The organism is Cohnella hongkongensis (assembly GCF_042654645.1).
Lineage (GTDB): Bacteria > Bacillota > Bacilli > Paenibacillales > Paenibacillaceae > Cohnella > Cohnella hongkongensis.
Map to the genome: position 1 here is coordinate 57,672 of NZ_JBHSEP010000011.1, position 57,671 is coordinate 115,342.

General features: G+C 50.7%; 45 protein-coding genes (2 of these 45 cut by a window edge). 1 reads left to right on the forward strand and 44 read right to left on the reverse strand.

The features are described 5' to 3' along the window. The 33 genes from ACFO3S_RS15665 to spoIID all read right to left on the reverse strand — a co-directional run. A protein-coding gene (locus ACFO3S_RS15665; protein ID WP_378097968.1) for a glycosyltransferase family 2 protein crosses the window boundary here: on the reverse strand, positions 1 to 575 show its 5' portion. 334 nt of this gene lie to the left of the window's left edge; the window shows 575 of its 909 coding nt (coding positions 1-575); its start codon is at positions 573 to 575; the stop codon falls past the left edge of the window. A 244-nt stretch (positions 576 to 819) separates the two neighbouring features. Then, complete coding sequence (locus ACFO3S_RS15670) at positions 820 to 1,260, reverse strand: hypothetical protein (protein ID WP_378097971.1); 441 nt, start codon at positions 1,258 to 1,260, stop codon at positions 820 to 822. Positions 1,261 to 1,306: 46 nt separating this feature from the next. Further along, the gene (rfbG, locus tag ACFO3S_RS15675; protein ID WP_378097974.1) at positions 1,307 to 2,329 is read right to left on the reverse strand and encodes a CDP-glucose 4,6-dehydratase; all 1,023 of its coding nucleotides are present in this window, start codon (positions 2,327 to 2,329) and stop codon (positions 1,307 to 1,309) included. A gap of 660 nt (positions 2,330 to 2,989) precedes the next feature. Continuing rightward, positions 2,990 to 4,132 (reverse strand): glycosyltransferase family 2 protein, encoded by a 1,143-nt coding sequence (locus ACFO3S_RS15680; RefSeq protein ID WP_378097977.1) that lies wholly within the window; start codon positions 4,130 to 4,132, stop codon positions 2,990 to 2,992. After that, positions 4,129 to 6,486, reverse strand: coding sequence for a glycosyltransferase (locus ACFO3S_RS15685; protein WP_378097980.1), 2,358 nt, complete (start codon positions 6,484 to 6,486; stop codon positions 4,129 to 4,131). The genes ACFO3S_RS15680 and ACFO3S_RS15685 overlap by 4 nt, the downstream gene beginning before the upstream one ends. Positions 6,487 to 6,530: 44 nt before the next feature. Next, positions 6,531 to 7,778, reverse strand: coding sequence for a BUD32 family EKC/KEOPS complex subunit (locus ACFO3S_RS15690; RefSeq protein WP_378097983.1), 1,248 nt, complete (start codon positions 7,776 to 7,778; stop codon positions 6,531 to 6,533). After that, positions 7,760 to 8,455 carry a class I SAM-dependent methyltransferase gene (locus ACFO3S_RS15695; RefSeq protein ID WP_378097986.1) on the reverse strand — a complete coding sequence of 232 codons (696 nt, stop codon included), beginning with the start codon at positions 8,453 to 8,455 and terminating at the stop codon, positions 7,760 to 7,762. Before ACFO3S_RS15695 ends, ACFO3S_RS15690 begins: the two co-directional genes overlap by 19 nt. Beyond that, a complete protein-coding gene (locus ACFO3S_RS15700) occupies positions 8,452 to 9,792 on the reverse strand; it encodes an ABC transporter ATP-binding protein (protein WP_378097988.1) in 1,341 nt (446 codons plus the stop codon). The genes ACFO3S_RS15695 and ACFO3S_RS15700 overlap by 4 nt, the downstream gene beginning before the upstream one ends. Beyond that, positions 9,789 to 10,574 (reverse strand): ABC transporter permease, encoded by a 786-nt coding sequence (locus ACFO3S_RS15705; protein WP_378097991.1) that lies wholly within the window; start codon positions 10,572 to 10,574, stop codon positions 9,789 to 9,791. Before ACFO3S_RS15705 ends, ACFO3S_RS15700 begins: the two co-directional genes overlap by 4 nt. A gap of 6 nt (positions 10,575 to 10,580) precedes the next feature. Further along, a complete protein-coding gene (locus ACFO3S_RS15710; protein WP_378097994.1) occupies positions 10,581 to 11,516 on the reverse strand; it encodes a GDP-L-fucose synthase family protein in 936 nt (311 codons plus the stop codon). After that, a complete protein-coding gene (locus ACFO3S_RS15715) occupies positions 11,503 to 12,444 on the reverse strand; it encodes a GDP-mannose 4,6-dehydratase (RefSeq protein WP_378097997.1) in 942 nt (313 codons plus the stop codon). The genes ACFO3S_RS15710 and ACFO3S_RS15715 overlap by 14 nt, the downstream gene beginning before the upstream one ends. A 12-nt stretch (positions 12,445 to 12,456) precedes the next feature. After that, positions 12,457 to 13,431, reverse strand: coding sequence for a GDP-mannose 4,6-dehydratase (gmd, locus tag ACFO3S_RS15720; RefSeq protein ID WP_378098001.1), 975 nt, complete (start codon positions 13,429 to 13,431; stop codon positions 12,457 to 12,459). Between the two features lie 31 nt (positions 13,432 to 13,462). Further along, entirely contained in the window at positions 13,463 to 14,539 is a 1,077-nt protein-coding gene (locus ACFO3S_RS15725) for a mannose-1-phosphate guanylyltransferase (protein ID WP_378098004.1), read from the reverse strand. Between the two features lie 3 nt (positions 14,540 to 14,542). Beyond that, a complete protein-coding gene (locus ACFO3S_RS15730) occupies positions 14,543 to 15,832 on the reverse strand; it encodes a glycosyltransferase (RefSeq protein ID WP_378098007.1) in 1,290 nt (429 codons plus the stop codon). A gap of 92 nt (positions 15,833 to 15,924) precedes the next feature. After that, positions 15,925 to 18,147, reverse strand: a complete 2,223-nt coding sequence (locus ACFO3S_RS15735; protein WP_378098010.1) for an O-antigen ligase family protein — start codon at positions 18,145 to 18,147, stop codon at positions 15,925 to 15,927. Between the two features lie 15 nt (positions 18,148 to 18,162). Then, positions 18,163 to 19,665, reverse strand: coding sequence for a sugar transferase (locus tag ACFO3S_RS15740; protein ID WP_378098012.1), 1,503 nt, complete (start codon positions 19,663 to 19,665; stop codon positions 18,163 to 18,165). A 138-nt stretch (positions 19,666 to 19,803) separates the two neighbouring features. Next, positions 19,804 to 21,960: a hypothetical protein gene (locus ACFO3S_RS15745; RefSeq protein ID WP_378098015.1), complete on the reverse strand. Its 2,157-nt coding sequence runs from the start codon at positions 21,958 to 21,960 to the stop codon at positions 19,804 to 19,806. A gap of 119 nt (positions 21,961 to 22,079) precedes the next feature. Next, positions 22,080 to 24,986 carry an S-layer homology domain-containing protein gene (locus ACFO3S_RS15750; protein WP_378098018.1) on the reverse strand — a complete coding sequence of 969 codons (2,907 nt, stop codon included), beginning with the start codon at positions 24,984 to 24,986 and terminating at the stop codon, positions 22,080 to 22,082. Between the two features lie 557 nt (positions 24,987 to 25,543). Next, on the reverse strand, positions 25,544 to 29,329 hold the full coding sequence (locus ACFO3S_RS15755) for an S-layer homology domain-containing protein (protein ID WP_378098020.1): 3,786 nt from the start codon (positions 29,327 to 29,329) through the stop codon (positions 25,544 to 25,546). A 253-nt stretch (positions 29,330 to 29,582) separates the two neighbouring features. Further along, the gene (locus ACFO3S_RS15760) at positions 29,583 to 30,713 is read right to left on the reverse strand and encodes a glycosyltransferase family 4 protein (RefSeq protein ID WP_378098299.1); all 1,131 of its coding nucleotides are present in this window, start codon (positions 30,711 to 30,713) and stop codon (positions 29,583 to 29,585) included. 137 nt (positions 30,714 to 30,850) lie between these two features. Continuing rightward, positions 30,851 to 31,561 (reverse strand): WecB/TagA/CpsF family glycosyltransferase, encoded by a 711-nt coding sequence (locus ACFO3S_RS15765; RefSeq protein ID WP_378098302.1) that lies wholly within the window; start codon positions 31,559 to 31,561, stop codon positions 30,851 to 30,853. A 137-nt stretch (positions 31,562 to 31,698) separates the two neighbouring features. After that, positions 31,699 to 32,805, reverse strand: coding sequence for a polysaccharide pyruvyl transferase CsaB (csaB, locus tag ACFO3S_RS15770; protein WP_378098023.1), 1,107 nt, complete (start codon positions 32,803 to 32,805; stop codon positions 31,699 to 31,701). 385 nt (positions 32,806 to 33,190) lie between these two features. Continuing rightward, complete coding sequence (locus ACFO3S_RS15775) at positions 33,191 to 35,260, reverse strand: DUF5693 family protein (RefSeq protein ID WP_378098026.1); 2,070 nt, start codon at positions 35,258 to 35,260, stop codon at positions 33,191 to 33,193. 72 nt (positions 35,261 to 35,332) lie between these two features. After that, entirely contained in the window at positions 35,333 to 37,039 is a 1,707-nt protein-coding gene (locus tag ACFO3S_RS15780) for a phospho-sugar mutase (RefSeq protein ID WP_378098029.1), read from the reverse strand. Between the two features lie 21 nt (positions 37,040 to 37,060). Beyond that, positions 37,061 to 37,498 (reverse strand): 3-hydroxyacyl-ACP dehydratase FabZ, encoded by a 438-nt coding sequence (gene fabZ / locus ACFO3S_RS15785; protein ID WP_378098032.1) that lies wholly within the window; start codon positions 37,496 to 37,498, stop codon positions 37,061 to 37,063. Between the two features lie 162 nt (positions 37,499 to 37,660). Further along, positions 37,661 to 38,170: a CDP-alcohol phosphatidyltransferase family protein gene (locus ACFO3S_RS15790; protein ID WP_378098035.1), complete on the reverse strand. Its 510-nt coding sequence runs from the start codon at positions 38,168 to 38,170 to the stop codon at positions 37,661 to 37,663. Positions 38,171 to 38,294: 124 nt separating this feature from the next. After that, positions 38,295 to 38,528, reverse strand: coding sequence for a DNA-directed RNA polymerase subunit beta (locus ACFO3S_RS15795; RefSeq protein ID WP_378098038.1), 234 nt, complete (start codon positions 38,526 to 38,528; stop codon positions 38,295 to 38,297). Positions 38,529 to 38,591: 63 nt separating this feature from the next. After that, positions 38,592 to 39,407, reverse strand: coding sequence for a flagellar hook-basal body protein (locus tag ACFO3S_RS15800; RefSeq protein ID WP_378098041.1), 816 nt, complete (start codon positions 39,405 to 39,407; stop codon positions 38,592 to 38,594). Positions 39,408 to 39,419: 12 nt separating this feature from the next. After that, positions 39,420 to 40,283: a flagellar hook-basal body protein gene (locus tag ACFO3S_RS15805; RefSeq protein ID WP_378098044.1), complete on the reverse strand. Its 864-nt coding sequence runs from the start codon at positions 40,281 to 40,283 to the stop codon at positions 39,420 to 39,422. A 47-nt stretch (positions 40,284 to 40,330) separates the two neighbouring features. Beyond that, positions 40,331 to 41,329, reverse strand: a complete 999-nt coding sequence (gene mreB / locus ACFO3S_RS15810) for a rod shape-determining protein MreB (protein WP_378098047.1) — start codon at positions 41,327 to 41,329, stop codon at positions 40,331 to 40,333. 104 nt (positions 41,330 to 41,433) lie between these two features. Beyond that, the gene (spoIIID, locus tag ACFO3S_RS15815; RefSeq protein ID WP_378098050.1) at positions 41,434 to 41,721 is read right to left on the reverse strand and encodes a sporulation transcriptional regulator SpoIIID; all 288 of its coding nucleotides are present in this window, start codon (positions 41,719 to 41,721) and stop codon (positions 41,434 to 41,436) included. A 473-nt stretch (positions 41,722 to 42,194) separates the two neighbouring features. Beyond that, positions 42,195 to 42,926 carry a peptidoglycan DD-metalloendopeptidase family protein gene (locus ACFO3S_RS15820; protein ID WP_378098053.1) on the reverse strand — a complete coding sequence of 244 codons (732 nt, stop codon included), beginning with the start codon at positions 42,924 to 42,926 and terminating at the stop codon, positions 42,195 to 42,197. Positions 42,927 to 43,020: 94 nt separating this feature from the next. Continuing rightward, a complete protein-coding gene (gene spoIID / locus ACFO3S_RS15825; RefSeq protein WP_378098056.1) occupies positions 43,021 to 44,280 on the reverse strand; it encodes a stage II sporulation protein D in 1,260 nt (419 codons plus the stop codon). Positions 44,281 to 45,171: 891 nt separating this feature from the next. On the opposite strand from spoIID, the gene ACFO3S_RS15830 reads away from it, so the two are divergent. Beyond that, the gene (locus tag ACFO3S_RS15830) at positions 45,172 to 45,834 is read left to right on the forward strand and encodes a transposase (RefSeq protein ID WP_378098059.1); all 663 of its coding nucleotides are present in this window, start codon (positions 45,172 to 45,174) and stop codon (positions 45,832 to 45,834) included. A 95-nt stretch (positions 45,835 to 45,929) separates the two neighbouring features. On the opposite strand, the gene murA is transcribed toward ACFO3S_RS15830, so the two are convergent. From murA to ACFO3S_RS15885, 11 genes are all read right to left on the reverse strand, one after another. Continuing rightward, positions 45,930 to 47,315: a UDP-N-acetylglucosamine 1-carboxyvinyltransferase gene (gene murA / locus ACFO3S_RS15835; RefSeq protein WP_378098062.1), complete on the reverse strand. Its 1,386-nt coding sequence runs from the start codon at positions 47,313 to 47,315 to the stop codon at positions 45,930 to 45,932. 231 nt (positions 47,316 to 47,546) lie between these two features. Further along, positions 47,547 to 47,807: a DUF1146 domain-containing protein gene (locus ACFO3S_RS15840; RefSeq protein WP_378098065.1), complete on the reverse strand. Its 261-nt coding sequence runs from the start codon at positions 47,805 to 47,807 to the stop codon at positions 47,547 to 47,549. Positions 47,808 to 47,869: 62 nt separating this feature from the next. After that, a complete protein-coding gene (locus ACFO3S_RS15845; RefSeq protein ID WP_378098069.1) occupies positions 47,870 to 49,972 on the reverse strand; it encodes a S8 family serine peptidase in 2,103 nt (700 codons plus the stop codon). Positions 49,973 to 50,184: 212 nt separating this feature from the next. After that, positions 50,185 to 51,720: an NADH-quinone oxidoreductase subunit N gene (locus ACFO3S_RS15850; protein WP_378098072.1), complete on the reverse strand. Its 1,536-nt coding sequence runs from the start codon at positions 51,718 to 51,720 to the stop codon at positions 50,185 to 50,187. A gap of 1 nt (position 51,721) precedes the next feature. Continuing rightward, entirely contained in the window at positions 51,722 to 53,335 is a 1,614-nt protein-coding gene (locus ACFO3S_RS15855; RefSeq protein ID WP_378098075.1) for a complex I subunit 4 family protein, read from the reverse strand. Then, on the reverse strand, positions 53,335 to 55,203 hold the full coding sequence (gene nuoL, locus ACFO3S_RS15860; protein ID WP_378098078.1) for an NADH-quinone oxidoreductase subunit L: 1,869 nt from the start codon (positions 55,201 to 55,203) through the stop codon (positions 53,335 to 53,337). Before nuoL ends, ACFO3S_RS15855 begins: the two co-directional genes overlap by 1 nt. Positions 55,204 to 55,207: 4 nt before the next feature. Then, complete coding sequence (gene nuoK, locus ACFO3S_RS15865) at positions 55,208 to 55,510, reverse strand: NADH-quinone oxidoreductase subunit NuoK (RefSeq protein ID WP_378098305.1); 303 nt, start codon at positions 55,508 to 55,510, stop codon at positions 55,208 to 55,210. Positions 55,511 to 55,512: 2 nt separating this feature from the next. Next, entirely contained in the window at positions 55,513 to 56,037 is a 525-nt protein-coding gene (locus tag ACFO3S_RS15870) for an NADH-quinone oxidoreductase subunit J (RefSeq protein WP_378098081.1), read from the reverse strand. Between the two features lie 3 nt (positions 56,038 to 56,040). Continuing rightward, positions 56,041 to 56,487 carry an NADH-quinone oxidoreductase subunit NuoI gene (gene nuoI / locus ACFO3S_RS15875; RefSeq protein WP_378098084.1) on the reverse strand — a complete coding sequence of 149 codons (447 nt, stop codon included), beginning with the start codon at positions 56,485 to 56,487 and terminating at the stop codon, positions 56,041 to 56,043. A gap of 13 nt (positions 56,488 to 56,500) precedes the next feature. Beyond that, positions 56,501 to 57,508, reverse strand: coding sequence for an NADH-quinone oxidoreductase subunit NuoH (gene nuoH, locus ACFO3S_RS15880; RefSeq protein ID WP_378098087.1), 1,008 nt, complete (start codon positions 57,506 to 57,508; stop codon positions 56,501 to 56,503). Continuing rightward, positions 57,508 to 57,671, reverse strand: partial view of an NADH-quinone oxidoreductase subunit D gene (locus tag ACFO3S_RS15885; RefSeq protein WP_378098090.1) — the end only. The gene runs 937 nt beyond the window's last position; the window shows 164 of its 1,101 coding nt (coding positions 938-1,101); the start codon falls outside the window, past its right edge; it ends in the stop codon at positions 57,508 to 57,510. The genes nuoH and ACFO3S_RS15885 overlap by 1 nt, the downstream gene beginning before the upstream one ends.

A 57,671-nucleotide genomic window follows, 5' to 3' on the forward strand; every position in this document is an offset into this window, starting at 1 on the left:
TTCAGCAGCGCTTTTGCAGTAAAAATCATATCCTCATTAGAGATAATCGGTTCTTGAAATCCGCCCATTTCTTGAAAGATATCTTTACGAATTGCCGAGCAAACATTTGTAAAAAAGAAAGTTTTGATTCCATACTCCCCCACATCTGCCAGTGATTTTATCATTGGTGTCGTGTGATAGTTAAACTCCCTTGTCATACGCTCTATTGGAGAAGCCCCGGGCCTTGCGATCTGTCTTCCATAAACCGCTACCACATGTCCATGTGCTAAAGGTGTCGTTAATTCTTCTAAAAAACTCAATTTCTCAGGCAGAGCATCTTGAGTGATAAATACAAGAACGTCACCTTCAGCATGAGATGCAGCATAATTCCGCGTCCCCCCATGGTCAAAAGCATCTCGAGGAACAGATAGTACAGTTACACCCAATCGCTGTGCAATTTCAACCGTCTGGTCGTTGGACATGGAATCAACGATTATGATTTCATGACAATCCATACTCTGATGCTTAAGACGATCAATGAGCTCACGTATATAAGATGCTGCATTTAAAGTAGGTATTACAACTGATATTTTCACCATTATTTCCCTTTCACATTAAGAGCACTCCATTACAATCTATCCTCACAGCAATCTGTCGATCTATAGTACTAGTATAGCAAAAGTTTATGGATTTCACGATATTGGGTCATTGTATGACCTCCTCACGAATGATTTGCGCTAGTCTTTCGACAACGCATAAAGTCATTCTAGCAGGAGGTTTACACGGGTGGCTCTCGTCACCGGAAGGGTGGCTCAAAAACACCGGAGTGGTGGCTCTCACTTACCGGAACGATGGCTCAATTTGCTCCGGAGTCTTCACTCTATTTCTAGATATCGTAGTCTGATTAGGTAGATTAATTTGTTTCTCCACAATCGTTAGAGGTTTTTTCTTCACTTGCTTATATATCCGCCCTAAATATTCACCGATAACTCCTAGAAATAATGCATTTAAACTTAATGAAAGCAAAATGAGAATAGTTGTTGTTGCAAATCCCGCTGGCCAATCTGCCCCTAAGAACTTTCCTATCAAGTAAACTAGTAATGCAAAAAAAGTTATAGCACTTACCGCTAAACCAGTATACGTTGCAAATCGAAGCGGAACAAGGGAGTGATTTAATATACCATCAAACGCTAGTTTAAATAATTGGTTTAAAGAGAATTTTGATTGCCCTCTCACCCTTTCATTTCTGTCATACGGAATTCCAACCTGATTAAAACCCATAGCCGCTATGGCTCCTCGGAGATAGGGTTGATCATCATCAAGCCCTTTAAGCTGATCCAATATTATCGATATACTTGAATATCCCCGGGTTTAATACAAAGAAACCTGCGTTAATCCATGAACCGTCACCTTTAGAATTACGATCAATATCATATAATTCGGAGCTTAGGCCCCATTTATACGCAAGATTTTCTACAATCCATTGAACCGGCTTCACATCCTGATCTTCTGGTCCGAAATTCCACGCTTCACCATACTGAGTACCATGTTCATAAAGTAATTCCGCCAGTAACATGTATCCTCCAAGGGGTTCTAGCACATGCTGCCAAGGACGAATGGAATGGGGGTTTCTAATAGTGACTTTTTCACGCTTAAGCATAGAGCGAATGACATCAGGAATTAATCGGTCCGTAGCCCAATCTCCGCCACCGATGACATTCCCTGCTCTTGCCGATGCAATAGCAACCCCATGGGATGCATACAAATCTTTGGGAAAGAATGAATTGCGATATGCTGCGGTGACTAGCTCCGAACAAGCCTTACTGCTGGAATATGGGTCATAGCCGCCTAGAGGCTCGTTCTCTCTATAACCCCATTCCCATTCATTATTTTGATAGCATTTGTCAGTTGTAACATTCACGACTGCCCTTACACTCTCTGTGTTACGGATTGCCTCAAATAAATTAACGGTTCCCATAACATTTACTTGGTAGGTTTCTAGTGGGGATTTATAGGATTCCCGTACCAAAGGTTGTGCGGCCATATGTATTACTATTTCAGGCTGTGCTTCCTGCAAGGCCGAATTAAGCCTATCATAATCGATGATATTCCCTAATATAGATTTTTCTATTTGGCTTTCGACCTTAGCTAATTTAAACAATGAAGGGGAGGTAGGCGGAGATAACGAGTATCCTGTTACCCTTGCACCTTTATGAGATAGCCAAAGAGACAGCCACGAACCCTTGAACCCGGTGTGGCCGGTAACGAACACTTTTTTATTTTCCCAAAAACTTGAGTCACCTAAAATGTCTTTACGAATTGTTTGTCCCATGAAGAAAGTAATGCGCAAAATACTCTTTTATATAATACCCTTATTTTCCTGTCAACCAGTCTAAAATCTCCTGCATCACGTGGAATATGATCCTGCGTAAACTGCGATGACCATACTTGTTTCTTTGGACCAGCAGGCCAAAACAGTACTAAGAACTCCTCCTATTGAATAGAGGAGCTTCTTAGCACGAACACTAGTTTGAATGTATTTTAATTGAAAGTAAATCAATGCCATTATAAAGAAGAGAACTAAGTGTTCTTGCTTAGCAATGGTATACACATTTTCCGCTACTGTTGAACAAGTATAAAATAATAGAACAGCGATAATTGCTATTCTATTACTCTTACTCATCCATTTAACAATAAATATCATCAAAAATGTGGTTATTAATGTGATGCACGATTGAATAAAGAAATACCAGAACAATTCGTGACCAAAAAAGACATATGTTACACCAAAGTAGAACCAAAAGAATGGGATATATCTGCCCGATTCAGTTGGAATGAGCCATGTCGAATCCTTAAAGAGATCCCTTCCAATAGTAGTAAATGTCGGTGTGTCGAGATAAAACCAGTCGACTTGAATTAGTGCAGGGTATACAATTAACAACCATGCAATCACACCCACCAAGTATGGAAGCATTGTGCTCGATCTTAATCTTTCCAAAATGCTACCCCTCTACTTAAATAAAGTTTTAATCCTTACAGTCAAGACTCTATCATCGCCACTAGAACGGTCTAATGCTGACGGTTTAAATGATTTATTAAGATGTACTTTAACAAAGTTCAGACTATCAATCTGTTCCATTTGTAAATGTATTTCCATTGGATTAGTAGAATCAGCATTAACTCGCTTAACTTCTTTGTTATTTACGGAAATTGTTAAGTTAACCGGCAACAAAGACTCGACTTCCGGATGTACTATCAAATCCACCTTTTTTTTGTGCTTTGGAACAGCAAAATAATAAACAGTTCCAATCCATCCATCTGGATATCTCATAGGCAGATTCTTATGTACCATCTTATGAATAACATGCATCACTAAGGATGCTAACTTCTTAAAATACGAATATTTGCCCATTTCCATGTATAGTGTACTAGCGAAATATAAATATAAACCAGGGGGATACCTCATATTCCCGTATTTCCTCATTAATAACTTAATTTCCTTTAACCTCTTCCAGCCCCCAGTACTCGTCTTCGTATCTTCATATTCCCTCGAATTTGCAATCACTTGATTGATATAACCAACCTCATAGTTAGAAGCCAACTTAATCCACAGTTCCCAATCCATACACCAATGAAGCGATTCGTTCAAGTAACCAACCCCTTCAAGAGCCTTTCTCTTAAAGAACGTTGCCGGCTGCATAATATAATCCCACTTGTGAATCAGGGTCCATAAATCAAACTCTTGAGTTGCCTCAAATCGCTTAACTTTATTCCCGATCCGATCTATGATATCTCCTTCTCCATACACTAGCGCCGCTTCCGGATGCTTGACGAAGTAATCTACAGCCGCTTGAATAGCCCCGGGTTCATAAGTATCATCGGAATTTAGCCAAGCTACAATTTCACCCTTAGCCATTTTAAAGCCTTTATTTATTGCATCCGATTGACCTTTATCCTTCTCAGAAATCCAACTCAGCCGGTCTTCGTATTTCCTCAAAATGTCGATCGTTTGATCCTTAGAACCGCCATCAATAACGAGATACTGTAGGTTGGGATAATTTTGGTCAAGAACGCTTCGAATAGTAGCCTCAATAAATTCGCCTTGGTTATACGATGGTGTTACTATCGTAACTAACGGATAGTTTTCGCTCACCCTGTTGCCTCCTTGCTAATGGCAATTTGATCGACGACGAAAGCAAGCACTCTTATATCGTCATTTATTCCCAGTTTTTTCGGCACAAAACTTTGGTTGGCGATTAATTTGAGTTTATATTCAGCCTTATTGTTCAACTTAGCTGGAATTGCAATCGAAAATTCACCTTTCTCCTTCACCGTGTACACGCCCAGGTACTCATCATCAAGATAGGCTTTAATCTTCAAAAATTTACGATAGGGGGAGTGATTTTTTCCGGAGATCCGTATGAACTGCCGTTCCTCAGAACGGATTTCTTCAAGTGCTTCCAAAGTGGTGATAAATACTTTGGATACCCATCCGTCAGAATATCCCGAAATACTCGCTTGCTTACTTGCTAAGCGATCTTTTAATTTGGCTTTCAATATTTGTTTAAGTTCGTTAATACCATAAGAAAGGCTTTTTCGATTTGCGTGAAAGAAATACATAAGAAACATGATATAGAAATAAAAATTTCTCTTCGATCCTAATTTATAGTCCATATACCCATACACCCATGATACAGGTACATAACCATAATGGAATCTCACGGTTTTTATAATCTCCGTAAAAACTTCTTTTCTTCTGGAGAGTGTTTTATTATCCTCGTACATACGAGATGTAGCTACAAAGTATGGAATATATGCGATTTCGTATTGCTTACCGATACGCATCCATAGCTCGTAATCCATACATAAGTGCAGATCCTTATTAAGCATACCTACGTTAACTAAGACTTCCTTACGGAAAAATGCAGTTGGCTGGCAAATAAAGCAGTTCTGTGCAAGGCGGTCCATATTAAAACTTTCCGTTGGATAACGGTCAATTATATCGCCATTTTCTGTCGTGTGGTACCCTTCGCCATATACCATACCCACATCTTTCTGGCGCTGAAAAAAGCGCACCGCTTGGCTGATTGCACCCGGGAGATAGGTGTCGTCCGAATTCAACCAACCTATAATCTCTCCTTTTGCTTTGCGAATTCCTTTATTAACTGCGTCAGCCTGTCCCCCGTCCTTTTCCGATACCCATTGGATTCTATCCCCGTAGCTTTTAAGAATATCCACGGTTTCGTCCGTTGAGCCCCCGTCCATGACGATGTATTCAACATTCTTATAATCTTGCGACAGGACGCTTTCAATCGTCTCCCTAATAAACTTACCTTGGTTAAATGAAGGAGTAACAATCGTAACTAGCGGCCTTTCCATAGTTGATTGGTCCAACCTTGCTTGTAAGTGGACGTCTTTGAAAACCTTTAGCGAGGATTCGGCGCAGTTGTCCCAAGTGAACTTGACGGCTTGCATTTTCCCCTTTCTTACAAGGTCATTTCGAATGGATTCGTCTTGAACTTGGATAATCTTGTCGGCAATATCTTGTGCATTACGGGGGTCGAAATACAGTGCGCTTTCTCCTGCTATTTCCGGAATACTCCCTTCACGAGAACAGATAATTGGAAGCTCCGTTTTCATTGCTTCTACAAGCGGAATTCCGAAGCCTTCGAATAGAGAAGGAAAAACAAGATAATCGGCAGCTTTAAAAATGTAAGGCATATCTTTCTGATCTATATAGCCGGTAAAGTGAATTTGGTCCTTCAAACCATTATTTTGAATAAAGGATTTAACCTGCTCCGATGCTTGCATTTCACTGCCTGTTAGTACGATATTATATCTGCTATTATCATTTCCGTTTAATATCTTTATAGCCTCTAGTAATTTGATGTGATTTTTATGCGGCCATGTATTTGCAGGATACAGTCCATATCTTTTCGGTAACTTGTATTTATTTTTAATTTCCGATAGTCGATTCTCATCGAGCTTGTCGGCGAATTCCTTCGATGCATCCAAATGAATTGAATGTACCTTTCCGTATGGTACGTCGAACGTATCGATAATCGTTTTTTTTGAAAAATCGGAAAGCGTAAGAATTGCGTCCGCTTGCCTTACGGAAAACGATAAATTACGTTTCCTCCATTCCAAAACTTCCGGAGAGAAATATTCAGGATAGAATTCATGCTGTAAGTCTGGAATTGTCACTATCGAAGGAATAGGTACATATTTGGGCTCCAAGTTTAACAACGGGCAAAACCAAATATCAAGATTGCTTTTGCCAATTGTTTCAATTACTAACATATCCCTCTGTTGCAGATTATCCGGTACGACGATTTTACGAATATTAGACTCCTCTTGGAAGGTTTGCTCATTGCGGGAATTAAGAAAAAGGTATAGCTCATATTCACTATAAAGATTGGCAACATGCCATATTAGATTTCGCAGATACTGTTCCATTCCCCCGATTTTACCTGGCTCTAATGTTGATAGATTTATACCGATCTTCATAGCTATTGATATCCTCCGACATGTGCGATTATAGTTTTTTAAAGCTATCTCCTGAACCACTTAGATTTTTTAATAAGCTGTTGTTTAAGTTCATTAATGAGATTTATATGATTCGTATTTTCTGATTTTAGTTGTTCGATTTCCTGTAGGAGAACGTCCCTCTCATGAATCGTGGCCTGCAATAAATCATGTAACTTTTGGTTGTCCAATAATCGCTGAGCCCGATCCTTTTCCGACTGTTGCAGAAGTTCATTTAGTTGGTTAATTCCACCTAACCGGTCAGCCCGATCCTTTTCAGACTCTTTCAAAAGAGCCTCAAGTTTTTCAATGACTTCAAGACGCGACTTGCGATCTTTTTCGGATATGTCTAATCTTGCACCCATAATACGATTGATTTCCATCGATGCTATCCTAAGCTCGCCGATTTGCTTATTTTGTTCCCATACCCTTTGGGATAATGAAGCTACGTTATCGGTCATAAAGATTTGATGCCAAGCAATAAATCTTAAGCCATGGTTATCCGTTGAGGATCCATTTCTTAATTTAGAAACTGATAGACTAGTGAGCTTACGTGCAACCGTACTTTGCAGGATAGAATATACCAATTGGTTGAATTCTTGTTTGGGCAACACTTGTCTACCAATTGGAATTACTCCGAAAAAGAAATAAATTAAGTAATCCCGCTCCATTCTCTCAGGTGTTGCGGGCATCAGCGTATCTAAGTCGATATAAGTCACTTCCGAGCCGTTTATCATAATATTATGAGCGCACGGATCACCGTGAACAATCTCATTTGAGTGAATGGTCTTAAGAGCATCTATGGATGACTCGACGAAGACCCAGAACTCTTGAGGCTTCCAATCGCGTTTGCCCCCATAATACAACTCATGCGTTATCTGTGACGGATTTGTTGACGTCCAAGCAAGTTCACCATGAATAAAGTTTGTCTCCATAGCACACTTGCATTGTTTTTTTACCCCGACTAATCCATCTATTTCTTGTTTAATTAATCTGTCATAGAGGATTGTCTGCTGGTCGGCTTCAATGTTATATTGAAAACCAAACTCCTTCCATGTTCCTGTCTCTGTATACTTTTTGGATTTTATGACTGTATTGTTGTCCGTGACGAACACATAACGTCCTTGATCACCTTGGGGCAATGCATATTGGTATCTCTTATGTGAAAGATGCAAACAGTCAGAACCACATACTGATTGATCTATAGCGATATTGAATCTATCGCTGCCCTTAATCCGGACCGGCAATTTAAGACTTACTTTTGAAATTTCCAAACTATTCTCAACTCCCCGTCTGCAGCGGGCGATCCGCCCAATAGACTCAGTGTGGAAAACTGGCCGTAATGTAATATTTCTAGTAAAGCCTTGTCGTAATTATCAAAAAAGCTTTCATTCGTTTCAAAATACATGACTTTATTCGTAATCTCGCCCAATCGTGCAATCAATCGATAGTATGTGTTTTCTTCCAGCTTTCCTTCTAAGGTTAAATTGCCATACCCTTTATAGAAATGATGTAGAATGTTTAGACAGAGAACCACATCAAACCGATCTTGAGCGTTACCCTGAAGCAAGAAGTTCTCTATGGGTTGATCATGAAAAATTGCGTTAGTAATCCCATGCTGTTCTATTCGCTTTTTGGTGTTATTAACACTGGACAAGTTGTCTTCGCCTTGAATCGTAATATAACGGTCGTCATCTACCCCTACGACATAAGACGCAACAGTGGACGCAAGTCCCATGCTGAAGAATCCACCGCTGCATCCAAGATCCAATACACTTGGACTATTAATTTTTTCGCGTTCCAAGTCGTGCAGGATCATTGCTAATCTGTCAACGCAACTGCGCTCGACATTTGTTAAATTCAAATTCTCATATAACGAAACTAAATCAAGAGGTCTCCTGGATAGCTGTATCAAAAACTCGTCGGAGAAGGACAAAGGCTGATAACTCATTTACTCACCGCCTTATTAACCTTACGATAAAACTCGAATGGGATCGGTGCTACCCCGAAGAACGGGACAGGCTCATTTGCCTCAAGATTGAACTTAAGAATTTCAATCATACAGAATTGCTCATATCGATCGTGAATAATTCCACTTTGTGCAGAAGTTTCCAAATCCGGACTTGAAACTCCAATGGTAATGCCATACTTACCAGGTTGAAGTTTTAACTGTATTTTCATTTCAGAAATGAAAACGTCTCCCGCTTTGCAGGGACCTAAATTATAACCCAGATTTATACTTCCACTTCCCCAAGCCAACGTGCCTAATCTATCAAATAGGAGAACGCCGTTACTTAGCACGTCTTGGGGCTTATGAGCCTTTATCAACGTCCGAACAACTACTTCCTCACCCCATTGGAATACGACTTTATCTCTACCATGCATATCTTGAAGTTTAACGCCCAATATCTCTACGTCTTTGCTACAAAAGTCACTTCTAGCAGGACGTGAATAGCCTTCGCGTACAAAATTTTCAAAATAGTCGTCCGTCTGTGCTTGGCTCTCTTTAACAGCTACAAGGCTTTGTGCGGCATTTGCTTGATTCAGTTCTTTACGAATGGATGCGGTATAATAATGAATCCCTTCAAGCGTTGAGCCTTGGTATTGGATTTTACCATTGGCTAATACGATTACCTTATCACACAACTTTCTTACGGCATCGAAATCATGAGATACGAATATGAGTGTAGAGCCCTGCTGCATCATTTCCCTAATCCGGGCGAAGCACTTTTGCTGAAAAAACATATCTCCTACACTCAATGCTTCATCTACAATAAAGATATCGGGATCAAGATTGGCAAATAATGAGAAGGCTAATCTCACTAACATCCCCGATGAATAGGTTTTGATCGGTCTATAGATAAACTCGCCAATATCGGCAAAAGAAATTATCGCATCTAGTCGTTCCTGTAAAAAAATTTCATCATAACCTAGCATTAATGCACTGAATTTGATATTCTCTATTCCATTTAATTCAGGATTAAAACCCGTCCCTAATTCAAGCAACGAAACTACTTTTCCTTTTATAACAAAATCCCCCTCAGTTGGGGGAACTACGCCTGAAATAATTTTAAGAAGCGTGCTTTTACCAGCGCCGTTTGAACCAATGATTCCTAAACATTCGCCCTTATTCAAACTAAAAGTGATGCCTTCTAACGCCTGATACTCGCTATGTTTCTTTAAAACGCCGAAACTCACCCATTCCAACAGGCGATCAAGGGGCTTTGCGTAAATCTTATAGGTTTTACCGAGGTTCTCCGCTTGAATAACTTGATTTGTTCCTTTCATAGCACATCCCTAACTTCACTCTTGATTCGTTTCAATAGGGCATACGACAGTATTAATGTTAACAAAGAGAACGCCATCATCGTAGCAAAATTATTCAATGTCCCATATTGCCCATTCATAACAACCTGATGGATAGGCTCAATATAATAATACATTGGATTCCAATAAACTAATTTCTGCATATTTCCAGGCAAAATGTCAATTAGATATACGATCGGTGTGAGCCACATCCAGACCTGCAGTAGAATCGTCACGATCTGAACTGTATCTCTAAGAAATACGTTTAATATTCCGAATAGAATAGATAAAGCATATCCGAACGTTAGCATAAGCACAATATAAAATGGAAGCACTAACCATGATACATTTACTTCTCCACCGAGAACAAGGTTTACAATGAACAAAATACATAGGGAAAGAACCGCACTAAAAAATGAAGAGAGGGCATTTTTTGTAAAAAATACAATTTCCGGAATAGGTAGTTTTTTTAGATAGGTTGCATTCTCGTTAAGCGTTTGAGTGCCCCTTATTACGATTTCGTTAAAGGCAATCCAGGGTAGTAAGCCCGAGCAAAGGTAAATGGAAAAAGCGTAATCTCCAAGGTCTTCTCCCATTTTGACCCTCATTAGTTGAGAAAACACTAGCGAATAAATAATGATTTGAGTAAGAGGACTGACAATGTTCCATATGAATCCCATTGCAGTCCCTACATACTTATCACGTAAATCCTTTAGAGCCATATTGAAAATTAAGTTTTTATGATGCCAAATACTTCGCAACATTGCGTATTACTTCCTTTGGCTGGATTTATACCATTCGATAGTTTGTTTCAATCCATCTTCGAATTTCGTTTGCGCCTCAAAACCGAATTCTCTCTTTGCTCTTGAAACATCCAAGCATCTTCTTGGTTGTCCATCCGGTTTAGTCGAATCCCATATGATATCTCCTTCGAAACCCGTAAGTTTAGCAATTAATTCGACTAAGTCCTTGATTGAGATTTCCATTCCTGAGCCAATATTGACGGGTTCGCTTCCGTCATATTTCTCCGCCGCAGATACGATCGCCTCTGCTGCATCGTCTACATAGATAAATTCACGTGTTGCGGAGCCTGTTCCCCAACATACGATCTCTTTGCTTCCGGCTTCAACGGCTTCTACACATTTCCGTATAAGCGCCGGAATAACATGGGAAGATTCCAAATCGAAATTGTCATAAGGGCCGTACAAATTTACAGGGAGCAAGTAAATAGAATTAAAACCATATTGTTCACGGTAAGCTTGTGATTGAACTAACATCATTTTTTTAGCTAATCCGTATGGTGCATTGGTTTCTTCAGGATACCCGCCCCAGATCTCGTCTTCTTGAAAAGGAACGGGGGTAAATTTCGGGTATGCGCAAATAGTACCTACAGCAACGAACTTTTCCAAGCCGTACTGTCTAGATTTTTCAATAAGTTGAGTTCCCATCATTAAATTTTCGTAAAAGTACTTCCCAGGATTTTCCCGATTTGCGCCAATACCACCAACGACTGCTGCTAAGTGAATAATATAATCCGGCTTCATTTCCTCGAACATATTTACAATCCCATTCTCGGTAATCAAGTTATAATCCTTGCTTCGCGGAATGAAAATTTGAGAACAACCTCGAAGCCTTAATTTGTCAACGACATGACGCCCTAAAAATCCAGCCCCACCCGTTACAACAATGCGTTTATGCTTCAACATGCAAGTTCTCCTTCCAATATTGATAAAGATCAGTTATTGTCTGTTCAATTGAATATCTCTGACTCCAATTCGAGATCGACTTAATCTTGTTATTATCTCCGAACCTAATTTGTATTTCGTTCTGTCTGGTTTTCTCTTGATCTAGGATAATCTGATAGTTCGATATTCTGGCTAGTCGAAATAAAATATCTATAATATCTCTTATCATTATCGCTGATCCTGAGCATACATTGTACACTTCACCGGACTTTCCTTTTTGAAGCAATTGCATATAAGCGTTAACCACATCTCGAACATCTAAAAAATCACGTTGGACATCGATATTTCCTGTAAACAACTCATGCGTATTTCTCTTTCTCATTTGTGCAACTTGATAAGCAAAACTAGAACATACAAAATCGGTTGACTGGCCAGGTCCTGTATGATTAAAAGGTCTCGCCACAATAATGTCCATTCCATAGGACATATAGTATTGTCTACAAAGTAATTCAGCACAAGCCTTTGCCGACGAATATGGATTCGCTGGTACAACTTGCTCCTTCTCCGTAAGAATCCCTTCAGACCTTCCTCCGTAGACATCTGCGGAGCTCACGTAAAGCATTCTCGCATTCAATTCTAAACTACGCATTACTTCTAAAAGATTCAAAGTTCCTTTTACAATTGTATCATATGTTATCTCAGGCTGATTCAAACAATTAGGAATAAAGGCCGGACCGGCTAGATGGACAATATAATCAGGATTATACTTCTTTAATATACCTTTTAGCCCGTCTTTATCCAATATATCGCAACTATACTTATTACTTAGTTCTCCATTGAGATAGCTAATCGATCTAGAAATCCCAAGCACTTCCGTACCGTGATCCATGAGAATTTTAGTCATATATGTGCCGACAAACCCGCTCGCTCCGGTAATCAGTGCTTTCAATAAGATCACACCTTATCGTATTTCTTTCTCGACTCTGGAGATATCGCTATCAACCATCATTCTAACAAGCTTCTCGAATGAAGTCTTTCTTGGATTCCACCCTAATTTGCTGATAGACTTCTGAGGGTCGCCTATCAGCAAGTCGACTTCAGCTGCTCTGAAGAACTTGGGATCAACCACAACATAATCTTCATAGTTCAGTCCAACATATTCAAATGCGATTTTGCAGAATTCCCTAACGGAGTATGTTTCCCCTGTGGCAATGACATAATCGTCTCCTCGTTCTTGTTGAAGCATTAGCCACATACACTCCACGTAGTCCTTAGCGTAACCCCAGTCCCTCTTTGCATCCAAGTTGCCCAACCGCAACTCTTGCTGTACGCCGAGCTTAATTCTAGCAACTGCATCCGTAATTTTTCTTGTTACAAATTCAATCCCTCTACGAGGAGACTCGTGGTTAAATAATATCCCCGAACAAGCATATAGATCATAACTCTCTCTATGGTTGACAGTAGCCCAGTGTCCATAGAGCTTAGCTACGCCATACGGGCTTCTTGGATAGAACGGAGTCGATTCTTTTTGTGGCACTTCGACAACTTTCCCGAACATTTCACTGCTACTTGCCTGATAGAATCTCGCCTCCGGGCTCGTAAGGCGGAATGCTTCCAACATATTTGTAACACCTAGGCCTGTGACTTGCCCTGTCAGCAGCGGTTGCTCCCAAGATGAGCCTACAAAGGATTGAGCGGCAAGGTTATAAATTTCATCGGGTTTAGCTATTCTATTCGCATTAATCAGAGAACTAACATCCAGCAGATCACCATCAATAAACTCGATTTCATTTTTGACATGTTCGATATTGGTGGTGATCGGAGTGCTAGTTCTTCTTCTCAATCCATACACCTTATAACCTTTCTCCAACAACAATTCAGCTAGGTACGAACCATCTTGCCCTGTAACACCTGTAATTAGCGCTCTTTTAGCCATAATAATGCATTTCCTCCTAGGATGATCCACCTTATAAGTATTGTTCCATCTTCTGCACTCGAAGTTCTTTCAATAACAGCTTCATTTCCTGAGCCTTTTCCTTAGAACATATCAAGGTCACATCATCAGTGTCGACTACGATCAGATCCTCGATTCCCAAAGTCGCAACCAACTTGCCGTTATTACTTTCGATAATGCATCTCTTAGTGTCGATATTTAAGATATTACCCTTAATAACGTTGCCATGTTCATCCCGATCGTTAATTCGATCAAGTGCGGTCCAGCTTCCGACATCGTCCCAACCCAATTTACATGGAATGACGTAAATGCTGTCGGCCTTCTCCATTATTCCATAGTCGATAGATACATCCGGCATCTGCATAAATTCTCTATCAATATTCTCTCGGGGCGCTCCGTCAGAAATATTCATCCTGATATTGAGAATAATTTCATACAAATCCGGCATATATCTTTCGAAATTTTTAAGTATTGTGGATGACTTCCAAATAAACATACCGCTGTTCCAAAAGTAGTTCCCTGCAGCCAAGTAGCTTTTGGCAGTATGTATGTCCGGCTTTTCTACAAAACAGTTCACTTTATGAACTTCAAGATTATTGAGAACTTCCAACTCATTTGAACTCTCAATATAACCGTATCCCGTCTCCGGGTAGCTTGGAGTTATGCCCAGGGTAACAATATTTTCTCCCTGCTCCGCTACCTCTACAGCCGTTTTTAGTATTTCAATGAACTCGCTCTCATTTTTAATAATATGATCAGACGGCAGCACAATAATCGTACTATTGGGATAGCGCTTCTCAATATAAAGCGTTGAAAGAGCAATGCATGGGGCTGTATTTCTACCAGCTGGTTCTATTATGATATTTTCGGTTGGCAAATGAGGGATCTGAGCTTTGATCAACTCCGCATATAACTCATTTGTAACTACAAAAATACGTTGTATATCCATAAGTCTTTCCAGTCGCTCAACAGCCTGTTGAATCATAGATTTATTACCTGATATATTCAAAAATTGTTTGGGCAGATTCGTTCTACTCTTTGGCCAGAATCTCTCGCCCTTTCCACCTGCCATAATCAGACTCGTAATCATTACCTAACCTCCAAAATGCCGTTGAATATAGCGCATTCTCTTCTCAATTAGCTTGCCAACAGCATACGGTGATAATTCGCTCTTAATGTATCTTTCGCCTTCCACAGCAATTTGCTTGTAGTAGACCGAATCCTCTACTAACCGTTTCATATACTTCGCAGCATGGCTAATGTCGGGTTCAGCCCAACGCTGATAAGCTTGATAAGGCCCGTAATCATCGCCAACGGATACTAACTGATACTTTACCGGGCAGGAATTTTGGCTATTCATAAAGTCTGTTGTTGAAGACCAATTTGTTCCGATTGCGGGTTTGCCTAGATACATAGCTTCGGCCAATCCTAGACCGAAGCCTTCACTTCGATGCAAGGAAATAAAACTGTCCGAAACCGCAAGTAATGCATTGGTATCGTTGCGACTTAATGTCTTATTAATAACATAAATATTAGAATAACCTTTTATAGATTGTTCAATAGCTTTGAAATCCTGACGGTTTGCAGATGCATTATTGATCTTAACTACTAGCCCTACCGACATATCATCCGGAGCAAACATTTGTTTAAATGACTGAATCGAACCCATCGGATTTTTTCGTTCTTGAAAGCTATTCATATCGTACATGGTTAAAAAAAGGAAAGCATCTTCAGGAAGTCCGTAGTAGGCTCGGTTACGTTTATGTTCAATCTTGACTTCAATGGCATGAGGAATCCTTACTACTGGTACTGGACTTTTCATGGAAATTGCGTTAGAAACGAAAGAAGAAGGTACCCATACTTCATTCACGAAATTAAATCCATCTAACCATTCTTCCGGAAAATCCTCTAATTCCCAATGCCAAAAGCCTATATTGTATCTCCCCTCGAATAGCCCGGCCCCAAAATGCGTATACACTTCAAACATCTGTTCCGCATTCAAGTGAAAAATATTCACATTATATTCCGGCGCCCTTGTCTCTTTATGTTCCCAGGTGGTGTCTGACATTTTAGCAGAATTCGTACCGATAAAATTCAAGACTGCATACTCAATACGAGTGGTCTCTAAACTTTTTGCTGCAATACGACAAGACTCTCCTATACCCATCTCCGCCCGAGAATATCCTATAAGATTAATACCGTTAAAGTGCCCAAACGAACTTGCACTAGGTAACGTTGACACACTCTTAAGTTCATCTTGATATCCTTTATCTATAATGATCTTTTTAATTCTCTTTCGAATGGCTTGTGGAATTATTAGAACTAAAAGCTTCTTAAAAGGTAACGCACTTTTATATAGTGCTTTGTAAAATAATGCTTTCAATGCAATCCTCACCGCCAATATTACTGCCCGTTTGATAGGATAATCAATTCTTTTAATTATACCATAACAATAAGATAGCTTTCTTAGGAGACTTATTGAATTTTATCTACAGCATCCTTCACATTTTCACTTACAGCAAACGTTCTTAACAAATTAATGGTATCGGGTAAAGCATCGTTCATCTCCTGATGTCGCTTCATCTTCTGATAAAGATCATTGATTTGGATAGCAACTTGTTCGCTATTAGCTGGATCGGAGTTTATAAGAGCTTCCCATTTTTTCAGTAAATCTGATGCCGCTAGATCATACAATGGTTGGTCAAAAGGATAGTGATTTACCGCATCTAATGCAATATCTATAGCCTTATCATGATCCTCTTGTGCCTGTGCAATTGAATGGTTCCACTCCACAGCTTCTCGATATCGAGGTTCATATTTGTTTAGTTTCTCGATATAATCGATGGCTCTATCCAAATATTTTTTGTCCTCTGTTTGTTGATATACCTGAAGATTAATTATTGATGCTTGAAGCAACATAATTGGATGCTTTGGAGACATAGACAGACTTTGATCGATTTTATATTCAATACGATTAAAAATAACATTGTTCACGATATCATTCTGAACTTCTATGTGTTTATTGAGTCCGCTTATTTGCCTGCCTGATAGAATGACAATAATCAAAGCTACTGCACTGACGAGAATTGGCACACCCCATCGAATTCCCTTGTACCAACTTTTGTTCAAAGCCCAGTTAACTTTTTGACGTTGAGTTCCCGCTAGTACTCCTAAACAGAGGAATACCATTAAGGAGTAGAACATGTAACTCATCCCGAAATCAATAAGCGAATGAAGAAGGATTGTAATGGGAACAATGAAATAAAAAATATACTTATTGCGATTCTCTTCATCTGACCTCCTATATCCTCTGATATAGAAGAAGATAATGGCACCAATTAATCCTAAATACACAATGGTTCCTAACAGGCCGACTTCCACAAGTAATTGCGCTAGGTAACCGTGTGTTTGCGCGCTAAGGTAGGAGTAGGATTGATGTTCTTCGTATAGAGCCTCCCAAGCCCCCCCTCCATTCCCTATGAGTGGACTCTCCTTCCAGATCGATATCGCATCCTTATACATGGTCAAACGCTCATATACGGAATGGGTTTGCAAGCTTATGTTAGATAGCCGATTCGCAATAACATCCGGCAGTATTTGTATAACAGATCGGTTCGTAAGGATTAATACTCCTAATATAACTAAAATCAAGATTGATATTGGAACCATTTTATCCGTAAATCTCGTCTTTAATCCCTCAGACCATTTTGATATTGGTCCCTCCAAATGTTTTGTAACCAAATATACTATGACGGCCATTACTATCGAGGCTGCAACTAAGAGTCCCCATGAACCTATAGATGACGCTGAAAATATGGATTTCGTCTCAAATGAGGTTTGGCTCGTAATTGCTTGTTGTATTTTCTCATATACCCTTGTTCCCGATCTTTCAAGATTATTGTAAATGACGAGCGACAAACCAATCGCAATGATCGAGTAAATAATTGCCATTAGCTGATGCTTGAATCTGAACATGAGCAGCATGACAATCGCAATAATTGGGAGAACTACTATCGCTCCTCTTGAAAGAGTCAGCAGGAACGATACACATACTGGTACCAGCATGAAGCCGTGCCACAGGCGCATCCACTTTTTCTTGGAGTGATTTATTTCGATTACTATCGCAATCCACAACGTAAGCAAAAGTATCGCATACGCATTAGCATATTGGAAAATCGATGTAATTCTAACACCCTCATAATATGCTAAGGAATCTAACAAATAAGTATTGCCAAACAAATTTAAAAATCCATAAAATACTACAATGTATCCAAAGATCAGATAGACCCTAGGCAACACTTGAATCAATCGCTCATACTCGGCAAGCAGTGTTCCCGCTATAAAAAACAGGGTCACCATTAGACTTGCCCAAAATCCATATTTTGACAGAATTGCACTATAAGAGTTTAAGGAGCTGACTGTATAAACCAGACATAAAGCTATTGAAGCCAACGCATACAGCATTCTTCTTTCCAGTTCAACTTTCTTATGAAAGAAGTACGTTCCAATCCATACTGCACATACTGATGTTATTATTAGACAGTACAATAGTGGGCGCTCATAGGTTAAGGTTGCAGCGCTTGAATGCAAACTGATTCCTTGGAAAATACCATTAGTGCTAATTGCGAGAATCAAAAATGCACTTATCCAAAACCAAGCAAACCATTCCATTGCACCAATTGAATTGTTCTTCTTCAACGATTACACTCCTCATTAATATGCGCCGGCGCCTTTGATTACAACGGGTATTGTCTTTAGTAAAATCTTCATTTCGAGCATAAAGCTCCAGTGTTCAATATAGTAAATGTCAAGATCTATCCATTCTTCAAAGCTTAGATCGCTGCGCCCGCTGACTTGCCATAACCCCGTCATTCCCGGAAGCACATCCATTCTGCGCCAGTGATAATCTGAGTATTTAGATACCTCATCCGGAAGAGGCGGTCTTGGCCCAATAAGACTCATTTGCCCTCTAAAAACATTCCAGAGCTGTGGCAATTCATCAATTGAATACTTCCGTATGAATCGACCTACTCGGGTTATTCTTGGATCGTTTCGCAACTTAAAGACTGGACCCGACATTTCATTCTGGTGAAGCAGCGAACTTTTTATTGATTCTGCATTGTTCTTCATGGAACGGAACTTTAACATATCGAATGGCAATCCATTCTTACCTATTCTTTGCTGTTTGAAAAATACGGGGCCCTTTGATTCAAATTTAATTAGCAATCCGATCAGCAAGAATAGTGGTGACATTAATATTAGAAGAATGAGGCTGCCGAATACGTCAGAAATTCTTTTTAAGAAGACATTAAGTCCCCTCAATGGGGTTTTGACGATCTGCAGGCATGGGTATTCGAGATCATCCTTAAATGCGAATACGCTGGATATGCGATCAAACATTTCCGGAATAATCTTAATATCCACATCATATTTATATACTTTGCTTAACAAAGATTCGATTAGTCTTTTCTCAGATGGAATTGTTATATAGACTACATCTATTCTGTATAATTGAAATATTTTTTCCAGATCGATTGGTTTGCCAATAACCTCAGCTCCGACTTTATAATCGTCCAAATATCCAATGAAATTAGTTTCTGCTCTACCAGCCTTCATTATCCTTTCGTAGATAGTTAACCCAACCTTACCCGCCCCTACAATTACTATATTTTTTTTGATGGTACCTTTTCGATATAGATAGGCTAGTATGGATCTACGCAGTATAATCCAAAAGGCAGATTCTACAATCATGGCTAGGACAAATAAAACCAAAGTAAATCGCGAATATATAAAGGTGGTCTTTAATAAAAAGGTTATGCCGAGCGTAATCATAAAGGAAGTAAATATGATACGAAATTCTGATATGCACTCTTTAGATATAGATTCCATCATATCTTCAGAATGAAGTTTATGTTGGAAGTGCATAAATAGATGCACTATCATTATGATAAGCATAAACAGTGCATAGTCCGTGAATACGGTCATGCCCCCCCATGTAAAGGGGTTATATCGTGTTACACCTTCAAATTCAGGAACAACCTTGATGGCCATTAGAAGCATAAAAGTAAGGATAAAACCGAAATATTTAGCCACTATTATATATCTTTGCACTAGTGCCGTCGCTCTGCTTGCTTTAATTCGCTGCTTCGTCATATCGCTGACAGGAAACGTTGAACTGGGCTTCGTGCTATAGTTTAATGAATCCCTAATTGGCATTCCATATTTCCCCAACTTTATCTGATTGATTACTTACATTCTACCACATTTAACTGAATCGGGCGTCAAATTATATTGAATTACCATTAATTATGTCGAAAGGACCGAGCAGTTGATCTGCTCAGCCCTTGTTACAAACTAATTCAATTTCTTATCTATATACCAAGGAAGCTTTTGTGTGGCAACCAATGTCTTATACCCAGGCTTAACTTGGTAATAAACATTTAGATGGAAATCCTTTAGGACGTCGATCAAGAATACAAACTGATCGTTTTTCCATGGGGGCGGTGTAAGCTTGTGTTCTCCTATGCGAAGCGTTGTATTTTCTTCCCCTGTTGCAGGAGCGGCTGTGGGCAGAGACAATTCACGCGAGAACGCATAGTCGCGCGTATCATCTCTAATCTCAATAATAATCTTATGATCCTTCGTGTTTGCTTTAGTAAGTAAATCTGCCGAAAGCGTATAATCGAAATCCATGCTAACTTCATTTATATCAAATCTTGTCTGAGTTCCTACTCTCGTAATAGAAAACTCATATGGACTGAAATCCAACTTTTGCAGACCGATCTGCGGCTCCTTCTCTGGCGGAAGGGATAGAGAGTGTGGGTCTGTATATCCGACAAGCTTATCTGAAGGCTCAGCGGCTTGTGAACCGCCGGACGCAGCCTCCGTGACTGCTTTACCGACAACCAGACTGATATCGCTTGTATCCGTGTTCTTCGGGACAGTGGCAGTCACATATACTATCGCTTTTCCGCTAGGATCAAGCTTTTCTATGACATTATCAAATGTCGCTGGAAATATTGTTCCATCTGCTTTCTCGAAGTAACCCGCCAGCTTATGAACAGCAGTTTGCCGTTTCTCTTGGTTTTGAACCATCAATTGTGCCACCAGAATATCTGCTGAATCGCCAGTGTAAATACTGCGACTTTTGACTTTTACTTCCGCACGATAGCCAATATCCTCAATCAAGTAGCCTGTATCAGATGCTACCTTCTGGATTGGATCAAACTTGCCTTTTGTACTAAATTTGACGAGGTCAGTGATTTGCTCGTTTGTACCCGACGTTTCTTTTTGCTGGACAACCAAGTTCAAATCAGAAACTTCAAATGTGTAAGGCACTCTGCTAATCAGTTGAATGTTAGCCGACTCTCCAGGTTTGATCGATATCACTTTGTTGCTGTTGTTGCTGGATGCCGTCTTCTCAATGGACTCATTAAAGACAAATTTCCCGTTTAACGAAGGCATAGGCAAAGTAGATTTGCCTTTATTAGCTATTGTTAAGTTCGCAATAACCAGATCCTCATCTTCGATAGGCAATCGGTTAATCGAATTTAACTTGATATTGTAAGTTCCTTTGGAGTTGGAGAAGGTATAGTACTTGCCCTTAACATCAGCGGTATCCACCTGCGATTTTACCAAGTTGAAAATGGCTACCGGTTGTTTGTCTTTCCCTTCATTCATTGAATTCACGACTGCTAGTTTCCAATTCTGTTGTTCAACTGCAATCGGAATCGATGCGGTCAACTGAAATTCTTTTTCTGCTAATGGATCCAAACTCGTTCCTTTTAAATCCTGGACCGTTAAAGGATACATCAAATTATTCTGGGTTAGGATATAGAACTGATAATCAGGCATCGAGAAGGTACGGTTGCCTTCGTTTTTAATAGTCAATCTGATATCAGGACGATAGTAGCTTTCGCTTATACCAATTGTCGATTGCTTAACAACAAACGAGGCCTTTATGTCGTCCGAAATCACTTTCCGTCCGTTTGTCGACGGCGTTGTTGGATTATATTTAGCGGGCACAGTGATTTGCCCTAAAACCTTGGTATAAGACGGAGCTGAAAAGTCCCATTTTATTACTCTTACCACCAGATCAGTAAGTTTTATTGAACTCCCAATTGTTCCGATGAAATCAATATTTACTGTAGACTTGGCAGGGATCTTGCTGATCTTAGTGTTCAGCAATTGCATGTTCAGTTTTGTGCCCGACTTTGTGGACACTGTAAGCCAGTAATCTAAAAAATTCACTTCAGAGTTGCTGTTATTTTGAACCGAAAGTGTCAACGATAAAATTTGATTGTTATTTGAAGGCAATATAATTAGATTATTCACCTTAGCAGTAACATTCTCTTTTAGTTTGACGCTTCCTAATGTAACTGGCTCTAGCACTTTCACAGCTGATTTTGTTGATGTATCTTGTGCTTGAATCGTAGCTTGGAAAGCCCCTAACATAACACTCAGTGCTAATAGTGATGTTGCTATCCTTCTGAACCTTATCACCGCATCCATCCTCCTGGCTCTTGTTTATCTACTTATATAGACGTAATGGATGCTTTCTAAGTTGCGGATACAGTTTAAAAAGATAAAAGTCGTCAGGGATTGTCCCTGACGACTTTATCTTAATTATTTTAGTTATTGTGAACCAACGTGCTAACTGTCTTGCCGTTAGGAGCATGAGCAGTCAATACGAATTCTTGTACTCCTGCACCTACAGTGATTTGACCATTAGCAGCATTCAGGCTAACCGTACCGCCCTTAACGTTAGTGATGGAGTACGTGATACCAATCAGTTCAACGTACTTAGCGATATTCGTAGTTTTGTATTCAACGCCATAGTTATCAACGACTTTGAGGTCCATCAAGCCATAAGCATTGAACACACCCGAACTTACATAAGCAGCATGAGTAGTAGCAATCGTGCTGTACTTGATGTCTCCGTTACCTGCAGACAATGTTTCAACCGTCACCAGATCAGACTTAACGGTTACTGCGCCAGTTGCATGAACGATTTCGCCTTTAGCGCTGTACACCGTTGCGTTAACGGAAGAATCGCCAGCTTTATTACCCAGTACATAGTACACCGCTGCACCAACGGAACCAGTGGCACCAACTGCAACTACTTGACCGTTAGATACCGTTACACTAGCAACTTTGTCATCTGGGAATGCTACATCGTTGCCAGCGGAGTCTTTAACAGCAACTTGAACTTTCTTCTTCAGATTGCTGTCAGTAACAGACTCGGTCTTGTAGGAGTAGTTAGTATCTCTAATTGCATAGATGCTTCCCAGATCTTTCAAGGAGTACGTCAAATCAACCTTTGTCGGATCGATGGACTCAATTTCTTGAGTAACAACTCTCAAGGAAGTGGAGTTTTTGAACAACTCAGCCTTGAATTGAACTTTACCGAAGACGCCAGCAGTCGTCTCAAACTTGAATCCATCGTTGAATTTGTCTCCAGTTTCATACGTTGCAGTAGCAGGGGCATTCGGCGTACCAGCAGCGATATCCAGAGTGTTTCCATCTCTGCCTTTCAGAACGATGCCCGAGCTGCCCGTAAGATCTACGAAGGAAACAACAACGCTGTAATCAGTTGGAACATCAATATCGGAGCCGTATTGGTCTCTGATCTTAATCGTAAAGTCGGAACCAGCGCCCAGAACCGCCTTAGTTGCAGACCTTCCGGTTATTACAAGAGTCTCAGGCAGACGCTTATCTTTGATCGTAATGGAAGTCGTTTTGTAATCTTGTGCATCAATTTCAGCGATGCTAGCCGAAACAAAGATAACTTGTTTTGCAGCTAAGCTGCCCGCTTTGACAGGAATCGACCCTTTGTTAGGACCAGTTGCAACGAGAGAATTTACAGCCGAGTCATTGCTTACGGTAACCTTAATTCTGGCAAGGTTAGCAGCATCGACAAGCTCATCTTTCGTCAACTGGTTTCCATCAACGTCGTAAGCAATTACTGGGACGTAATACGTATCATTATCGCCTTCTGCAATATCCTTGCCAAACTCACCGAAAGCAACCTTTGTTGCCAATTTAGCATTGCCAACGTTGATTGTTTGCGTCGCAGACGTTCCGCCAGCGTATACAGTCAAAGTATAGGTGCTGGATTTAGCTTCTTTACCAGTCAGAGTAACTTTAACTTCATACTCATCATCGTTGTTAAAGTCATCTACCGATGCAGTAAGCTTGTTAGGCTGCGGAGTGATAAACTGATTGAAATTGATTGCAGTGCTCATTTGATCTTTCGTAATCGGGTTGCCATATTGGTCGTACAGATTCACTGGAACCGTAGCAACTTCACCACTATTGGAAAGACTAGTTTTCGTTCCATCGTATTTAACAGCACCCAATTCCATTTTTGTAACGAAAGGTGCGTTACCTACTTTGAAAGTCTTTTGAGCTTGAATGCGAGTTTCGTTGAAGTAAATCGTCAACGGAATTTGGGACGAGTTTTGTTGGATGCCGGCAACGTTCGTATCAAGAATGACAACCAACTCGCCCGCATCGTTCTTAGTAATTCTTTCATTCAAGCCATTGTAGCCAGTGAATACTGTATAGTACGAAGCTGGGAAAGAAGCCAGTTCGTCGTATTGGTTTTTAGCAGCTACTTTTACTTTCGCCCTAGCAGTGTAAGCAATCTCAGCTACGGAAGTAACGAAATCAATGGATTTAACTGTTTCGTTTTGAGCCGTGAACGATGCGCTGTCTTTTTCAACAGTACCTTCTTCAAGGCCGCTCAACGTTACAGTGTACTCACCTTCGGTGACTTTAACGTCTTTCAAAGGAAGAGTTGCAACTTTTCCGTCTTCAGACCAAGTTACTTTGTCCAGAACAACATTAACGGTACCTTTTTTCAAAGCGAACTTAGCTTTTTCCGTGTCAACTGCTTTGTCCAGAGTAACCGTTACTTGCTTAACGCCAGTAGCTTCTGCCTTAGCAACGGAAACCTTAGCCGGCTCAGTCGGGTTCAGCTTCTCGTAAACGGCATAGCCGACTACGAATGTTTGACCGCGAGTAGCGTCAGCCGTGTAGTTCAGGCCGGCAGGGATCAGACCAGCGTCCAGAGCAGCTTGGATGTAAGGACCAGCCCAAGCGGATGCGCCTTCAACCTCAGCGTCTGCTACCAGTTCCAGACCAGCAGCTTGAACAGCAACCTTGATCACTTGCTCAACCGTTACGTTGTCGCGAGGATTGAATTTGCCGTTGAAGCCTTCAACCAAACCTGCTTTAGCAGCAGCTTCGATTGCGCCATACCACCATTGCTTGGAGTTAACGTCGGAGAAAGTAGCCGTAGCCGGTTTCTCTTCAGCCAGACCTGCAATAGCGATAGCGAGCGTAGCGTACTCAGCGCGGTTCAGGTTGTTGTCCAGACGAGGATCCCCGTCAGGGTTACCTTTCAGAACGCCTTTATCAACGAGTGCTTGGTACTTCTGTGCTGCCGTCAACTCAGTGTCGGCTGCGGATGCCATGGATGCGAACAAGCCGAATACCAAGGCGAAGGAAAGCAGAATAGATAAACTTTTCTTCATAACCTTTTTTTCTCCTCCTCGAGAAAATTTCTGTTGTGTTTGTGTGTGAAAATTATAGCTCGAATCTCTCATCGGCGTTTTCACCCCCTTCCTTGAGAAGAGCATTGTCTATAATTGATGTCTGACGGCATGTCTATTTTAGTAGATACATGTCGCAGAAACTTGAAAACTAGTGGATGAAATGCCGAACAAACAAAAATTAGGCAGGGTAAAATATGCCACTTTCCTCATTATACATGAGACGCTTGCCCAGCGTAAAGCACTAATTCATAGACAGAGCCGCAAGAGCGCGTTTCTGAGCCCCTCTCGCGACGACCCACAACTTTAAACGCATGGGATTGCGAAAAGTTGCGGAGGAAATCGTATTCCTCGAAGATTTTCGTTATATTTCTTTGCGAATAAACCATTTCGTTATGTAAGCCTAATCGCTACTCTAGTATAGCTTGGCCCATCCTTTAAATCATTGTCAAAACATTTCCTATAGAACCAACTTGAAGCATCGCTCTCTCGACTGGAAGAGAAGAGAGCTGCCCGCAAGCAGCTCCCTCCAATCGGACTTACAGCTTCTTCAGCTTTTTCATAATCCGCTCCACGATCACCGCGGCATCGGCGCGGGTCAGGTTGGAGTTCGGCTCGAAGCGATAGGTCGGCTTGCCGCCGCCTGTCGTCGAATTGGGAACGCCCGTAATATATCCGGCCTTCTGCATGGCCAGCACCGCGCTGGCCGAATATACGCTGATCGTGTTCGCATCCGTGAACTGCTTTTGCAGCGCCTCTTTGTCCTTATCCATGTTGGCGTTGCTCTTCACCAGATTCAGCGCCCTGGCGATCATGACCGAAGCGTCCTCGCGGGTCAGCGTATCGTTAGGCCAGAACAGCCTTGGAGAACGACCGCGGATATACCCCTTTTTAACGGCGGTCTCGATATATCGATAATTCCACAGCGCATCCGGGAAGTCGATCGGAATGACATCGTCGAACGTCATGTTGTTCGGATCGTACTCGAGCGGAACGTCCAGCATCTTCACCAGCACTTGCGCGAACTCGCCCCTCGTGATGTTGTCGTACACGCCGAACGAGTTATTGTCTTTATTAATCATGATGCCGCGGGAATACATCGTTTCCAGAGCCAGTCGGGCGTAGCTGTGGCCGACGATGTCGCTGAAGCTGTAGCGCAGCGACATGACCGCATAGTACCCGAAGCCGTTAAAGGAGCCCGTCACGGTCTTCTTCTTCGTGTCCACCGTTCCGCCTACGTTCTCCCAGCCTTGGGACGTATAGCGCCAGATGCTCAGGTTGCGGGCGATCGCGTCGACGATGTTCGAATCGTATTTAATCGTGATCGTGCCGCGCTGCGACGGTTCCAGCCACTTGTCCGGATAGAAGGAGCGAATGTAGAACACGTCGTCTCCGTTGTCCGTCGTCGAATAAGGATGCATCGCATCGATCAGCTGATAATCGTTAACGAGACCCGTGCCTCTGAAGTAGCCTGCGTCCACCCAGAACAGGTTGGAGGCGAACGTAAAGCTGTTTTTCGGAATCAGCCGGTCGGTCGCTTCCGCTCTAACCGGCACGTCGACCAGGATGCCGTCCATCAGATTGCCGTCCGCATCCTCCTCGCCGACCGCATTGTAGCGTTTAACCGTTCTGCCGTCTTCGCGGTCGGCAATTCCGAAGTAGAGCTCCTGGGCGTCGAACAGATTGATCGTCTTGACGTCCTGACCCGGATTGCGGTTCGCCTGTCTCAAGAACGTATTTTTAGGGAACGTGAGTCCCAGCTCGCCCTTGAACAAGGAAATTTTGCCGGAAGTCGGCAGCGTGGTTTTATACTGGGCCGTAACGGAGCTGTCGCCGGCGTAGTTCACCACGAACGATCCGTTGATTTTCTGATTGCCCTGCTGAACCGTGAACTTGATCGTATTCTTCCCGACCTTCAGGTTCTTCAGCTCGTATCTGAACACGTCGCCGGTGCCCTTGACCATCGGGTTTTTCCCGATTAGCACCGAATCCGCTCCCTCGGCCTTGATGCTGACCTTCAGGAAGTTGGAGTTAATGACGCTCTCGTTCGGAAGCTGCGGCGACAGGATCTGGAACGGAGACAAGTCGCGAATAATCGTGTATGTCTCGGATACGGATACCGTGCCTTTGCGAACAATAATGGTAATGTTCGTAGAACCCGATTGCGGCAGCGGAACGTTCGACAGGCGCAGACGATACTTGTACTCGGGATCGGTATAAGACGTCACGGCCAGATTCGAGTTGGGATCCTCGATATAGAGCTTGATCGAATCATCCAACACCGCGTCGCTCGTGTCCATTCTTCCTTCGTCGGGAGTCGTTTCCTGAACCGTTGCCGTCGTGACCTTCTGACCGTCGACCTGAACCTCCAGGCTGGTAAGCGCCTCTACGTCGAACAGCAAATCGAGCTCTCTCTCGGTTGTCGTAAACTGCTTCTCGCCCGTCGGGGCGAACTTGACGTCGACATCGTTGAACTTCCGCCGGATATCCGCCAGATTCGTATCCAATGCCGGGTCGATGACGAACGGCACCGGACGAATATTCTTGATCGCCGGATTATCCTTGGAGAAGAAGTACACCGTGAAGTTCGTCGACACGGGCACGCCGTTGGCGACCCCTTCGAAGATCAATTCGTTGGCGCCCGGGAGGAGCTGCAGCCCGCCGGTAATCGCGATCGTGGAATCGAACCGGAAGTCGCCGGCCTTGTAGTCGCCCGTCGCCGTCGTCGGCGTATAGATTTGGCCTACGCCCGACGTATTGATCTGGTAACGCTGACCGTTCAATTTCATATGAACGGAATCGAGCTCAGCCGAATCCAGCAGATTGAAGTTAATGACTTTACCTTCGATGACCGGAAGCGCGTTCGTCTCGAAGATTTGACCGTTATACACGTTGCTCAGTTGAATGGACGGAGCCGGCACGAACACGACCGTACGCACCATGCTGTCCGTGTAGGTGCCGGTCGACACGGTGAAAGTAAGCTCGACCGTGCCCGTCGGCATTTTGTTGATCACGATGGCCGGCTGTCCGGCGTTCGTCGTCCGCGTGCTGTACACAAAGTCGGCCGTCGGAATCGTTACGCCGTTCTGCTTGGCGGTGACGGTTGCCGTAACTCCCGTAGGATTGGCCACATCGAGCAAAATCCACAACGGAACGATGCTTACCGCGGCGTTATTCGGAAAAGACGCGGAGGAAGCATACGTAATGGTGGAACCGGCGCTGCCGGGATCCGTGACGTCGTAAGCTTGCTTAATATCAGTAATATACGGCGAATTCGCATCCCGATAAGTGAACGGGATCAGAATGAACGGAGAGCCGCTTACGCTCGTGTCGCTGATCTTCAGGTTATACTTGCCGTTCGGCCGTCCCCCGAGATCCAGCGCGTTATCGGTCGTAATCGAATAAGTGGTCAAGTCGCCTTCCACTAAGACATCCGCCGGAACAAAGCTGGCGTCGCTGAACACCTGAGGGGTCAAGGAAGCGCCGGAAGCGTCCACAAGCTCCACCCTAAAGGCCGGAGGCGTCGCGGAGGAAGCGTTCGTTCTCAGTATTACCTTCGAAGTGATGTTGCCGTTAAGCGGCGAGCTGAACACCGGATCTCCATCCAGAGCCGTGCCGGCCCAGTTCACGTCATAGGCGGTCAGCGAGCCGTTGAAATATACCAGATAACGGGTAAGCTCATACGTCTTGGTGCCGTTGCGCGCCAGAATGACCAGCTTATTGTATCCCCGCTTGAGATTCAGGTTATTCAGAAGGAACGTGCTGCCGGAGCCGCCGAACATCTCCACGCCGTTAATCGTCACGTTAGTGGCGTTAGGGGCGTTGACGGAGATCGCTTCGTTGGCGCGGGCGGTCACGACGGGCGCCGCGGAGGACAGCGGCCTGCCGTCCGTCAGCTTGACCTCGGTAATGACCGGAACGTTCGAGAAGTTGACGTACGCTTCTCCCGATACGACGTTGCCGACCTGGTTCACGCCCAGTACCGTAATCCGGTTCAGGCCCTCGTAGATCGTAACGGCGGCGAAGCGGAAGGAGTTCCCCCCGGTAATAATCGGCTGCGTCGAGCTGTTCGAAGCCTCGACGGCTTGTCCGTTAACGATCTTCTCGATGCGGTAAGACAGATTGGTTACCGAGTTGAATGTACCGGCAATCTCAATCTGGTTGGAGTTGACCTCCGTCGGAGAAGTAGGCGATGTGCTGAAATCCCGGAACTGAAAATATATAGGATCGGCTGCCTCGGATTTCGAGGGAGCTACCGGCAGCATCGATACGACCAGCGCCGCGACGAGCAGCCACTGCAGGACTCGATTAATCGTCGGTTTCATCTTTCGTAATTCCTCCTTGATAAAAAAGCTTTGGTACACCAGTCACTGGCTTCATAGCTATCCGTTCCCCATTCACCGCCCCGTCCTATGCTCAGCCAGCCAGATAGACATTCCGTATACCTGTTATCGGTCTCGAAACTAGGAAAGTTTAGCCGTCCTTCGGCTTTTTCTCCCAAATTAAGCCTCAAGACATAGGAAAGCCCCGAAATGCGATCCTCATCTCGGGGCTTGCGTTAATGCCGTGTAAAAATTTTTATTTTCCGCGCGATCCCGTCTGCGGCTTCATCCGAAGCCGGGCCAGAAAGTCCAGCACCGGACGGCGCGTCTTGTCGACGATGCCGATCAGCTCGGCTCCGATCTGGAGCAGGAACACGAGCGCGCATATGACGATAAACGTAATCCAGTTGCCGAGTCCCGCATTGGTCACGGTCGACTGGATGACCGCGCACGCTCCGAAGAACGCCGCGATGGCGTAGATGATCAGCACGGTCTTGCGGTGGCTGAAGCCGAGCTGCTGCAGGCAGTGGTGCAGATGCCCTTTGTCCGCTTCGAAGATCGGCTTGCCCTTCTTCCAGCGGCGGACGATCGCGAAGAACGTATCCGACAGCGGCACCCCGATAATGAGCAGCGGCGTGACGAACGAGACAACCGTAATCTGCTTAAACCCGAGCATCGACAGCGTGGCGAGCGCGAAGCCGAGGAACAGCGCCCCGGAATCGCCCATGAAAATTTTCGCCGGATGGAAGTTGAAGAACAGGAATCCCCCGATGCTGCCGAGCAGCAGAGCGCCGAGCAGGATAACCGCTTCGTTGCTCATGATGATGCCCATCACAAGAATGGTGGCGATGGCGATTCCCGACACGCCGGCGGCGAGGCCGTCCAGGCCGTCGATCAGGTTGATCGCGTTCGTCACGCCGACGATCCACACGATGGTCAGCGCGACGCTGACCCACTCGGCCAGCGGCTGCATCGCCGAGCCGAACGGGATGTTGACCAGATTGATCTTGACCCCGAAGCCGAAGACGACGATGCAGGCCGCGCCGATCTGTACGAGCAGCTTCAGCTTGGCGTTCAGATCGTATTTATCGTCAAGCGCGCCGAGCAGCACGATTAACGTGCCTCCAACGAGCAGCGCGCTGATGAGATTGCGGTCGTAAGCGCTCAGGTACCCTTCCGGCACCAGAGGCATGAAGCAGAGCAGCCCGATCGTAAAGGCCGCATAGATCCCCACCCCGCCCAGTCGAGGCATCGTTCGGGTATGAACCTTGCGTTGATTCGGCACGTCGATCGCGCCGACCCGGTAAGCCAGCTTCTTGACAAGCGGCGTCAATACGAGCGATAAGACCAATGCCGCAAAAAATGAAATAAGTGCGATTCCGAGCATCCAACCGGACAACATTCACAACTCCCCTTTTTTCTGTACCGGAATGAATTATACTCCCGCTACAAGAAGTTCAACAAGGCGGTCATTTCGTCGTTTTCAGCCGTTTTTCATGAATTAAGCGGTATTCGCGATTCATTTCAGGACGGATTGCCTGCTTTCAGGACTTTATCTCCGTCTCTAATCACTTTAAGGGCAAATCTCGGCAGCACCAGCATCCTCCCGAACCTCGACGGCTCCTGGAGCAGCCGGTACAACCATTCCATTCCCGCTTTGCGGAAAAGGGCGGGTGCCCGCTTTAGCTTGCCCGACACCACGTCGAAGCTGCCCCCGACTCCCATCGCTACAGGAACTCCCAGCTGAGCCTGATACTTCTCGATCCACGGCTCCTGATTCATCGTGGCCCGGGCGACGAACAGCATGTCCGGATTCGCCTCGCGAATCGCGGCCACGACCTCTTCATCGTCGCTGTCCTTGAAATAACCGTCCCGGCAGCCGACGAAGCGAACGCCGGGAAATTGCCGGCTCAGCTTCTCCTGCGCCGCTTCGATCACTTCCGAGGTCGCTCCGAGCAGGTAGGCGCTCCAGCCCCGGATATCCCCTTCCTTCAGCAGCTCGTGCATCAGGTCGAAGCCCGCCACGCGTTCCTTGACCGGCTGATTCAGCCTGCGGGCCGCCCAGACGACGCCGGCTCCGTCGGGAACAACAAGGTCCGCCGAAGCGAGCGTATGATGGAAGGACGGATTGTCCAGGCCGACCATCAGCATGATCGGATTGCCCGTAATCACCCGATGCGGCGTTCTCGTCTCGATCGCCTTCGTCAGGTAATCGACCGTCTCTCTCATGTCCATTTTCGAAAAAGGCACGCCATACAAGGAAACCGTAGGAAACGGCTTCGTCTTCTCGTTCACCTGAAGGTCACACTCCAACTCCGTCGGGCCGCCGCTCCCCCCCGAACAAACGCCGGGGATCGACTTGAGCCTACATATTAATTACGTAGGAAAGCAATAATTTGTTGCGCGGGTCTGACAGCTTCTTCCTTCAGCCGACTCATCGCGCCTTGTTTCTCCCGCCGCCACAGCTCCGGCTCGCGCAGCAGTCCGGCGGCTCTCTCCGCCGCCGCTTGGGGATCGAGCTCATCGGTCGAGCCGATCGCCTTCTCTCCGAGCCGCTGGAGGAATTGGTCGATCTTCGGATCGTACGAGATGCCGAGCAGCGGCACCTCCCGATTCGCGGCGTAGATCAGCGAATGCAGCCTCATGCCGATGAGCAGCGCGCATCGGCCGACCTCCCGCAGCATCCGCTGCGGGTCGTCGTGCGCCGGGGCCAACTCGAGCTCCCGCTCGGAGTATGCCCCCGCGCGCGCGAGCCGTTCCATCACGTAGCGGGACGCGTCCTCGTCCGCGCCGCGATGGAACGGCAGGAAGCGCAGCCGCGCCCGCACGCGGCCGGCCAGCGCTTCAAGCGCCGCAGCCGCGCGGTCCAGGTCCGCGCGGTCGCTGCGCCAGAACCTGACGGACACGCCCACCACGGGTTGCGTGTCCTCCCGATCGGCGCCGCCAGGCTCGTCGGCGCCCGGCCCTCCCGGCGGCAGACCCATCACCGGGTCGGGCACCACCTCGACGCGGGACGCGGGAACGCCGTAGCCGCTCAAGAGCGCCGCCGATTCCTCGTCCCGCACCGACACGTACCCCGCGCTTCGGAACGCGCGCGAGATCCAAGGCTTGAACATCGCCCGATTCACGGGCCCGATGCCCTGCGCATAGACGAACGTCGGCCTGCCGCACCAGCGGGCCAACTCCATAATCCCTAAATAATACGGAATAGAGCCCAAGCCCGTTGCATCCTGCAGCAAACTTCCTCCGCCGCTGATCAGGCCGTCGCTCGACTTCAGCGCCCGCCTCACCTCAGCCAGCTTCATCCGCGGCACCGCCTCGACCCCGTACTGACTGGCCGTCCACTCCGGATCGCCCGACAGCACGACGGGCTCCACCGTCGTCCCGGCCGCTTGCGCCGCCGACTCCAGCGCGGCCAGAATGCTTTTCAGCACCGCTTCGTCCCCGCTGTTGCGAAACCCGTAGTAGCCCGACAGCACGAGCCGATATGCGCTTTTCGCGGCGCCCGTTCCGGTTCCCTGTCCCTTCTCGCTCTGAACGGCGCCCGTTTCGGCGCCTGCCTGCCCTTTTCCTTCCCGCTGTGCGATTGTCCTCCGCCCCCGTCGCTTCCTTATCTCTATATCTACCTGTAGGATGCTCCAATTCGCCCAGTCCTACATCCGATCGTTCCGATTTGCCCGTCATCCGCAGCTGCCCAAACTTTCCCTGCAGCTAATAGTAACGTTACACCATACCTGCGGCCCTTTTCCATAAAAATATTTTCATTTTCCTCACGTTCATGGCAAGAGGAGCCCGATCAGACCCGGACTCCTCTTTTCGTTCGATCGATATGCTCTTGCGCCGTTTGGTGCGGATTGGTTTGTTTTAAACCCCATCCTCCAAAATCCGCTTGCCCCAGCGCTTCCACAGACGCTCCAGCACCTGCCAGACTCCGATCGCGACCAGACCGAGCAGCAGACCGAGGCCTATGCCGAGCAGCCCGCGAACGAGCGACAGCAGGAATGGCGTATGGATATGAGCGAACGTGTCGACCATCGACAGCTGGGCGATCGTGCCCGCGACGAGCAGCACCGTAGCCCAGCGATAACGCAGCGCCAGGAAAATGCCGGCGAAGAACAGCGGGTGCCCCAGCATGAACTCCTTAATGCGCGGACGCACGCCGAACGTATTTTCCATCAGAGAGCGGAAGGCTCTCTCGATGTCCGTCACCTGGCCGCTGTTGCCCGTTCTCGACAAGTAGTAGTACCCTACCGCGGCCAGCGCGCCAAAGCCCACGATCCACAGCACCGTCAGCGGCATCGACAAAATTTTTCTCGCATTCCCGACGACCGTATTGCCGGAGCCGTACAGGAAAACGTAGATTGCGACCAGGGCGATCGGCAGCAGATGCAGCACGCTCACTCCCCGGAACTGCTGCAGCACCAGGCTGTAAGAAATGTGATTGAGCAGCGCCACGACGAACGGCACGGCGGCCAGCGACAGAATCGACGTCCGGACGAACAGCAGCAGCGCGCCGCCCAATCGGTGAAGCGGCGGCATCTTCTGCTCTCCCGCGCCTTCGCGGAGCGTCCGGATTCGCTTGACGAGCAGCACGACGGCGGCCGTCGGAGCGGCGATCGCCGTCAGAAGCGCCAGCGCCTGCACCATCAGCGTCGAGCTGAGCACGTACAGCCCCGCTCCGCCGACCGCGCCCGCCGCCAATGCGGGAAGCGTCAGCGAAGGCAGGAACAGGCCGATCGTCAGCGCCACCAGCGCGATCGCCCCCAGCATCGCGATGCCCCGCAGCGCTTTCTCCGCCGGAGCGTGTTCGACCTGGAACGCTTTCGGAGAGCCGAGCTCGAAGCCGAAGTCGCGCAGCTGCTGCACGACGCCGACGCTGACCGTGTTGCCGTCCTCGTCTTCCTCCCCCTGCAGCACGTCCACGATATTTTGGAGCGGATGAGTCACCTGCCCCTTCGTCGCGTCGCGCACAGTGATCGCATTCAAGTACAGCAGGCGGATATTGCGGTCTTTGACCGCCAGCACGAGCCGATCCTCCAGCACGGGCTTCTTGATCGCCGACATCTCCGCCTCGCTGACGGAATGGGCGCGAATGGCGTTGTAGTCCAGCAGATTGGCCAGCTTCGACATGCCCTTCTGCGGAATGCGCAGATTCTCGAAGATCGCCACGCCGATGCCGTGCTCCTTCAGCTCCCCGGCAAACCGCGTAATGCCCTTGCTCTTCTTGTCGTCGTTCGCGTAGCCCGTAACCGCCTCGCCGTCGAAGACGACGCGGTCGATGCCGAGCTCTTGATAGAAGTCCAGCCATCTCGCCACCTCCGTCTGGTCGAACGGATCGAACCGGTCGGACAGCCTCGGAATGACGAGGAAGCCCGCCTCGGTTAGCGATCGGATCGCGATCGGATTCGGCTGCATCGGGCGCAGCATCGCATCGTCGTAGCCCATGCTCAGACGCAGCCCCGTGTGACCTTTGACCGACCAGTCCGTCACTTCCGCGCCGTGATGCCGGAACGCCCATTCCACAATCGGACGCAGCGTGGCCGCGTTCTCCGGACGGTTGAACACGACGTAAGTGCCGTTGTCCTCCGGAGGAGAAACCCGGCCTTCCAGAAGCGCCGCCTGCGTCGCATTGTACACGTTCACTTCGCCCGCCCAGCTCAGCTCCTCGAGCGTGCTCTCGAACACGACCATGCCGGCGACGCCGGCTTCCTTCAACCGATCGAGCTGCTCCTCGGCGAAGCGCCGGGGATCGACCTGCGTGCTCGACACTTGCAGCAAGTCCCGATAGTCCATCACGATCGCGACCTGGTTCGCCGACGTCTCCGTCTGCACCCTCGCGTAGACGACCGGCAGGGACGCCACGATGCCCAGCAGCACGACCCACCATAGCCATTTCGCCATTTTTGCGTTCCATGTATTCAGCCACTGTGGCACAACGGTCACTCCTTCATTTCTGCTAACGGCCTCAGACGGCCAGCGGCGCGCGGGCGGAGAGCGGCCGTTCCGCTACGCCAACGAATCGACGCGCGCCATCACGGCCGACGCCAGCTTCCGCAGCGAAGCGGAAGCCTCGTCCAGCCCTTTTCCCCGCACTGCGAAATAAACCTTGATCTTCGGCTCCGTCCCCGACGGGCGCAGACAGAACCACGAGCTGTCTTCCAGCAGAAACTTCAGCACATTCTCAGCCGGCAGTCCGTCGAGCCCTTGCGAATAATCCAGCACCTTCGCGACGCGGACGCCCTCGATCTGCTCCGGCGGCGCCGAGCGCCAGTCGTTCATGATCGCGCCGATCTTCGCCACGCCGTCCTTGCCCTTAAGCGTCCGGGACTCGAGCTTCTCCAGATACGTTCCGTACTGGGCGTACAGCTCCATCAGCACGCCGTACAGCGTCTTGCCCTGGGACTTGTAGAACGCGGCCGCTTCGCTGATCAGCAGGGAAGCGACGACGGCGTCCTTGTCACGCGCGTAATTCCCCGTCAAATAACCATAGCTTTCCTCGTATCCGAAAAGAAACTCCTGAGAGCCGTCCTTCTCGAACTTCGTCATCAGCTCTCCGATATACTTAAAGCCCGTCAGCGTGCTGAACACCTTGCAGCCGTACGAAGCGGCGATATCCGCTCCCATCTCGCTCGTCACGATCGTCTTGACGACCGCGCCGTTATCCGGCAGCTTGCCCTTCGCTTTCAGGTTCGAGAGCAGATAATGCACCATGAGCGCCCCCGACTGGTTGCCCGTCAGCACGACGAATTCGCCTTTGTCGTTCTTCACGACCGCGCCCATCCGGTCGCAGTCCGGATCGGTGCCGATAATCAGATCGGCATCGACCTCTTGCGCCAGCCGAATCGCCAGCGCGAAGGCTTCCTGCTCCTCCGGGTTAGGAGACTTGACCGTCGGGAACATGCCGTCCGGCTGCTCCTGCTCGCGGACGACGCTCACCTTCGAGAAGCCCGCTTGGGCAAGCACGCGCTGGATCGGAACGTTGCCCGCTCCGTGTAGCGGCGTGAACACGATGCCGAGCTCGGCGCCGGCCCCGCTGCGTAGCAGCTCGGGCTGCACCGCCTGAGCCGTCACCGCGTCGACGAAGCGCCGATCGGCCTCTTCTCCCAGCCAGACGAGCAGCCCCTTGGCCTCCGCCTCTTCGCGCGACAGCCTCTTCACCTGATCGAAGGACGCCACGGCCCGAATCTCCCCGATCACCTGCTCCGCCTGATCGGGAACGAGCTGTCCGCCGTCCGAGCCGTATACTTTGTACCCGTTGTATTCGGGGGGATTGTGGCTGGCCGTGACGACAATCCCGCCCGTCGCGCCGAGGTCGCGAACCGCGAACGACAGCTGCGGAGTCGGCCGGAGCGAAGGGAACAGGTACGTCCGGATTCCGTTGGCGGCCAGCACGCAGGCGGCCTCCAGCGAGAAGACGTCGGAATTCGTCCGGGAATCGTGGGCAATGACAACCGACGGAGACGGCGACTGGCCGCGCAGGAAGTTCGCGAAGCCTTGCGTCGCCTTGCCGACGACGTATCGATTCATCCGGTTCGTGCCGGCGCCCATCACGCCCCGCAGGCCGCCGGTTCCGAACTCCAGCTCCCGGTAGAAGCGGTCCTCGATTTCTCCGGTTTGCCCCGCAAGGCCGCGGAGCTCCTCCTTCGTCCGCTCGTCGATATTGGGGTCGCGAAGCCACGCTTCGTATAATTCAAACGGATTCCATGCAGACATCCATTTCCACCCTTTCTTTGCTTAAGCTTTGGACGGATCGGACAGAGCGAACATCAGCTCGCCCTCGGCGACGATCTTGTCTCCGACGCGGGCGACGCCCCGGCCTTTGCCGATCGGCCCCTTAAGCCGCGTCACTTCCAGCTCGAGCGTCAAGGTGTCTCCCGGCTTGACCTGCTCGCGGAACCGGAAGCCGTCGATGCCGGCGAAGAAGCCGAGCTTGCCCCTGTTTTCCTCCAGCGCCAGCATCGCCACCGTGCCGACCTGGGCCAGCGCCTCGACGATCAGCACCCCCGGCATCACCGGATATCCCGGAAAATGCCCGACAAAATACGGCTCGTTCATCGTCACGTTCTTAAGGCCGACCGCCCTCTTGCCCGGCTCGAGCTCCAAAATCCGGTCCACAAGCAGAAACGGCGGACGATGCGGAATCAATTCCTGAATTTGCACGATATCAAGCATCATTTATTCCTCCTTAATAAGCAGCGCGAACGCGCATAACCCCTCATTGCGCGGCGAATAATACAGCCATCCTCGGGCGAGCTGCAGCAGCCGGGGTTGATATAGGAGCGCCCGTCTCCGCCTGCCTGCAGGATAGGCGGAGGCGGGTTTTCGCTTGCGCAGCTAGGATACGGCGTTTATTTTTTTGAACTTCATAAAATAAATGAACGAGGTCACGAAGGACAGAACGATTCCGCCCCACAGCAGCGGCACCCCGCCCGGCTGATCCAGAAACATCAGCGTAATGGCCAAATAATACAAAATCGTCGTCGCCTTGCCGAAGCCGTTGGCCGGCACGGTCTTGAAGCCGCGGAAATAAAAAATGGCCGAGCCGATAATCATTCCCAGCTCCCGAAAGGCCATCGCGACAAAGGCGGCCAAAGGCAGCACGCTTTTGATCAGGAGGGCGAGAACGACGGAAAGCATCATCAGCTTATCCGCAAGCGGATCCAGCATGCTTCCCGTTACGGTAACTTGTCCGCTTCTTCGGGCGATGTAGCCGTCGAGAAAATCCGTAAATCCGGCCAGCAGCAGCGTGAGCAGCGCCGCGATCGAATGACCTTTGAAATACAAAACCAAAAACACGGGAATCAGCACGAAGCGGGATATTGTCAGCAGATTTGGCACGTTCATTCCCGCGTCCCCCCTGTTTCTCTCAAGTTCCCCACCATTATAACGCTCACCTCTACAAATGAAAACTCCCCGAGCAGAAGCCGGGGAGTTCGCAATCCCGGTCGCAAGGCGCGCAAGCCATGCGTTAAGCGCCATCTGCGAACACGAGATCATACATATGCTTCCAGGTCTTGATGTCGAATACTTCCGATACAGGCCTGTCCCCCAACACGGAAAATCCGATCGCGAGTCCCACAATGAGTGCTGCAATGCACAGAACAGGAATAATCAATAGTTTAAAACTCATCCAAACGACTTGCGCAACGATCCTTCCGGCGGAAGGCTTGCTTTTGCCGTTTGAACGGGAAGGTGCTTTCATGAAAAATTCGTCTCCTTCGACGGGCAACGGCGCGAATCCGGGTCTAACCGGATCTGCTTCGCATCAACCGCGCAGGCTGTTCGCCAACCCCATCATCTGCTCGCTGGAGGAGAGCGCCCTGGCACTCAATTGGTATGCGCGTTGCACCATCATTAAATCGCTAGTTTCCTCCGCCATGCTCACGTTGGATTGCTCGACGAAGCCTTGGCGAACCGCTATTCCGACGTCCCCGTCCGCCAGCTCGCGAACGACGCTGCCCGGATCGACGTCGGCCGGGATGCCGAACAGATTGTCGGCCAGCGCCCGCAGCAGATCGGAATTAGTCAGCTCGACCAGCTTAAGCCGTCCCAGGTCGACCGTCTCGAGGCCGTCCTCGGATACCCCCGTCAACGCTCCGTCCTCCGCGATCCGAAGATCGTAACCGTTCGGCACCCGAACGGGCTCGTCTCCGACTCCGATCACTTGCTGCCCCGTATTCGTCAGCAGCACTCGTTCGCCTTCCCCGTCGGGAAGCAGCTGGAACGGGCCATGACGCGTAAAGGCGCGGGCGCCGTCAGCCGTCCGAACCTCGAACAGGCCGTTGCCCTCGATCGCCACATCCGTCATAATGCCGGTCTCCTGAAGAGAGCCCTGAGTCATATCCGTATGAATCGACACCAGCTTCGTTCCCCAGCCGCCGACAAGTCCGAGCGGCGTTTTTCTTCCCGGCTGGTTGAAGTCCTCCAACTGTCTGTTGACGCTCGTCAATATATCCTCGAATACAGCCGTCTTGCGCTTATAGCCGACCGTATTCAAGTTGGCGACGTTGTCCGCAAGCAGATCCAGCCTCTGTTGGAGCGCGCCCATGGAGACGGCTGCGGTAATCATCGAACTATTCACTCAACAGTCCTCCTATACTCTGGCGATCTCGTTCACGGCTTTTTCCAACGTGCGGTCGTAGGCCTGAATGACCTTCTGGTTCGCCTCGTAGGCTCTGAAAGCCGCCATCAGATCGATAGCGGCCTGGGTCGTGTCCACGTTGGACCGCTCCAGGAAGCCTTGGTGCACCTCGACCCGGTCCTGCGCCTCGATCTGGCGGAGACCGTTCGCTTCTCCCGCGTAGCGGAAGCGGCCGTCCCCTTCGCGAACGAGCAGATTCGGGTTATCCACGCGCACGACCCGGAGCTGCGGAGCTCCCGGCAGCGGCTCTCTCGTCTCGCGGTCCACCAGGCTGCCGTTAGCCGTTACCGAGATATTTTCCCAGGAGCGGTCGACGACGATCGGCTGACCGTCGACGCCGTTGACCGCATACCCGTCGGACGTCACCAGCGTGCCGTCAGGCGCGGTCTTGAAGCTTCCGTCCCGCGTATACCTCTCCTGCCCCGCCGCGTTCACGGCGAAAAAGGCCTGAGGCTGATAAGTGATCTGTCCGTTCGCGTCCACATATTTGCCCGAAGGATCGAAGTTCACTCCGTCGATCAGAATGTCCGATACGAGAGCCAGATCCTGATTCCGGTAAGTTTCTCTCAAGTCTCCCTGCACCATGCTCAGCAGGTTCTCCTCCGAGAATACGCCCGTGCTCAGCTTGCCCACCTTGCTGTCCGACGGATTCGGCCCGCCTAGCGCGTAGACGAGCATCTCGGGAAACGTGCGGTTGACCGAGTTGCCGGCTTTGAAGCCGACCGTATTGATATTCGCGATATTGTTCGTGATGACATCGTGACGGCGCTGCTGAGCGATCATTCCCGAGGCAGCCGTATACAATCCTCTGATCATGGAGCCCTGTCCTCCTCGCGTGCATGGTGATTCGGCCTAACTCTAGCTTACCCCAGCTTGCGGGTCATTTTGTCCAGATGATCGAGCATAATGCCGGTTCCTTTGACGACGCAATGCATCGGATTTTCCGCGATCAGCACCGGAACCTTGATCTCGTCGGCGAGCAGCGCGTCCAGCCCGTCCAGCAGCGCCCCGCCGCCGGTCAGAATGACGCCGCGGTCGATAATGTCCGCGGACAATTCGGGCGGAGTGCGCTCCAGAACGGATTTGGTGGACGCGACGATCGACATGATCGGTTCCCACAGCGCTTCGCGAACCTCGTCCGAGTGGATCGTGACCGTGAGCGGAAGCCCCGTCACCATATCCCTGCCCCGGATATCCATCTCCTCCTGGCGCCCGCCGTTATAGACGGTGCCGATTTTGATCTTGATATCCTCGCTCGTCCGTTCGCCGATCAGCAATTTATATTTGTTCTTTATGTACCTCATAATCGCGGCGTCGAACTTGTCCCCCGCGACTTTAAGAGAAGAGGCGGTTACGACGTCGCCCATGGATAGAACGGCGACATCCGTCGTACCTCCGCCTATATCGACAACCATATTCCCGCTGGGCTGGAAAATGTCCATCCCCGCTCCGATCGCGGCCGCTTTCGCCTCCTCCTCGAGGAAGACTTCTTTCGCCCCGCTTCTCTCGGCCGCTTCGCGGATCGCTTTCTGCTCGACCGACGTAATGTTCGTAGGGGCGCAGATCAGAATGCGCGGCCTGCTGTACCAGCTTTTGCCCCCGACGCGTTGGATAAAAGCCTTCAGCATCATATCCGTCACTTCGAAGTCTGCAATGACTCCGTCCTTGAGCGGGCGGATCGCAATAATATTGCCCGGCGTCCGTCCGACCATCCGATGGGCTTCTTCCCCGACAGCCAACACCTTGCGAGAATCGCTTTCAATCGCTACGACGGAAGGCTCGTCGAGTACGACTCCCCTGCCCTTTACATGAATGGATACGTTGGCCGTACCCAGATCGATGCCGATATCTTTGCTAAACATGCGTCTTTTATCCCTCGCCAAATTGGAGTGTCTGATATTGTAATAGTATTATATTCGATGCATGCGCGGCAAATCCTTCTTTTCTTTCGACATCAATAGCAAAATTATGCTTTTCCGGCTGTCATAACCTCCCGCTTTTTGGCAGTTGTTTTCTTATACTTGATTTTTGTCGCTTCTCCTCCTCTAAGGTGCCGGATCGATTTGTGGTACTCAAGGATGTGCTTGACCTGATCGGCCAAGTCCGGATTGATCTCCGGCAGCCGCTCCGTCAAGTCTTTATGCACCGTGCTTTTGGAGACGCCAAATTCCTTGGCGATCGTACGAACCGTATTGCGCGTCTCCACGATACAGCGGCCAATCTTGATCGTGCGTTCCTTGATATAATCGTGCACGCTCCCGCCTCCCTGCTGAAATAGATTGGTACAGTATATGAGGGGCGCGGTCACTTATTCTAGATGGCCAAGCCTGACAGGCTAGGAAAGTCCCTTTTTTGACGGAAAATATAGGTCCGGCGGCACCAGGACTGTATCTTTGTACCTAGAAAAAAAGACGAAAGGGACTTCTCCCTCTCGTTTGCGGACAGGTACTCCCGGTTATTCGCCGCCCCCCGGTTATTCCCCGCCCCCCTGCTCCCCGATCAGCGCCGGCTGGCGGGAGATGTCCAGCGGCATGTCGCGGAACGTCTGCCGAAAATTCGCTGAACTCCGTAATGATAATTCTGCCCGCTCTTCCGAGTTCGCGCTTCCTTCCGGGGTCCCGCTTCGTTCTTCATGCCGGCGATATCGGATCGCTCCCATTCGATATGAAAAAAAGATCAAGGCGGGCCCCTTTGCCCGCCTTGATCCTCGTCTGCCGTCGCTCTCGCTTATTCTTCCGACTTGATCAGAGTGTTCGGATTAACGGACACGCCGTTCTCGCGAACCTCGAAGTGCACGTGGGCGCCTTCGCCCGGTTCAAGCTCGCTCTGACCTGCCGAAGCGATAACCTCGCCTTGCTCGACCTCGTCGCCGGCCTTCACCTTCAAATCCGTCAGGCTCTGGTAGACGGTGACCAATCCGTTCGGATGCTCGATTTGCACCTCGTAACCGTTGGTCGGCGTTTGGGACGCGACTTTGACCGTGCCGCTCAGCGCCGCGAGCACCTCGAACGACTCCCCGTCCTTGCGGGCCAGGTCGGTCGCCATATGCGGCGTGAACGTATTCTCGTACACGACCATCGCCGCTTCGCGCTCTTCGGCCGGCGCCGAAGCGTCATAGAAAGGCATCAGCGTCGTCATGTCCTCGATTTTTTCTACCGGCCATTGCAGCGATTCTCCGTTGGCGATAACGGCCGACGCTTCCGGACTTTCCTGTCCGGTCGAGACGGCTTCGCTCTCGACTCCTGCTTGACCGGGGATGGCCGGATCTTGCGGATCCTTACCCGAGTTCAGCCAGAGAATCGTTACGATAATTGCTGCCGCGGCCATGTACGCTGCAGGAAAAACCCAGCGCTTGGAAAGGAATTTTTTCCATCCGGTAGGCCTAACAGCGGGAGACGTGCCTGCAATCGACTTTTGGGTGTCGTCGATTTTGCGTGGCGTTTTGTTTCCTTCATTCATGGTTTTCATCACCTCAGTAAGCCATTGTTACCAGGCGATGAGGTTTTATACCTGTTTTTGCTGGAAGATTGCAATTTTTACAGATCTACCATGCCTATAGCCGTTTTTCGGCCCCGATCGCAAGCTTAGAAACTTGTTCCAGACGGGCCCCCGTATAATAGTGTGCCAGAATTTGCGAAGCGCCATACCCTTCCCGGGCCATGCCCTCGGCCCCCCATTGACTCATGCCTACCCCGTGCCCGTAACCGTATACGGTCAGCGTCAGCCTGCCTCCTTCCGCCTTCCAGTCGAACGAAGCCGAACGCAAGCCGAGCAGCCTCCGAACCTCCGTCCCGCTGAACCGGCGGTCGCCGGCCAGCAGCGTCTTGATCCGCCGCCCCTCCGTCCGCTCCAGCACCCGTATGCCAGCCGTCTCCTCCCCCCGCGCAGCCGGCACCGTTTCTACGCCCAGCTTTTCATAGAACTCCGCTAGCCCAAACTCTATCGTCTCCTTGGCTCTCTCGGAGATCGCTTGGTCCCACGGACTTCTCACGGATCGCAAGTACGGGCGCCGGACCGAAAACACTTCCTCCGAGTTCTCCGTATAGCCGTTGCTCGTGGAAAAAAAGAGCGCCTCGATCGGCTCGTCCCCATAGACTAGAATCTGCCCCTCCGTGCGAGCCGCGGCGTCTCGGGCCTTCTCCCAGCCTTCGCCGTCGTTCTCCCGCAGACGCTTCATCTCCTCGACGGATAGATAGACTTGATGCTCCTGCGTGTCGGTCACGTCCGCCTTCCCCGCGCGCTCGCCCAGCCACAGCCTGCGAACCGCATACGTCCGGGCCGCAATCGCCTGGGCTTCCAGCGCCGCGGGCCGAAACCCCAGCGGCATCTCCGCCGCCACGACGCCCGCGACATACATCTCCAGCGGCACCGTCTCTACTTTTCCGGTTTTCGTCACATAGATGGAAATCTTCAGTTGGGCATCCGCCGGCTCTGCTCCCTTTTCCTCCCTCTTCTCCTCCCCCTTTTCCTCCCTCTTTCCCTCACTCTTTTCCTCCCTCTTTTCCGCCCCCGCCTTGCGCCCCTCTCCTCCTTGACCGCCCGTTCCCGCCATCCGCTTCGTGCCGCTTTCCTCGCCATCCGTTTCATTCTCGATGCCAGCCGGCGATACGAGCCTTGGCTCTCGCTCCTCCAACGCCGGCCCCTCCGCCACAGCCATTCCCGGAGCCGCTCCTCCGTGCACAGCCTGCCAGAGCCAGACCGCCAGCAAGCAGCCAGTCGCGTAGGCGACCGCGATCACCTTCCAAGAAACTGCGATTTGCCCCCTTCGCCTTCTGCGTCCCCAGCCTTTTCGGCCGTATCTCCTTCCTCTCACCCTTCCACCTCGTTCGGCCTAATTTCGGAGGCGGTTGACCGGTCGTCCACCCGCTACCAACCGATGCTTCCAAAATATGCGAGAGTGAGAGAGCATAGAACAGCGAGGCCGACTCAGCTTTACAGATCACCGGGGACTCCCGCCGCCGCCTTCCGCGTCGCGTTCCCTTCTGAGCATGCCATTTTCGGCCTACCTGAGTCATCTGCAGATCCCTGTGGGCTCCCCACCGCCGCCTTCCCGTCGCGTTCCCTTCTGAGCATGCCGTTTCCGACCTCCCTGAGTCATCTGCAGATCCCTGTGGGCTCCCCACCGCCGCCTTCCCGTCGCGTTCCCTTCTGAGCATGCCGTTTCCGACCTCCCTGAGTCATCTGCAGATCCCTGGGGGACGATTACCCTCCGCACATGCCATTTAGCTCTCCTCTGTAGATCGAATCCCCGAAACCCCTTCCATCACGGATACCTCTATCTCCCAATCCACACAGGCATTCGCCCGGCATGCAGTCGCTATTCGGTAGGGCTCTCCCCCTCTCCCCTTTCGCCATCCAGATTACTCTCCTTTTCTACCCCCTTGCTCCGGATCCGACTCCTCTCTTTTCCCGCATCCTCCTCCCGTCACGCATCCTCCCAGCGCCTTCCCTCCCGCAACGACTCCCCCGCTAGCTCGCCCCCCTCGCCTGACTCGGTTCTTCCCCAGCTTTCCGGCTCTAATTCCCGCCCGCTCTCCAACGAAACGCCTCCATCTGCCATTCACTCAGGTAAGCAAAAATCGAGAAATCGTCGTGACCGCCCTTCCAAAAATTTCACAAAATAGAGTTGAAAAGGGAACGTATGTTTGGTATAATAAAAATAGGAACAAACGTTCTATTGGAGAAAAGTGGGAGGGAAGATCGGATGGCGTCCATTCGGAGGTTTATGGCACAGTTTCCGGACGAGCAGGCTTGCCGCGACTATTTGTTCGCTTCCCGTTGGCCTCGCGGCTTTATCTGCACCAAGTGCGGAGAGATGCGCTACAGCTTGATCAAGACGCGGAACGTGTACGAGTGCGCCAACTGCAAGACGCAGACCTCCATTACGGCCAATACGCTCATGCACCGCACCAAGCTCCCCTTGCGTTACTGGATGGTCGCGCTTTATTGGGTCGCTTCGGGACATCGCTGTTCCGCACGCAGACTGGCCCATGCGCTTCGCATCCAGCATCGTACCGCCGCAAGACTGCTTCGCAAGATCCGGCTTGCCATGCATAAGTCGGAGTTTACGCCCCTGCTCGACTTCTGGAAGCGCGAGAACCGTTCCGCCCAGCAGCCGGTTGTGCGCAGAGCCATGCTGGGGATGTGCAGGAAGGCCCGGGCCTTCATTCGCGATAATTACGGTCCCCGCGTGTCCAAGTGGAACCGGCTGTACTATTATTACGAGTACCGATTCCGAAGCAACAACGCCCACCGGCCTGTCGCGGCGCTCAGCAAGCTGATACTTGGCGCCTGCACGACGATCTACACCTTAAACGAGTACGGGAGGCTTCGCGAAGGGAGACCGGCTAGCTCCGCCGATGCCTGAAAAGCAAAAAACCCCCGAGCCGAGGAGGCCCAGGGGCGATACATTCGATAGCGGCTAAGTATGAGAACGCGTAAGTCCGATGCCCCGAACGCCGATTAAGCCAGCGTCGGTTGTATGTTGCGGATAACGACTTCCGCCGATGCCGCTGCGCGCTGCTCGAACTGCTTCATCAGGTTGTCGGGCTGAAGAGCGGCCTTTTCGGACTCCTCCAGCACTTCTTCCGGCGACGGCGCACGATAAATTTCGGCCCCCAGACCCGCCAGCTTGTTAACGATGTTCACGTACCCCCGCTCGATATGGTGCACGCCGCCGACTTCCGTATTGCCGTCTGCGGCCAACGCGGCGCAGATCAGGGCCGCTCCGGCTCGCAAGTCCGTTGCGCATACGCTGGCTCCGGAGAGCTTCGTACCGCCCGTGACAATTGCCGTGCGTCCGTCCACTTTAATCTCGGCGCCCATTTTAATCAGTTCGTCAACATGCATAAACCGATTTTCAAAAACCGTCTCCGTCACAATGCTGGTTCCGTCCGCCACCAGCAGCAGCGTCATCATCTGCGCCTGCATATCGGTCGGAAACCCCGGATAAGGCAAAGTTTTCACGTCGACAGCGCGAAGCGGCTTCGACGCACAGACGCGAATGCCGTTCTCATCGCAATCGACGAGTACGCCCATTTCTTCCAGCTTGGCAATAATCGGACCGAGATGGTCGCGAATAGCGCCTTCTACATAGACATCTCCGCCCGTAATCGCAGCGGCGATCATATAGGTGCCGGCCTCGACCCGATCAGGGATCACCTGATGCTCTGCCGCATGAAGCTTTTCTACCCCTTCGATCCGAATGACTCCGGTGCCTGCTCCGCGAACTTTGGCCCCCATCGCATTCAGATAGTTGGCCAGATCCACGATCTCCGGCTCTTTGGCCGCATTCTCTATAACGGTCGTTCCGACTGCAGTCGTCGCCGCCATCATAATGTTCTCTGTAGCGCCGACGCTCGCAATGTCCAGATAAATTCTGGCCCCCCGCAATTTCCCTTTTACAGTCGCTTCGATGGATCCTTGTCCGAATCCGATCTCCGCTCCCATCGCTTCGAAGCCCTTCAGATGCTGGTCAATCGGACGTGTGCCGATAGCGCAGCCTCCGGGCAGCGAGATTCGCACCTTGCCTACGCGGGCCAGCAGCGGCCCCATGACCAGAAACGATGCGCGCATTTTTCTTACCAGCTCGTACGGAGCTTCCCAGGAAGTCAGGGATTCCGCATTCAACCGTACGCTGTCGTCTTGATGCTGCGCGTAAACCCCCAAAGCCGCGAGCACTTGAAGAATGTTCTTAACATCGTCCAGGGCGGGAACGTCATGAATGACGCTTGATCCTTGCTCCGCCAGCAAAGAGGCGGCCAGGATCGGAAGGACGGAATTTTTTGCGCCGTGCACGCGGACTGTTCCCGATAGGGTGCGTCCGCCGCGGACGATGATTTTGCTCATGGGTGGTTCCCTCCGCGCGTAATAGATTCATTCCGAAGCACTGGCAAATATAACCGACTCCGAAAAACCCAAATTTTATCATACCACTTCGTTCAACATTGACACAAGCGGCATTTTCTGGGACAAACAGCCGACATTCGACGTCATTCGAGCCTCAATGTTTAATTCCTTGGGTTTATATATTATTGCCCAATATCGCGTTTTTTCACGAATATCGGGTTAAAAAGACGGCTAACCGCTGCTGAACAGCCATTTCAGCGTGCCGACCCAACTCCAGTAGTCCAACACGAATCGGGAAACCAAGTGCCCTAGTCCGATCGCTGCCAGCAGATGCAGCACGCGGACCTTCGGTCCCCGCGGATCGCGCGCGATCTTCTCCCAGCGAACCTCCTGCAGGACGATCCAGGCCACGACAACGCAGCCTAACGTTACGAAGATCGAGAATAACCCATTCCATCCGGCCAGCTCGAACATTCCCGCATCATTTCCCATGCCCGACGACTCCTTCCGCCCGGTTCAGAGCGCCTTTCGCTCTCCATCCCGAGCCGCCACCGCTATTCAAGCTTAAGCGTATAATACTGATTTCGGTTAGACCTGTCCCCAGTCACCCGAATATAATAAGTGTTCGGAGACAACGCGACTTCTCCGCTGATCGATTTCTGTTCGTTCCCGTTGTTCCATTTCTGTAGGGTTTGCAGCTTCTTATCCCGCAATTCAACGCTCATTCCCATCGGCGACGGAATGTTGGATACGCCGAGCTTTACTGTCGTTTTCTTCGTCAGCGTAAATCGGTACCAGTCCTGGTCGCCTATCGTCTGAATCAGGCCGTTGTAGCCTTTGCCGAAGGAAATAGGCGTTGCGGAGAGCGCGGTGTCGTTCGGCTCGTATAAATCCTCTTTCTCGGTAATATATTCCATTGCCGCGACATATGTCCCGATTACCGCTTCCGGATTTGAAGAAACCGCATTGGAAATTCTAAAATAATACTTGCCCGCTTTAGCGTTGTTGACGACGCCGTACTCGATGCCCCCGTCGCCGCGCTCGTCGACCAGAATCATTTTTCCTCCGGCCGGGTGAATGCGCAGCTCCGGATCGATTCTCGTCGTGTCCGGCGTGATCGTCAGCTTAAGCGTCCCCGGCTTGGGCAGCGTGACGACAAACCAATCGACGTCCCCCCGGCGATGGAACGTTCCCGTCCATTGCTGGTTGCGAGCCGGCAGCACTGCGGCGGAAGCCGACGTATCGTTCGGCTCGCTGGCGTCGGGGTTCATGGAGAAGCCGGATACGAGACGATACGGAATCGTCGATCCTCTTGCATGGTCCGGCATCTGCGTGAGCAGCCAGTTGCGGCCCTTCTTCACCGGCCACTGCGCCAGCACGCCCTCCGGAGTCGTCTTCTCCGGCGGAATCGCTTTGCCGTCGGAGCCGTACAGCGAGAATTTGCCATTGTCGCCGGACAGGCTGAACACGCCGTCATACATCGCCTCGAAAACGAACCAGTCCGCTTCCGACCTTCCTTCCCATACTCCGGCCACCTCCGCCCCGAGCGGAAACTCGCTCGCGCGGGCTCGCGAGTTGTTCGACTCCCGCCAATCGAGCGTGTCGTCAGCGAGCAGCGCCTTCGTCGCCGACACTAGCCCGTATCCGGTATTTGGAGCCCAGGGACGAAGCACGTTTAACGGTGTTGCCGATCTGCGCAGCGTCTCGCGTATGCGAAGCGGCTTCCAATCCGGATGGGCGGCCTTCAGCATCGCCGCTACTACGGCGATCTGCGGAGCGCCCATAGACGTGCCCTCCATCTCGATGCCCCCGCCGCCGATCGCCATCGTCTGTACCCGCCACGGGGCCCCAATGTCGTTCTCCGGTCCGGCGGTCGACGACGAGACAGCCCGATTACCTTCGATGCCGACGACGGAGAGGACGCTTGGATAAGCGGCCGGGTACTGAACGGCGGCCGCCTCTCCGAAGATGGCTGCATCGTTGCCGCTGGCGGCAATGAGCAGCACGCCCTGGCTTTCCGCATAAGCGACCGCATCCCGCAGAGTGAGCGCATCCCTCCTGAGACCCAGGGAAAGCACGATAATGTCGGCTCCTTGGTTTACCGCTAGACGGATGCCCTGCGTCAGCTTCTCCTCGTTGCCCGCGCCGAATTCGTCGAGCGCCTTGACGGGCAGCAGCTTGCCCTTCCAACGGCCCCGCCCCGGCGAGAACTCCCCGACTCTGGCCGCCGTCGCGATCACCCCTGCGACCGCCGTCCCATGCCCGTTGTCGTCCTGGGCGGATTTGCGGCTGTCGATCAGATTGATGCCCGGCAGCAGATAGGGCTTGAGCTCCGGGTGTTGATAATCGATCCCCGTATCAATAATCGCGATCGTCGACGTGACATCGCGATCCAGCAGCGCCCAAGCCTCCGAGATGCCGATCGTTTTGATAAACTCAGGATCAGGCGCAATGAGAGCCGGCGCGTTCCGGATAACATCCGTTCCGATCGCTTGGGTATGTACGTTCGACTGCGCCTTCGTGACTTTTGTATCCGAGATCGGAGAAACGAACACGACAGAACCGCATAGGAGAGCGGACAGAGCCGTCAGCGCGATCCGTCTGCCCGTTCCGAGCGAACGTGCTCCCGCGCCGTAGCGATTGCCTTTTCTGACCATCGCAGCATCCCCACCTTCCGCAACGGTTGCGTTTCCTTATTATTGTATCAGGCCCGATTGACATATTTCTGATATCGTTTACTCTTTCGATTTTTGACGACCAATTCCCTGCTTTTTGCGAAAAAATCGGGACTAAGGTCGCAATTTGTCATTCTATTAGGAAAAAGCCGCCGGAACGGATGCGTTCCGGCGGCTTGACGGGATTCAGCCTGCTAGCCTCTTGGAATTAAAAAGTCGACCTGAATCGAGAACAAGCCGTCGATCCAGTTGAGAATCGGCACGGGCAGGAACCCGAGCGCGAGCGTCGCGACCGCGCAGATCCAGATCGTGATCGCGGCCGGTCCCGTCAGCTTGATGCCCGAATCCGTTTCTCCGCTTCTCATGTACATCTGCCGGATCAGCGTGAAGTAGACCGCATACGAGACGACCGTCGTCACGAGCAGAATGGCCGCCAGCCAGTACGTCTTCGTCTGGATCGTGCCGAACAGAATAAACAGCTTGCCGAAAAATCCGCCAGTCACCGGCAGCCCTGCCAGCGAGCAGAGCAGCACGGTCATCGCCGCCGCCGTCCACGGAGCCCGGTGGTACAGTCCCGCGAAGCCGGACACCGTCTCGTTGCCGGTCTCCCGGGTCACGAGCAGCAGCACGGAGAAGGCCCCGATATTCATGAAGGCGTAGGCGATCAAGTAATAGACGAACTCCGAGAACATCGACGTATGCAGCTCCGCAAACCCGAGAGCGAGCGGAGTCAGCAGAATGCCGGCATTCGCCACACCGGACAGAGCCAGCAGCCTCTTGACGTTGCGCTGGCGAAGCGCTCCCGCCGTGCCGACGATCATCGCGGCGGCAGCCAGCACGCTCAGGCCGAGGAATACGTCCTGCTGAAGATAAGATTCGCTCGCCGGAACGAAATACGCCGAATTCATAAAAATGCGATACAGCATCGCAAACGCCGCGCCCTTGGCCACGACGGCCAGGAACGCCGTCACCGGCGTCGGCGCCCCTTGATAGACGTCCGGCGACCACGCATGGAACGGAGCCAGCGCCAGCTTAACCGCGAAGCCCGCAATCATCAGGAAAAAGCTGACGTAGAGCAGCATTTCGGCGTTCTGCAGCGCGAAGCCGAGTCCCTCCCGGATTTCGACGACGTTGGTCGAACCCGTCACACCGTACAGGAAGGACATGCCGTACAAGATGAAAGCCGAAGCCGTGCCTCCGACGACGAAGTATTTGAACGCCGCCTCGCCGGACAATCGATTCCTTTTCCGCACGCCCACCAGAATGTAGGAGGTAATGCTGAGAAGCTCCAGGCCGACGAACAGCGTAATCAAGTCTCCGGACGAGGCCATGACCATCGCGCCCAGCGCCGCCGGAAGCACAAGAGAATACATCTCTCCTTTGATCGGGACGTCTTCGTCCTTCACCGCTCCAAGCGATGAGAAGACGATAAAAGCGGACGCCCCGAGGAACATGAGCTTCAAGACATTCCCAAAGTCGTCGATGCGATAGCTTCCGGCCAGCAGCTGAACGGCTCCCGATTCGCCGCCGTTCGTCTCGTTCATCAGCAGAACGACGAACACGCCCGATACGAGCAAGCCGACCAGCGTCAGCCAGCCGATTACGTTCTGGTTGACCCTCCGGGGAAGAATCAGATCCAGCAAAGTCAGAACGACGGCAAACCCGGTCAAGATCAGTTCGGGGGTCACGTACCACAAATCGCTCCACGTTAAAGCGAGCTTCGTTTCCATGTTATCCCCCCACCCTCGTCTGTAATTGTTCCAGCAGCCCGCCGAAGCCGTTCTGCATCAGATCCGTCAGCAGCGAAGGATAGACGCCCAGCAGAACGATCAGCGCCGACAGAGCGACCATCGGCAGCGCTTCGACAAAGCGGGCGTCCTTCAGCCCGCTATATTTCTCCGGCATTTCTCCGTAGGTGATGGAGAGAACGCTGCGCAGCACATAGATCGCGGCGAACAGAATGCCCAGCACGCCGACCGCCGTCAACGCCTTCATCGATCCGAACAGCCCCAGGAACGAGAGAAATTCGCCAACGAAGCCCGACAGTCCCGGCAGTCCGAGAGAGGCGAGTCCCGCAAGCAGCAGAATGCCGGACATGAACGGCATCGCTTTGGCGAGTCCCCCCAGCTCGCCCAGCTCCGTCGTCCCCGTGCGCTCGTAGATGCTGCCTACGACCAGGAAGAGCAGCGCGGAGATCAAGCCGTGAGACACCGATTGGAAGATCGCGCCCTGCAGGCCGACCTCTCCCAGCGAGGCGATGCCCAGCAGCACGATGCCCATATGGCTAATGCTCGAGTAGGCGAGAACCAGCTTGAATTCGGTCTGCACACAGGCGAGAATCGCCCCGTACAAAATGTTCACGACGCCGAGAACGGCGAACACCGTCGTCCACGAATGCGCCTGCTCGGGAAACAGATGCAGAGCGAAGCGAATCAATCCGTAGACGCCCATCTTCAGCAAAATGCCCGAGTGGATCATGACGACCGCAGGAGGCGCTTCGGTATGGACCTTCAGCATCCACGTATGGAACGGGAAGATCGGCACCTTGATTCCGAAGGCGACCAGCAGCAGCAGGAACGCCGCCCAGCGCATGTTTTCCGACAGGAACCAGCCGTAGTACTTCATCTGCTCCGTATCGGTATTCGCGAACGCGTTCGCGTCTCCCAGGTTGTTCAGCAGAGTATCGTAGTTGCCGGAAAACGTCCAGTTCATCCCGTCGACGGAGCTGAAGCCGAGCGTAGCGACAAGAAGAAGGAACGCCAGCAGCATAGCCGCCGAACCCAAGCCGTTATAGACGAGAAAACGGGTCGCCGCCTTCTCCCGGCCGTAGTACCCCCAGATGCCGATCAGGAAGAACATCGGGATTAGCGTCACTTCGAAGAAGATAAAGAACAAGACCAGATCCCGGGCCAGGAAAACGCCGTAAATGCCCGTTAAAAGCAGCAGGAACAAGGCATAATAAGTTTTCCGGCGCTTGCGGATATGAACGGACGCGAGCGCCGACATCGTCGAGACGATGCTTGTCAGCAGCAGCAGCGGCATGGAGATGCCGTCCACCGACAGATGATATTCGAAGCTTAGCTTCAGCGATGCGATTCCTCCGCCAAGTCCCTCGATGTTCAGCGGAATCGCCAACCAGGTTAGCCGTTCCTCGAAGGCCCCTCCGCCTGCGGCCGGCTGGTAAGACGCATACAGCCACAGGGTCAGGAGAAGCGGGATAACCGTAAAAGCGATCGCCGTCCCTCGCAGCCAGTTTCCTCTGCCTCCGGGCAGCAAGAGCACGAGGAACGCGCCGACCAGCGGCGCAAACGTAATCAGGGAAAGAATCGGCAGGTTCTCCGGCATTACCAGAACCTCCTTCCGGCAATCGCGAGCATAAGTACGACGATGCCGATGACAGCGGTCAGAGCGTAAGCTTGAACCTGCCCGCTCTGCAGCCTCGTATTCAGCCGGCCGACCCCGGCTACCGCATAGCCGGACAGCCGGACCAGGCCGTCGACGACGTGCTCGTCGAACAGCTCGAGCAGCCTGCCGAGCCCGTGCAGCGGTTTAACGAACGCCGCTTGATAAAGCTCGTCGATATAATATTTTCGTTCCAGCACGCGAACGAGACCGGGAACGCGAGACGAGACCGCGTCTCTGCGAATCGTGCCCTTGGCGTACATCAGCCAGCCGATGTAAAGGCCCAGAAGGCCGACCGCCGCCGATACGATCATCACCAGAGCGCTGACGTGATGCTCCGCGTCCGTTCCGAGCAGCCAGCCGCCCAGCCAGCCGCTGAAGGGCGTCTCCACGAAGCCGGCGATGACGGCCAGAACCGCTAGCGCGATCAGCGGAATCTTCATAACCGAAGGAGATTCATTGGCCGCTTGCCCCTCTCTCGGCTTGCCCGCGAAGACGAGGAAGAACAGCCTTGCCATGTACAGAGCGGTGAAGAACGCCGCGACCAGTCCGACGACGAACAGAAGCGGCTGCCGCTCCAGGGCGGCGGTCAGGATCGCGTCCTTGGACCAATAGCCGGATAGCGGCGGAATGCCCGACAGCGCCAACGCTCCGATGCCGAACGTCCATGCGGTGATCTTCATCTTGCCGCCCAGGCCGCCCATCTCCCGGATGTCCTGCGTATGTACGCTATGGATAACGCTGCCCGCTCCGAGAAACAGCAGCGCCTTGAAGAAGGCGTGCGTGAACAGATGGAACATCGCTCCCGTGACGGAGCCGACGCCCAGCGCCAGCATCATGTAGCCCAACTGGCTGACCGTGGAGAAGGCCAGAATCCGCTTGATATCGTTCTGCGCCGCAGCGATCGTCGCCGCGAAGATCGCCGTGAACGCGCCGACGATCGCGACCGTATTCATCGCAACCTGCGACGCCTCGAAAATATCGAACGTCCGCGCCACCAGAAACACGCCGGCCGCGACCATCGTCGCCGCGTGGATCAAGGCGCTGATCGGCGTCGGCCCTTCCATCGCATCCGGCAGCCAGACGTGCAGCGGGAACTGCCCGGACTTGCCGACGGCTCCAAGGAAGATCAGCAGCGCGATCAATGTCGTTATGCCGGTGGAGATGACGCCGCCCTGCGTGTCGAACACGTTATGCAGCGACGTAAAGTCCAGAGCGTGTCCCGGCATGTACCAGAACAGCAGCAGAATCGCGATCAGGAGGCCCAGGTCGCCGATCCTCGTGACGATAAAAGCTTTCTTGGCCGCTGCCCGCGCTTCCGGCTTCCGGTACCAGAATCCGATCAGCAGGAAGGAGCAGACCCCGACGAGCTCCCAGAAAATATAGAAGGTGAGAAGATTGTCGGAGAGCACCAGACCCAGCATAGAGCCAGTGAACAAAGCGACATAGGCGTAGAAGGTCGAGATTCTGTCGTCTTCCTTCATATATCCCTGCGAGTACAGATTGACCAGGAACGCCACCAGCGTGACGACGACCAGCATCAGCGTGGACAGGTTCGTCACCTCGAAGCCGGCCGTCAGCTTCACGCTGCCGATCTCGATCCATTCGAATGACTGGCTGAACTCCGGAGCATTGCCCGATACTCTCTCTACGGCGAGGCACGCGGCGAACGCCAGCGAGACGAGAGACGCGATCGTGCCGATCCAGGCCCCCGCTCTTCTTAACGCCTTGCCGGCCGCCGTCAGAATAAGAAACGCTGCGATCGGAAACAACGGAATGAGCCAGGCGTATTCGGTAAAGAAGGTGTTCATGAAGTTACCTCCTCAACTCGTCGAATTCGTCCACGTTCACCGTAACCCGGCTGCGATAGAAGACGATCAGGATCGCAATGCCGACCGCGGCCTCCGCCGCCGCGACCGAGATAGTGAACAGGGAGAAGATTTGCCCCGTCAGCGACGGGAGCGCTCCGTATTTGGAGAAAGCGATCAGGTTGAGGTTCGCGGCGTTAAGCATCAGCTCGATCGAGATCAGCACGATGATCGCGTTGCGCTTCGTCAGCACCCCGTACAGCCCGATGCAGAACAAGACCGCCGCCAGCGTCAAGTAGGAGGACAGCATGCTCATTCCTCCCCCTCCTCTCTTTTCGCCAGAGCGATCGCTCCGATGAAGGCAACCGTCAGCAGAACGGAGGTCAGCTCGAACGGTATCGCGTATTTCGTGAACAGCAGAAGTCCGATTTCTTGCGTATTATTTTCCGCGAGAGCGGCCGGCTCGGCCGGAAAGCTCGAGTTGCGAATCGAGAAGAACAGAATGCCGAACAGGCTGATGCAGCCGACCGCCGCCAGCGTCTCCAGCAGCGGCCTCGGCGGCTCCCGCCCTTCTCCGTCGTGCTTCGTCATCATAATGCCGAAGATCATCAGAATCGTAATCGCGCCGACGTACAGAAGCACTTGAACGAAGGCGAGAAACTCCGCTTCCAGCACGACGTACAGTCCGGCCAGGGAAATGAAGGTGAAAGCGACCGACAGCGTCGTATGCACGACCTTCGTAAAATTGATGGCTAGCACCGCTCCGACGATCGCGCATACGGACAGGAGGAAAAAGGCGACGAATTCCCCCGTGAGCTCGATGTTAAAGTTGAACACCGTTTACTTGGCGCCTCCTTTCGGAGAGCCGATGTTGTTGTTGTCCAGCCGAATGTTCTTATTGTTGTCGAACAGCCACTGTTTGTCCTTGAACAGTTCGTCCCGGCTGTAAGCCGCCAGCTCGAAATTGTTCGTCATGACGATCGCCTCGGTCGGACAAACCTCCGTGCACAGATCGCAGAGGATGCAAATCTCGAAGTTGACGTCGAACGTGTCGATGACCTTCCCTTTCTTCTCCGGATCCGGGTTGGGCTTGCCCGACAGCGTGATGCAGTCGGTCGGACAGATGCGCGCGCACTGGTTGCACACGATGCATTTGTCGGGTTCGAAGTACTGAATTCCGCGAAACCTCTCCGGCATCTGGATCGGGATGTCGGGATACGCGTACGTCACCTTCTTTGTCCCCATCGTTTTCAGGGTCACGCCTAGTCCTTTGAGCATGCCTTTCATGGCGACCGCCCTCCTATCCCATCAATTCTAAACCGATTGCCGTCAAGAAAACATTAAGAATCGCCAGCGGCAGCAGCACCTTCCACGCCATTCCCATCAGTTGGTCGACGCGAAGCCGGGGGAACGTCGCCCGCAGCCAGAACAGGAAGAAGACGATAAAGGCAAACTTCAGGAAAAACCAGACCAGCTCCGGTATAAAATCAAGCTGCGGCAACGGCGCGTTCCAGCCCCCGAGAAACAAAATCGTCGTCAGGCAGGCGATGGCGTACACATAGATGTATTCCGACAGCATGAAAAACGCGAAGCGGAATCCGCTGTATTCGACGTGATAACCGGCGACCAGCTCGGATTCCGCCTCCGGCAGGTCGAACGGCGTGCGGTTCAGCTCGGATACCGCCGCGATGATGAAGATGCCGAAGCCGAGAATTTGCGGCAGGAAGTTCCAATGCCAGAAATATCCGCTCTGCGCCAGCACGATCTCCCGAAGATTCAGACTGCCGGTCATCATGACGACGCCTACGACCGACATGACGAGCGGAACCTCGTAGCTGATCATCTGCGCGGCCGACCGCATGCCCCCGAGCAGAGAATACTTGTTATTGGACGCCCAGCCGGCGATGACGATCGCGATCGTCGTAATTCCGGACAGCGCGATGTAATAGAGGAAGCCCACGTTCAGATCGGCAAACTGCAAATTCATCGAGTAAGGTATAAAAGCCAGCACCAGAAACGAAGGAATGAAGGCAAGCACCGGCGCCAGGATGAACAATCCCCGGTCGGCCTTGCGCGGAATCGTATCCTCCTTCAGCAGCAGCTTGGCGACGTCGGCCACCGTCTGCAGCAGTCCGAGCGGCCCCGTGCGGTTCGGTCCTTTGCGATACTGCATCCAGCCGATGACCTTGCGCTCGAAGTAGATCGCGTACGTGACGAACACGATCACGACTGCCAGCACGCCGATTCCCCCCGCGACGAAGATCGCCGCGTTGCCCCAGCTCAAGGGCTCATCCCAGAAGCGTTGCATCAGCAGTCAACCTCCCCAAGCACGATATCGATCCCGCCGAGAATCGTCACGAGGTTCGTCATGCTCTCGCCGACGAGCAGCTTGGGCAGGATTTGCAGATTAACGAACGACGGCCTGCGAAATTTGAGCCGATACGGCTCCGCCTTGCCTTTGGATACGATGT

Coding starts and splice junctions, on each gene's coding strand:
- ACFO3S_RS15850 (WP_378098072.1), bottom strand. CDS start 51,720: ATGGAAACGAAGCTCGCTTTAACGTGGAGCGATTTGTGGTACGTGACC.
- nuoH (WP_378098087.1), bottom strand. CDS start 57,508: ATGCAACGCTTCTGGGATGAGCCCTTGAGCTGGGGCAACGCGGCGATC.
- ACFO3S_RS15685 (WP_378097980.1), bottom strand. CDS start 6,486: ATGAAGATCGGTATAAATCTATCAACATTAGAGCCAGGTAAAATCGGG.
- ACFO3S_RS15745 (WP_378098015.1), bottom strand. CDS start 21,960: ATGGATGCGGTGATAAGGTTCAGAAGGATAGCAACATCACTATTAGCA.
- ACFO3S_RS15795 (WP_378098038.1), bottom strand. CDS start 38,528: ATGAAAGCACCTTCCCGTTCAAACGGCAAAAGCAAGCCTTCCGCCGGA.
- fabZ (WP_378098032.1), bottom strand. CDS start 37,498: ATGCTTGATATCGTGCAAATTCAGGAATTGATTCCGCATCGTCCGCCG.
- ACFO3S_RS15755 (WP_378098020.1), bottom strand. CDS start 29,329: ATGAAACCGACGATTAATCGAGTCCTGCAGTGGCTGCTCGTCGCGGCG.
- ACFO3S_RS15790 (WP_378098035.1), bottom strand. CDS start 38,170: ATGAACGTGCCAAATCTGCTGACAATATCCCGCTTCGTGCTGATTCCC.
- nuoI (WP_378098084.1), bottom strand. CDS start 56,487: ATGAAAGGCATGCTCAAAGGACTAGGCGTGACCCTGAAAACGATGGGG.
- ACFO3S_RS15830 (WP_378098059.1), top strand. CDS start 45,172: ATGGCGTCCATTCGGAGGTTTATGGCACAGTTTCCGGACGAGCAGGCT.
- ACFO3S_RS15845 (WP_378098069.1), bottom strand. CDS start 49,972: ATGGTCAGAAAAGGCAATCGCTACGGCGCGGGAGCACGTTCGCTCGGA.
- ACFO3S_RS15700 (WP_378097988.1), bottom strand. CDS start 9,792: ATGAAAGGAACAAATCAAGTTATTCAAGCGGAGAACCTCGGTAAAACC.
- ACFO3S_RS15805 (WP_378098044.1), bottom strand. CDS start 40,283: ATGATCAGAGGATTGTATACGGCTGCCTCGGGAATGATCGCTCAGCAG.
- nuoK (WP_378098305.1), bottom strand. CDS start 55,510: ATGCTGTCCTCCTACTTGACGCTGGCGGCGGTCTTGTTCTGCATCGGG.
- ACFO3S_RS15760 (WP_378098299.1), bottom strand. CDS start 30,713: ATGCTCGGAATCGCACTTATTTCATTTTTTGCGGCATTGGTCTTATCG.
- ACFO3S_RS15820 (WP_378098053.1), bottom strand. CDS start 42,926: ATGAATGAAGGAAACAAAACGCCACGCAAAATCGACGACACCCAAAAG.
- ACFO3S_RS15740 (WP_378098012.1), bottom strand. CDS start 19,665: ATGCCAATTAGGGATTCATTAAACTATAGCACGAAGCCCAGTTCAACG.
- gmd (WP_378098001.1), bottom strand. CDS start 13,431: ATGGCTAAAAGAGCGCTAATTACAGGTGTTACAGGGCAAGATGGTTCG.
- ACFO3S_RS15725 (WP_378098004.1), bottom strand. CDS start 14,539: ATGATTACGAGTCTGATTATGGCAGGTGGAAAGGGCGAGAGATTCTGG.
- ACFO3S_RS15695 (WP_378097986.1), bottom strand. CDS start 8,455: ATGAGTTATCAGCCTTTGTCCTTCTCCGACGAGTTTTTGATACAGCTA.
- ACFO3S_RS15765 (WP_378098302.1), bottom strand. CDS start 31,561: ATGGACATGAGAGAGACGGTCGATTACCTGACGAAGGCGATCGAGACG.
- ACFO3S_RS15780 (WP_378098029.1), bottom strand. CDS start 37,039: ATGTCTGCATGGAATCCGTTTGAATTATACGAAGCGTGGCTTCGCGAC.
- ACFO3S_RS15705 (WP_378097991.1), bottom strand. CDS start 10,574: ATGTTGCGAAGTATTTGGCATCATAAAAACTTAATTTTCAATATGGCT.
- murA (WP_378098062.1), bottom strand. CDS start 47,315: ATGAGCAAAATCATCGTCCGCGGCGGACGCACCCTATCGGGAACAGTC.
- ACFO3S_RS15840 (WP_378098065.1), bottom strand. CDS start 47,807: ATGGGAAATGATGCGGGAATGTTCGAGCTGGCCGGATGGAATGGGTTA.
- ACFO3S_RS15710 (WP_378097994.1), bottom strand. CDS start 11,516: ATGTTGAAGCATAAACGCATTGTTGTAACGGGTGGGGCTGGATTTTTA.
- ACFO3S_RS15670 (WP_378097971.1), bottom strand. CDS start 1,260: ATGGGTTTTAATCAGGTTGGAATTCCGTATGACAGAAATGAAAGGGTG.
- nuoL (WP_378098078.1), bottom strand. CDS start 55,203: ATGAACACCTTCTTTACCGAATACGCCTGGCTCATTCCGTTGTTTCCG.
- mreB (WP_378098047.1), bottom strand. CDS start 41,329: ATGTTTAGCAAAGATATCGGCATCGATCTGGGTACGGCCAACGTATCC.
- ACFO3S_RS15750 (WP_378098018.1), bottom strand. CDS start 24,986: ATGAAGAAAAGTTTATCTATTCTGCTTTCCTTCGCCTTGGTATTCGGC.
- ACFO3S_RS15855 (WP_378098075.1), bottom strand. CDS start 53,335: ATGCCGGAGAACCTGCCGATTCTTTCCCTGATTACGTTTGCGCCGCTG.